Origin of the sequence: Clostridium sp. AF29-8BH (genome assembly GCF_003478145.1) — a bacterium.
Taxonomy (GTDB): Bacteria; Bacillota; Clostridia; order Lachnospirales; family Lachnospiraceae; genus Otoolea; species Otoolea fessa.
Genome location: NZ_QUEL01000019.1, coordinates 1 through 57,671, shown reverse-complemented (window position 1 = coordinate 57,671; position 57,671 = coordinate 1). Strand labels below are relative to the sequence as shown.

Sequence of the window (57,671 nt, the reverse complement as noted above, 5' to 3'; positions counted from 1 at the left end):
AGGTGCGTTCTGTGAAAAAACAAAAAATGTACCTTGATAGGTTTTTGCGCTGAGGAAGGAAAACGCCCAGGAAAATGGCGGACTGCATGGAATTCCTATTGACAAAGTAGGAATTTCGCATTACAATCACTGATAAACCAATTAAAACAATATGAAATAAGAAAATTATATAAAAAACAAATTTGCTGATATAGCAAATAGACACAGGAGGATGACATCGTGGCTTATCAGATAGAGACAACTTGTATTTGCGGAGATCCGGAAACTTCTAAAAACCATTCTTTTGGCGCTGTTTCAGTGCCGATTTACCAGACGGCGACTTTTGCCCACCCGGGTATTGGGGAATCGACCGGTCATAATTATACGCGTGAGAGCAACCCGACCAGAGACGAGCTGGAAAAGACTGTTTCGGCGCTGGAAGGAGCGGTTGATACCGTTGCCTGCACATCCGGTATGGCGGCGATCTCGCTGATGATGGAGCTGTTTGACAGTGGCAGCCATTTTGTATGTACCGAGGATCTGTATGGCGGTTCCGTCCGTATTTTTGAGGCACTGGAAAAGAAGCGCGGTTTTTCATTTTCCTATATAAATACAGCCGATGTGGAGGCGGTTGAGAAGGCGATCACGGATCAGACGAAGGCACTCTACATCGAGACACCGAGCAACCCGACGATGCAGGTGACCGATCTGGCGGAAATGAGCCGTCTGGCGACGAAGCACGGACTGCTTCTGATCGTGGACAATACCTTCCTGTCCCCGTATCTGCAGAATCCGATCGCCCAGGGCGCGGATCTGGTTGTCCACAGTGGCACGAAGTTTTTAGGCGGTCACAATGATACGCTGGCTGGATTTTTATGTACGCCGATCAAGGCGCTGGCAGAGCAGATTCGATATCTGTTCAAGACGATCGGAAGCGGACTTTCTCCGTTTGATTCCTTCTTAGTTCTGCGCGGCATCAAGACTCTGTCGGTGCGCGTGGAGCGGCAGCAGGAAAATGCGATGAAGATCGCAGACTGGCTGAAAGAGCAGAAAAAGGTAACGGATGTCTACTATGTAGGACTTCCGGAACATCCGGGTTATGAGATCAACCAAAAACAGAGCCGCGGCGCGGGCAGCATGATTTCGTTCCGCACTGATACAGAGGAGACGGCGAGAAAGGTGCTGGAGCGCGTGAAGCTTATTTCCTATGCGGAGAGTCTGGGCGGCGTGGAGTCCCTGATTACCTATCCGATGCTGCAGACACACGGCGATGTACCGGTTGAGATCCGGGAACGTCTTGGAATTACAGAGACATTTTTACGTCTGTCTGTCGGTATTGAAAATGTGGATGATCTGATTGCGGATCTGGAGCAGGCATTAGCGTAAAAAGAGGGTAACTGTTCAGTAGGTCTGCGCATTTACTGCGCTGACCGTACGAAAACATGGGCCAGCAGGCAAAAATCCCATTGCCGTAGGCAATTTTTAATGGATTTTTGCGCGTGACTGTGAAGGTACTGAACAGTTACAAAAGAGGATAGATATGTTTGGTATCGGTTTTGCATGGGCAGTGGGATATGGGCATGGATGACAGGATGCCAGAGTGAAAACCGTTCATTGACAGGAACGATGGATTGGGAGGAAAATGCATGAAATACGATTTTGACAAAGTGGTGGACCGGCATGGTACCAACTGTTTAAAATATGATTTTGCCATCGAGCGAGGAAAACCAGCGGATATTTTACCGCTTTGGGTGGCTGATATGGATTTTCAGACGGCTCCGGCGATTTTAGAGCGGCTGGAAGAGACAGTAAAACATGGTATTTTCGGCTACAGTGATGGAAAAGAGGGCTATTTTGCGGCAGTCCAGAACTGGTACCGGGAGCGCTTTGGCTGGGAGACGAAACCGGAGTGGCTGGTGAAGACACCGGGCGTTGTATTCGCGCTGGCGGCGGCTGTCCGGGCGTATACAAAGGAAGGTGACGGCGTACTGCTTCAGCAGCCGGTGTACTATCCGTTTTCGGAAGTAATTACGGACAATGGGCGTAAGATTGTCAACAGCCCGCTGAAAATCACGGATGGCTATTACACGATGGATTTTGACGACCTGGAAACGAAGATCGTGGAAAATAAGGTCAAATTGTTCCTGCTTTGCAGTCCGCACAACCCGGTCGGACGTGTCTGGAGCGAGGAAGAACTGCGCCGGGTTGGCGAGATTTGCCTGCGTCACGGTGTGCTCGTGGTCAGCGATGAGATCCACAGTGATTTTACCCGCGAGGGACATCCACACACAGTATTTGCGAAGCTGGGTGCAGAGTTTGAGCAGAACTGCCTGATCTGCACGGCACCATCCAAGACGTTCAATCTGGCGGGACTGCAGATTTCCAATATCTTTGTGCCGAACCCAGAGCTTCGGAAGAAACTCTTAAAGGAGATCGCGGCGGCAGGCTACAGCCAGGTCGGTCTGATGGGACTGGTAGCATGCCAGGCGGCGTATGAAGAGGGAGCGGAGTGGCTTGCACAGCTAAAAGCGTATCTGGAGGAGAACCGGAAGTTTGTGAAGGCGTATCTGGAAGAGCATCTGCCGGAAATCCGTCTGATCGAGCCGGAGGGAACCTACCTTCTGTGGCTGGATTTTAAGGCGCTTCATTTGAATGAAAAAGAGCTGGAACATCTGATCGTGGACAAGGCACATCTGTGGCTGGACAGCGGCGCGATGTTCGGACCGGACGGCGAGGGCTTCGAGCGGATCAATATCGCATGCCCGCGGGCGACGGTGGAGAAAGCGCTGAAGCAGCTGGAAGCGGCGATCCGCGGATAAAATTGATTGGGTCACGAATCAGAACCCGTATAAATAAAACCTGCCGCAGGCAGACTGTATCCCCCCATATAAACAGTCTGTCTGCGGCAGGTTTTTTGACTTCATAGGAACATTATTTTATGAGAACCGGAACACTGCAGTTCCATACGCCGGAAGCGGGTACGCGAAGGAGTATGGCTGTCCGTCACATTCGCTCTTGATGGAGCGGTAATGGCTGATCTTATCGCCGCGCTTGTAGTAGCCGTGTTCCTGGTCAAGCAGCAGCGTGTAGGTGCCGCGTTTCGGAACACCGATGCGGTAATCGTCGCGGTCTACCGGGGTGAAGTTGCAGATGAAGAGAAGATTCTTTTTCTGTGTTTCATCGCGGCGGATAAAGCTGAAAATACTGCGGTCTCCGTCGTTGGCGTTGATCCACTGGAAGCCGTCATACTCCTCGTCCAGGCGGTAGAGCGCCGGATATTTGTGGTAGAGCGTCAAAAGCCCTTTCACATAATTCTGGAGGTCGGCATGGAACGGCTCTTTCGTAAGGTACCAGTCGAGGGAGACTTTTTCATCCCATTCATGGAACTGACCGAAATCCTGTCCCATGAAGAGAAGTTTCTTGCCCGGATGTCCGAGCATGAAAGTGTAGCCGACTTTCAGGTTGGCAAATTTATCCTCGTATTCGCCCGGCATTTTGTTGATCATCGAGCATTTGAGGTGGACGACCTCGTCGTGCGAGAGCACCAGAATGAAGTTTTCGCTGGTGCAGTAGGTGATGCCGAAGGTCATTTTGTTGTGGTTAAATTTACGGAAATACGGGTCGAGCTTCATGTATTCGAGGAAGTCATGCATCCAGCCCATATTCCATTTGAAGGTAAATCCAAGACCGTCCTCCTCCGGGCTCTTGGTAACGTTCGGCCAGGCGGTGGATTCCTCGGCAATGATGATGGCGCCGTCCTTCCGGCCGCGGATCACGCTGTTTAAATGTTTGAAAAACTCGATGGCTTCGAGGTTTTTGTTGTCGCCATATTTATTTGGTACCCACTGTCCGTCCTGGCGCCCATAGTCTAAGTAAAGCATGGAAGCGACGGCGTCCACGCGCAGACCATCGATGTGGTATTCATCGAGCCAGTAGAGCGCGTTGGCGATCAGAAAATTGGATACCTCGTTTTTGGCATAATCGAAGACCTTGGTACCCCAGTCCGGGTGCTCGCCTTTGCGCGGGTCGGCGTACTCATAGAGCGCCTGTCCGTCGAAATCGGCAAGTCCGTGTGCATCCTTCGGAAAATGCGCCGGAACCCAGTCTAGGATGACACCGATGCCTTTTTTATGTAAGTAATTGACGAAATACATAAATTCCGCCGGGGTTCCGTAGCGGGAGGTCGGGGCAAAATAGCCGGTTACCTGATAGCCCCAGGAGCCGTCATACGGATGTTCGGCGATTCCCATGAGCTCTACATGGGTGTAGCCCATTTCCAGGACATAGTCAGCCAGCTCATGCGCGGCTTCCATGTAAGTGTAGTAACCGTCCTTTTCCGGGCGATTTTTCTTTTTCCAGGATCCTAAGTGAACTTCGTAGATAGAGATTGGCGCCTTGACCGGATCGGTGCCCGCGCGCGATTCCATCCATTTGGAATCGTTCCATTTGAAGCCGCGGATATCGGCGGTCACGGAAGCGGTTCCCGGACGGTATTCTGCCGAAAATGCATATGGATCTGCCTTAAATAAAATCGTTCCCGTGTGCGTGGTGATGGCGAATTTGTAGAGCTGTCCCACGCCAAGTCCCGGTACGAAGAGCTCGTAAATGCCGCTGTCTGCGACCGGCTTCATCGGGGTTGCATCCGGATTCCAGGCGTTGAAGTCGCCGACCAGGCTGACGGCGGCTGCGTGCGGCGCCCAGACCGCGAAATAGTAGCCGTCCTGTCCGCGATATGTATAAGGGTGTGCGCCCAGCTTGTGGTAGAGCTGGTAGTGGCGGCCTTCTCCGAAGAGATACCGGTCAAGCTCGCCGATCACGCCGAGTCCTTCTGTCTTTGGTTTTTTCGATGTGGTTCGTTTAGTAGTGGAAGCTGCTTTTTTCATAAGGTTACCCCTCCGTGATTCCGAGAATAACAGCGCTGTTACCCTCTAATTCTATCTGAATTTTGTTTGTATTCTTATCGATCAAAAACGATTTTCCGGTAATCAGATCCGTAGCTTGTTCCGCTGTCGTGTGGAATGGAAGTGGAACTTGTAAATAAGCGGCGTTGTCATCGTTGTTGGCAGCGGTAAGGATCGCCTGGTGGTCACCGTGTCTGGCAAATGCGTACTGCCGGTTTGTCAGCAGAAGTTCCTGATAACGCCCACCGTGAAGCGCCGGTTCGGCGGCATGGATGGCGGCGAGTTTCTGGATCAGAAGTGTAAGCGGTGTCACGGTGCCTGCGTTGGTATCTGTGTTTGAGTCTGTGGTGCTTGAAGTGGTCTGGCAGCAGGTGTTTGCGCCTGCGTGTATGTTTGTGCCTGTGGCGCTCGAAAAGCTCTGGCAGTTGCCATCTGTGCGGATGCCTGTGTTTTGTCCGTCGCTGGTCTGCATTTCTTCTGCAAGCGGTCTCGGCGGCAGGATTCTCGGACGGAGTTCCGTATCAGAGTTGTGTCCGCGGCGTCCCTGAATGCCCCATTCACTTCCATAATAGATGGATGGAATGCCCGGAAGAGTGAACAGCAGCGTGTAAAGCGGCGCAAGATGTGCCGGATTTAACAGTTTGCTTGCGATCCGGTCTTCGACGTGGTTGTCCACAAAGGTGTAGAGATCCCGCCCCACCGCTTCGAGGCGGCGGACATTGTGTGCCAGTTCGAAATAATTGTGGTCGTTGTGAGCGGAATAGATACTTTTGTGCATCTCGTAGTTGGTGACGGAATGAAGCATCTGCGGATTGACCCAGCGGGCGTATTCGCCGTGGATGACTTCGCCCATCAGCCAGAATTCCGGCTTGATTTTATTTGCCAGCCGGCGCAGTTCCTGCATAAATTCAAAGGAAAGATCGCCCGCGCAGTCGAGACGGATACCGTCGATGTCAAATTCCTGCACCCAGAAACGGACAGTGTCAAGCAGATAGTTCCGCACTTCCGGGTTTTTGTGGTTTAAGCAGGGAAGCTCCCAGATGCCGTGCCAGGATTCGTAGCTGAAGGAATCGCCGAGCGGGCTGCCCCAGCCGAAATTGACGTTCCTGTACCATCTGGTGTAAGGGGACTGGTCACGGTGCGCCTGCAGGTCGCGGAAGGCGAAAAATTCGCGACCGGTGTGGTTGAACACGCCGTCCACGACGACGCGGATGCCATGCTCATGGCAGCAGTCCACGAAAGATCGGAAGGAGACGTTGGTTCCCAGCCGCCGGTCGATGAGCCGGAAATCGCGGGTATCATAGCCGTGCGTGGATGATTCAAACAGCGGTCCAATATAGATTGCGGAAATATGCAGACTCTCTAAATAGGGAATCCACAGCATCAGTTCGTCCATGCGAGAATCGGCGGAAACGTCCCTGTTTGTGCCATCCGCTGCCCCATCGGAGACGGGATAGGGATTGGCAAACGGCGATCCGGTCATTCCCAGAGGATACATATGGTAAAAGGTGGCTTTGTCGTACCAAGCTGTCATGAGAAAAGTCCTCCTTGTGTCGGTTAAATGGTATTTTCCTGTTGTTTAATATGTCGTAAAAGGAACTGATACCGGAGGTGTGCGGCTTTCAGTTCGTAGATATAGCAGTCAATCAGAGTCGGATCGACGACCTCTTCAAAATGGTTGAAAACGGTGTTGATCGTGCTCATGGTCTGTCGCAGTTCTGTCAGCAGCTCCGGGTCAGGGTGAGCGGAAAAAATGTCCGTGCTGGTGATACCGGAGCAGTGGGTGCGGTTGTGCTTCATGGTTTGATGCTCTCTTTCTGAATCCTATAAATTGGTACAACGATCAGTATATTCAGAAAATGGAAAGATATGCATCCTGGTTCAGGCGTTCATGGAAAGCACGGATTCCAGCAGATGTCCGAGCTGCATCAATTTCCGGGTGCTGTCTTCGATTGAGAGATAATAATAATTGCAGGTTCCCTCCCGGTGGACATCGATCAGCCCGGCTGTCTTTAAGATCTTCAAATGGTGGGAAACTGCCGGGCGCGACAGGCTGGTCCGTTCGGTGATCTCCCGGACATTTAAGCCGTGCGGACGGGGCTGATTGGGCAGGCTGATTGGACGGTCATCGTTTTTATCCGGCTGATTTGTGTTCATAGGGTTGTTTTTTTTGCGTCCCGTGAGGGCTTCGTCCGTCAGCGCTTCGATGATCGTCAGCCGTATTTCATCGCCCAGTGCGATAAAAAGAGGCATACAGGTATGAAAATGCTGTTTAAGTTCTGTTCCTTTTTTCATCGCGGCTCCTCCTTCTATAATGGTTTAAAAATTTAAACTAATAGTATTTTACCATTTTTTGTTTCGTCAGTCAATGGAAAGGAAAATGCTGGAATGGGTATTTATAGATAAAAAATAAAGAGATATTTTGGCAATTATTTTCAAATAACGAAATTGTCTAGCTAAAATAATGGGTTCAGATGCACAAAGTTTTTGAGATGTTTTTGGCGCATATTTCGGGTGTTTTGGGATTGACTTTTGACCAAAAACTGTTCATAATGGAGGAACATTCATGGATGGGTTCTTCCATCTGTCACGGGAATCCGGATTTCCCGTTGATCTATTATTAAGATTCTAAAAGTTAAGTTCAGAGAAATGTTCGATAATTTTTCAGGAATGTTTGAAGTGCATACAGGAAATGAATGGAAAAAGGTGGCGGTAAAAGCTGGCACAGGACTGGCAGCTATCGTTTGCGGCAGGAGTTTTGAAAAGAGGACATACTGTGCAGAAATTGTTCGTTTCATGTATGCGAAAGAGAAGGAGGGGATGGATTGACCTTTTTGCTGCTGTTGTTTACTGGCGGCTGTGCGTTTTGGGATTTGAAAAAACGCCGTATTCCCAATGGGATGCTTCTGCTTGGCGGTCTGTTGTTCCTTTTGATTCGGTTTGGTCTGGGGATGAAGATGGGATATACGGCCGGATGGGGCGGGCGGCTGCCGGGATATGGGGCGGCGCTTATGATGGGGATTGGCGAGACTTGTGGATATTTGATTCGTGTCGGGAGTTTACTGATTGTCCTGTTCCCTCTGTATCTGTTTCGCATGATAGGTGCGGGGGACATCAAAATGGCAGCCGTCCTGTTTGGTGCCGCCGGGCTGCGGCAGGGCGGGCGGATTTTCCTGTGCGGGCTGGCAGCTGCCGGAATATGGTCACTTGTATTACTTATCCGGCGTGGGATTGCCAGGCAGCGGCTTACATATCTTGTGTTTTATTTGTATCGGTCCGCGCTTGGGGGAAGCGTCGAGCCGTACTATCTGGAAGCGCGGGATGGAAAAGAGGCATCTTTTTGTCTGGCACCGTGCCTGTTTTTGGGAGTGATTGGGGCGGAGCTGATTCGGTATCTGTAGGGGAAATGGCTTGTGATTAGGGAGGTGGCGGTGCGATGAAGCATATTCTGGCGGTGTATGATGTGGATCCGGTCTATGCGGCGCGGTTTGCAGAGGTAGTTAACCAGAAGGAAAAAATACCGTTTGAGGTGGTGGCGTTCAGCTCGATCGAGCGGCTGCGGGCATTTGCGGCAGAACATCCGGTAAAGCTTCTGTTGTTGGGCGAGCATGTTCCGGCGGAAGAAAAGGAGTCCATCCGGGCGGAAAAGGTTATTCTTTTATCGGATAATGGGGGAAAACCGGTCAGTCCGTCAGTTCCCTGTGTCTACAAATACCAGTCCAGCGATGCGATTGTGCGCGACGTGATGACCTGGTATGGGGAAAGCCCGGGGGAGCTGCCGGAGGTGTCCGGGCGGGGGCTGGCGAAGGTCTTGGGAGTGTATTCGCCGGTTGGACGGTGTTTAAAGACCTCGTTTGCCCTGACAATGGGAAAACTTTTGGCACAGGAGGAGCGGGTGCTGTATCTGAACCTGGAGGAATTTTCCGGTCTGTCGGTTTTGATGAAAGAAGAATATAAGAGTGATTTGTCGGATCTGTTGTATTTTTACAACGGTGGAAGCTATAATTCGCTTCGTTTGAGCAGCGTTGTCCACACGATGGGGGAGCTGGACTATATTCCGCCGGTGCGCTATCCGGAGGATCTGGATCAGGCGGGAGAGGAGGCAATCGCAGGGCTTATACGGCAATTGCCGGGGAGAGTGCGTATGATACGCTGGTAGTGGATATAGGAAGCGGGCGCAGGACGGCGCTTTCGGTAATGAAGCTGTGCCGGGTAATTTATATGCCGATCCGGGAAGATCCGGTGTCTTTGGCAAAGCTTAAGGAGCTGGAGCAGTATTTTTCACAGACAGGAAATGGCATGCTAAGGGAACGTATTAAACGCCTGAAGCTTCCGTATCACGGCAGTTTTGGACGGGGCGATTATATTGACCAGCTCTTATGGGGAGAACTGGGTGATTATGTACGGCAGCTGCTGCGGGGAAGCAGTGTGGGCGGATAATGTTCATTGTGGGTTAAATTAGAAGGGGCAAAGTCTTTTGACAGGGATAAATTGAGCGGGATTTTGCCAGTCATTCTAAAGAGTAAACGGTTGTGAGAGAAACAACTGGCAGGGGGAAGTATGCAGGAGCAGAAAATGGTTTTGAGGCAGCGTCTGATGGAGCAGATGGAGAGCCGTATGCAGGTGGAGGATGAGGAGCTGCGCGACCTGATCGACATGGCGATTCTGGAAGCGGCAGAAGGGGCGTATCTGCCGTTAAAAGAGCGGCTTTGTTTGAGAAAAGAGCTGTTTGATTCATTCAGACGGCTGGATATTTTGCAGGAGCTGGTCGATGATCCGACGATCACGGAGATCATGGTAAATGGCACGGAGCACATTTTTGTCGAGCGGCAGGGGCGTGTGGAAGAGTTAGAAAAGCACTTTGATTCGGTAGGGCAGCTAGAGGATCTGATTCAGCAGATTGTAAGCCGTGTCAACCGGACGGTCAATCTGGCATCCCCGATTGCGGATGCGAGACTGGAAGATGGTTCTCGTGTCCACGTGGTGCTGGCACCGGTGGCGTTAAATGGGCCGATTTTAACGATCCGGAAGTTCCCGGAACCGATCACGATGGAACGCCTGATTGAGTTAAAAAGTATCAGCCGGGAGGCAGCGGCATTTTTGCAGAAAGCGGTCGAGCGGGGACTCAATATTTTTATCAGCGGCGGAACCGGATCGGGAAAAACGACGATCTTAAACGCCATGTCCGGCTATATTCCACAGGAGGACCGTGTCATTACGATCGAGGATTCGGCAGAACTTCAAATCCGCCATGTAACGAATCTTGTTAGCCTGGAAACAAGGGTAGAAAACCGGGATGGTTCGCAGGAGATTTCCATGCGCGATCTGATCCGGGCGAGTCTCCGAATGCGTCCGGACCGCATCATCGTTGGGGAGGTCCGGGGCGGCGAGGCGCTGGAAATGCTGCAGGCGATGAATACGGGGCACGATGGCTCGCTCTCAACCGGACATGCAAACAGCGCCAAAGATATGCTCTCAAGACTGGAAACGATGGTTCTGATGGCAGCAGAGCTGCCGCTTGCGGCGGTCCGGAGCCAGATCGGTTCAGCGCTCGATCTGATGGTCCATGTCGGGCGGATGCGGGACCGGAGCCGGAAGGTGCTGGAGATCACGGAGGTGATAGGCTATGAAAATGGGAAAATCCGCCTTTCTCCCATCTATCAGTTTCAGGAAAGCGGGGAGACTGCTTCCGGACAGGTGGAAGGAGCACTTGTCCAGGTTGGCAGATTTGAAGGGCGGCGCAGATTCGCGGGAGGAAGTGCTTTCTGATTACCGGGTTTACCACCTGACGGGGCAGGAGTGGATACGTTACCTTCTGGAGGGAACAGCGGTGTGCGCCGTGACGGCGTATGTATTCTACCGTTCATTTCTGGCGTTCGTTCTGATGCTTCCGGCGGGGATGCTGCGGCCGTTTTTTAAGAGGCGGGAGCTCTGCCGCCGGAGAAAAGAGGAGCTGCGGCTCCAGTTTAAGGAAGCGATTCAGATCGTGGCTTCGGCGCTGGCTGCAGGCTATTCAGTGGAAAATGCGTTTATTGCGAGCGTGCGCGATCTGGAAGAACAATACGGAAAAGAAGGGATGATTACCCGTGAGTTTTCATATCTGGCAAGCCAGCTTAAAATGAACCGGACCGTGGAGGCGCTGCTTTCTTCCTTTGCGAAGAGGAGCGGTCTGGATGAGGTGGAAAATTTCTCTGTTATTTTTACTGTATCCAAACGGAGCCGGGGCGAGCTGGCAAGCGTGGTTCACCATGTCGTTCACGTGATTTCGGATCGCATTCAGGTGCGGGAGGAAATTCTCACGATGACGGCAGAAAAGCAGTTTGAACAGAGAATTATGAACCTGATGCCGTACCTGATCGTGCTCTACGTGGATTTGTCATCGCCGGGCTTTTTCTCACAGATGTATGAGACAGCGGTGGGGCGGGTGGTGATGACCGGGTGTCTGGTGGTCTATCTGCTGGCATGGAGGGTATCGGGGAAAATTCTTCAGATTGAGGTGTGAAACAGCATGGGAAAAATGGGGAAAAAGCAGGTTTTATGCATTCTTTTGGGGATAATTCTGGCAGTTGCGGGATATCTGGTGGAAAAACGGGATGGGGCGCTGGAAGATGGGAACCGGCTGAACCGCTATGCATACGGAGAAGGGGAACGGCAGCAGGAAGTGTGGGTGCGCGGACTGTGCGAGAAGGAGATTCCGGTGGAGATTTCGCTCGGAGAGCGGGAATATGCGGAAGAGAATGCAAAAAAAGTATTGCTGGAGGCGGGAGGTAAACTGGCGGATTTAATTCGGGGAAACAATCTGTCCCTGCAGGAGGTAAGGGAAGATCTACATCTCGTCGGCTGGCTGGAAGAAGAGGGCATCCGGGTCCGCTGGACACCGGAGGATGCGGAATGGATTCAGACGGATGGGACAGTTTTAAATGAAGAATGCCCGGAGAAGGGGATTCAGACAGAACTGACCGCATCCCTGCAGGCGGGGGTATTCAGCCGGGAGTACCGGTTCCCGGTCACGCTATATCCGCCGCTTCGGACGAAGCAGCAGGAAAAAGAGGCAGGTTTTAAGCGGCTGTTAAAGCAAATGGATGAGGCGCAGAGAACGGAAGGGCAGCTGGTTCTGCCAAAGATGTATGAGGGGAAGAATTTATCTTACCGGGTGCGCGGAGACAGGGAATATCTGCTGTTTCCGGTGCTGGGGATTGCGGCGGCAATTCTGCTTCCTCTTTATGAAAAACAGAAGGAGAGTGAGGCGAAAAAGAAGAAAAAGCGGGAGCTGATGGAAGATTATCCGGAGATTGTGTCAAAGCTGACTGTATTTTCCGGGGCGGGGCTTCCGGTCCGCCGGGCATGGGAGCGGATTGTGCTGGAATACGAGGCGGCATGCCGGGCGGGAATACAGACGGAGCGGGCGGCATACCGGGAAATGGCAGCGGCATATCACCGGATGCAGCGCGGTGTCCCGGAACTACAGGCATATGCGGAATTTGGTGCGGGCTGCCGCCTGAGACCGTACCGGAAGCTTTCCGGGCTTTTGGAGCAGAATGTCAGAAATGGGGCAGAAGGACTTCGAAAGGCGCTGGAGACAGAGATGGAGTCGGCGTTTGAAGAAGAGAAAGCACTGGCAAGACGCCGGGGGGAAGAGGCATCCACAAAGCTGATGCTTCCATTGTTTTTGATGTTGATGATTATTATGGTGATGGTTTCAGTCCCGGCGTTTCTGGCGTTTGGGATCTGAAAAATGGGGAGAAAGGAGAAAAAGTATATGGATAAAGCGTATCTGGTAAGAGAAGTAAAATCGTTTCTGATGGACGAGGATGGTGTGGGGGTCATTGAGTTAGTGCTGATTCTGGTGGTGCTGATCGGTCTGGTCATTGTCTTTAAAAAGCAGATTAATACGCTTCTTACAAATATCTTTAAACAGATCAACAGCAAGTCGAAGGAGGTATATTGATCCGGGCAGAACGGCACATTGAAACAGAAAAGGAAGTTTGCGGGGAGATCACAGTTTTCCTGAGTTTGATTCTGACCTGTATCTGTGCGCTGATGGGCGGGCTGTTTGAGTCCGCCAGGGCAGCCGGAAGCGGCTGGTATATGCAGATGGCGCTCAATTCCTCACTGGATTCTCTGATGAGCTGTTATCACCGGGAGATTTGGGATAAATACCGGATTTTTGTGCTGGAATGTGCGGATAAAGAGCGCCTGGCGGCGGAGATGGAGCCGCAGATGGAAACATATCTGGCGGCAGCGCCCTTTTATCCGGTCAGCGGCGGCAAGGTACAGATCGAAGCGATGGATGCGATCACCGGGCATAAGGGGGATTTCTTTGCGAAGGAAGTTACCGATTATATGAAAGTGGGTGTCTGGACGCTGGAAAGTGAGGAGTCTGAACTGCCTGAGATGGAAAAACGGATGACGGAAGCAAGGGCGGTTCATGGGATTGCGGAAGGATATCAGGAAAATGGCAGAAAAGTGCTGCGTCTGGAAGAGTCGATCGAGGCGATCGGAGCCTGCCTGCAAAAACAGGAGAAACATCTGGAGGAGATGGAGGCAGCGGTCCGCCAGGCGGATGGAAGCTCGTTCTTTCAATTGGCGGAAAGCTTAGAGAAAGAATTAAAGCAGATTCCGGGGCTGGTTGCGGCGTATGAAAAACAGGCGGACCGGCTTGCGAAAGAATTGCAGGGATCGGAGCAGGGGGCGCAGGAAGCCCAGCCGGATCTGGAAGAAGGCTCCTGGGGCATGGTACAGGAGGAGATGCGGGGGTATCGTTCGTATTTGGATGCGGATGGAGCGCGCCGCCAGGAGGTAAAAAAGACAGAAGAGACGGCTCAAGGAAATGAAGAGGTGGTTGCAGAAGCAGTCCGGAAAGGGAAGGAGATACAGGATTATATCGATGATTGGGAGCCTGACGATGAGGACGATGAGCTGGACGAGGAAGCGCTGTGGGCGCCGGTTCTGACGATCACAGCGGGTTTTCAGAAGGATGGACGTTTCCGGGTTCCGGCAGTCCGAGACAAGAAAAAAATGAATGTGCTGGAAGCAGTCAGCCGCCTGTCGGGGACGGATCTGCTGAGTCTTTGTGTGCCGGCGGGAACTGTGATTTCAGAAAACTGGATTTCGACCGCGGCATTTCCGTCGGCGTTGTATGCAGGCGGAGAGAGCGGAAAGCGGGGGACGACTGGGGATGTCTGGACAGCGGGGCTTGAACGGGCTCTTTTAGATGCGTATGCGGCGCATTTTTTTACCCGGTTCGGGCAGGAAAAGACGGGAAGTGTCCATTATGAGCAGGAATATCTCTTACAGGGAAATGCGTCGGAGCGGGAAAATTTAAAACGCACCGTCAATGAACTTCTGGCTGTGCGCGAGGCGGTGAATCTGGCAGCTTTATATGCGGATTCTGAAAAACGGTCGGAGGCGGAAGCATTGGCGCTGGCAATCACGGGGCTGGCGGGAATCACACCGATCACGGCGGCGGCATCCTTCTTTATCATGACAGTCTGGGCGTTTGCAGAGTCGGTGGCAGATGTGAAGGTTCTGCTGGCTGGCGGAAAAATTCCTTTTTTCAAACAGCTGGGGGAGTGGCAGATTTCGCTTTCTGCTCTGACGGAAAAGGGCGCGTCCATCTTTCTGGAAACGGGGACGGATCCTTCATTGAAAAACGGGACAGACGACAGAGGGCTGGACTACCAGGACTGGCTGAAACTCTTTTTTCTGATACAGGGAAAGAGCCGTTTCTGTTACCGGATGATGGATATGATTCAGAACCGCATTTCAGAAAAAGAGCCGGGATTTCGGATGGATCAGTGCCAGTATGGGGTAAGTGTGTCCTATGCGGCACAGGGAACGTTGATACCGCTTCGTAGAACGTCCCAGAAGGAATATTAAACACAATTACAGGGGAGTGGAGGACAGTGTCCTTTTTCAGGAGATGATGCAAGTGAATGTGCCTCTCCAAGTACATAAAGAAAGCCAGTAAAAAAGATGATGACAACTAACCTAACAAAACGAATAAATGAAAGTATCTGTGCGGTCGGGATACCCGTCCTTCGGCGGCATAGAGCCCAAGTAACAAAACGACCCTGGAAAAGGGCATTGTCCTCTGCTTCCCTGTGTGCGAGCCTGACGATTGAGGCGGCGCTTAGTCTGACATTGTTTATGTTTACGGTGATTCTCCTGTCAGTTCCGATGGAAATACTGGATACTCAGAGAAAGGTGCAGACGGTGCTGGAAGTGACGGGGCGGGAACTGGGATGGCAGGTGTATCGTACATCCCATACGGTGCATCCGGCAGAAATGGAGGCGGGAAAAGCGGCAGAGGCAGGAGAAAAGGGAACGGGGGGCTGGTCAGAACTTCCGTCCGGGCTTATCCTGCAGGGATATTTAAAGGAGAAGATTCAGACAGCGGGTGGAAACAAAGTGTCCAATATCCAGTGTGGCGCCAGCCGCGTATCGGAAGATGGAGAATGGATTGACCTGCGCGCCTCCTATCAGGTGCGGTTGCCGTTCTCGGTATTTGCGCTTGACCATGTGACGCTTACTTCCCGGAGCCGGAAGCGGGGATGGATTGGGGCGGAAGGCGGGTATTTCTCAGAGAAAAACGATTCAGAACCGGAGGGAAAATGGGTCTATGTGGGGCGGGACAGTACGCGCTACCATCTCTCGCCTTCGTGCCATTATATATCGAATCAGATCACCGCGGCTGCGTATGCAGATGTAATTTCGGGGGTGCTTAGAAACAGCGGGGGATGCCGTTATAAGGCTTGCAGATACTGTGGAAAGACGGTGTCGGCGGGAGGTCTGGTGTATATTCTTCCGTCCGGCGAGGTTTACCATGGAAAGCAGGACTGTTCGTCATTGGCATATTATGTGCAGAAGGTGCGGCGATCAGAGGTGGAATATATGGGTGTGTGTTCATACTGTGGAAGTGGATAGGTGCGGATGGCGGAAAGAATCAAGGAGGGGTGAGAGGGCGGAGTGATGGAAAACAGTGCAGGGATAAGTTTCATGGGATTTACGCGGATGGATTTGGAAAGTGCAGTATGTTTCCTCTGTGCGGTTGTTTTTTCCCTTTTTCTGATGGTCTTTTCCTGGCAGGATCTTCATAGAAAACGGATACGTGTAAGCTGGCTATATGGATTTGGAACGGCAGGAATGGCGCTTACGATGATACGGTGTGTGCTGTCGGTTATAAAAGATGGATGGGATTGGAAAAAAAGTGTGTTGCAGATAACGGTATGGCTTTTGGGAATGCTGCCGGGGATTTTTTTGTTCTGGATGGAGCGGCAGACGAAAGGTGCGGTCGGACTGGGAGATGGCTGCTTTTTTCTGATCACTGGGTGTTATCTGGGGGGATGGCGGACGCTTGAACTTTTGATGGGAGCTGTATTTGTGAGCAGTCTGGCAGGAGGTGTCTGGATGCTTACGGCACTGCTTGGCGGAAAGGGGAATGGTCTATGGGAGAAAATGCGGAAAAAGAAGCTGCCATTTCTGCCGTGTGTGCTTCCGGTGTGGATTTGGATGCTGATAGCATCTCTTGGATGAAGCGGGAGGTTTCTGCCAGTTATACGGTGGAAGCCTCGTTTGTGATGGCGGTTGCATTCTTTTTTATCGCGGCACTGTTAAATGGGGTGTTTGAGGTGCATGGCAGGATTACGGGGCGTTTTGTCCTGCAGGAGGCGATGGAACGGTGCCTGTATCGGGAGGAAAAAACGTTGCGGGGAGATGGAATGACAGTGGGGGAGATAAGCAGCAGAGCTGGACAGCGCCTGCGTGGATTCTTCCGGTGCGGAGATGCAGTTTTGACGATCCGGGAAGATGGGGGAGACTTGGACGGAAGGGTAAAGAGCAGTACAGAGACGGAGATATCCCTGCGCGGACAGGAGCCGGAGCGGGCGATCCGTTTGCTGACAGTGTTGGAAAATGCAGAGTGATGGAGGATACGGGATGGAGATTCGGTATAGCCGGGAAATGAATCATAATTATATGATAATCGAAGCGCCGGAGAAAGAAACGGGCTATGCGGTACAGATGCTGTCGGCGAATGCCATCGAAGGGCTTTTGAAGTTCCGGGTCCGCCAGACGGAGGAGGCGAGAGAATATTATTATGAGATAACGTCGAGACAGCCGCTTAGACGGGTGTTGGAAAAACGGACCTTGTCGGGACAAGAACTCCGGTCGATTCTGCTTGGTGTGCTGGCGGTTCTGAAGCGGGTGGAAGAGTACCTGTTAAAAGAGGAACAGCTTTTGCTGGATCCGGAATACCTGTATCTGGAACCCGATCATTTTACTGTGGAATTATGTCTGGTTCCGGGGCATCGGGAAGAGGCGCCGCAGGCGCTCTCAAAACTGCTGGGGTATCTTCTGGAACGTGCGGATCATCAGGATCGGGAGGCTGTTGTATTAGCTTATAATCTGTACCAGATTAGTCTGCGGGAGAATTACGGAACGGCAGATCTGCTGCGCCAGCTTTCGGGGGAAGATCGGATCTTTTCGGCAGAAAAACGAAACGAGGATGAGGGGGATCCTGAGACGGCGGGAGTGTGGGCGGATCGGCAGGAGTGGCTTGAAGCGGAGCAAAATCGGAGGGATACGTTGGAATCTCGATCAGGGAAAATGGCTTCTGACACTCAAACGCCAGCCAGGAAGGATTGGAAATATAGGCAGGAAGCGTTGTATCAGGAGAAAACGATGAAAAAGAACCTGGAGTCGGTAGAGAACTCAGATGAAGTGGGGGAAAAGTCTGAAAGGGCAGGTGGAAAACAAAAGGGACAATGGCAGAACAGGTGGATAAAGGTACTTGGAAGCGCGGTGGCAGCTGGCATTGTGTATTGGTACGTGACGGGAGAAATGGATGTATGGCTGTATGCAATCAGTAGCGGCATCGGGGGAATCGTGTTTTTGAGGGAGATGTTGGCAGCCCGCAGAAAATGGCAGGTATATGGTGGCAGGAAGAAAAATCGAGGTCAGGGAGAGGATAGAGAGGAAAGCACGGAAGTGGATCAGGCGGATGAAGCTGGACGAGGTGGAAAAAGCAGTCGTGTGCGGAATGGTGAGAGGAAAGTGATCCAGAAAAAGAAAGAACGGTCTGGGATAGAAGGAACTCTATCATATCAAGACTGGCAGCAGACAACGCCTGAAAACCGCTGGCAGGTCTATCCGGAGAGTGAAGAAGCTTATCGGCAGGAACTTCGAAGAGAAGAAGAAGCACAGATAGAGCGGGCGAGAGAAGCGGGGACTACGCTTCTGTCTGCCTCAAAGAATGGGGAAGGAACGGTGCGCTTAGAGCCGGTGGAAGCCGGAGGAACAGTGATTCAGATTTCCTATATTCCATTTACACTTGGAAAACATCCGGGGCTGTCGGACGCATGTATTGACCGTCCGACCGTCAGCCGTCTTCATGCGCGGATCGATCAGAAGGAGGGCGTATACATTCTAACAGATCTCAATTCAACCAATGGAACATCGGTCAATGGCTATCCGCTTCAGGCAAATGAAACAGTCAGTTTGGGGAATGGGGATTCCATTTATTTGGCGGATGTCGGATATAAATTTTGGGAACACCGATAAATTATCTGAAAATATAAAATAATAACCAAAAACACGAAATTGATGTGAATTATTTTGCAAGTACATCAATTTCGCGTTTCTGCAAATTTACATAGAACAAGCCATGGGGATATGCTATAATAAAGGCACTTGACATGGAAGTTTCAAGCCAAGTGACAAAAGAAAATACCGCTTTTCCAGTGAATGGAGAAGCATAGAGAGAAGGAGAGACCGACATGACAGACAAAGAATGTATTTTTTGTAAGATCGCTGGCGGAGAGATTCCATCCTCAACGGTTTATGAAGATGAAGATTTTCGTGTGATTCTGGATTTAGGACCGGCATCGAAGGGACATGCGCTGATTCTGCCGAAGCAGCATTTCAAAGATTTATGTGAGCTGGATCCGGCGATTGCGGCAAAAGCTCTTCCATTAGCTGGAAAGATTGGTGCGGCGATGAAGAAAGCACTGGGCTGCACGGGGTTCAATGTGGTTCAGAACAATGGCATATCCGCAGGACAGACAGTTTTTCATTTCCATGTACACATTATTCCGAGATATGAAAATGGACCGGATATGGTGACATGGGCGCCAGGAAAAGCAACGCCGGAAGAGCTGGCAGAAATTAGTAGCTCCATCCGCGAAGAACTGACGCGATAGGAGTTTGGATATGCACCATGAGAATGAAAAAATGGCGCTTTTTGAAGCGCTTTACAGAGAGTACCTGGTACCGCTGAAGAAATATGCGTATAGAATTGGAGTAGGGTACGATGACATTGAGGATATGGTGCATGAAGCTTTCATTGAATATTACAAGCGCTATTCGTTAGATCTGGATCATAAAGTAAAGTTGGTTTTACTGATCCGCATTTTACGGAGCAAGTGGATCGATAATCGGAGGCAGATGCGGCGCCGCGAGATGCTGCATCTGGAAGATCCGGATGCGGAAGAAGAGATTATGAACCTTCTTTTGGAAGGGGAGATAGGAATTCAGCTTCTGGATCAGGAGGTTATCGATAGGGATATCTATTGGAACGTATGGAAGATTGTCAAATCTATGAAGAAGGACTGGCGGGATGTTTTGATTCTCCGTGTTCTGGAGGGATTGACGGCGGAAGAAGCCTGTGCGGTTTTGAAAATCAAATCAACGGTATGCTGTACACGTCTTTACAGGGCAAAAGCAGAACTGCAGAAGCGCGTGTTGAGGGCAAAGCTGTTTGATATTTAAAAATCACATCGAAGCAGAGCCGTTTCGAATCTGTCCGATGTGATGATAAGCTTACATATTCAGTGTTTTAGTCTTGTACTATACAAACGTAGCAATGTTACTAACTGCGTGTGCAATCATGAATCAGCCCCATGATGGTTTTGACAGCATTGTTTAAGTGGCTTTCAGACATTTTATCAATGAACTGCTGGCGATTTTTATAGGTCTCTTCGATTGCCTGGCTGAGAGTATCTGCGGTTAAAACTTCTTCTTCCAGAACGGTGCTGAATCCCTGTTTTGCAAAGGAGTTGGCATTTAAGATCTGGTCGCCGCGGCTGGCAGCAGCCGACAGAGGGATCAAAATGTTCGGTTTGCGGAGTGCCAGAATTTCGCAGATGGAATTTGCGCCCGCGCGGGAGATGATCAGATCTGCCGCTGCAAAGAGATGGCGGAGTGGTTTATCCACATACTCATACTGAACATATCCTTCGGTGCCGATGAGAGACTCATCCAGATTGCCTTTTCCGCAGATATGTATTACCTGATAGGTTTTCAGAAGCTGCGGAAGAATGCCGCGGACAGCCTGATTGACCGTGACGGAGCCGAGGCTTCCGCCGATGATCAGGATTACTGGGCGATCGGCAGAAAGATGGGCGTACTGGAGTCCCGCCAGACGATCCCCGTGCAGAAGCTCTTCACGGATCGGGGAACCGGTCAGAACCGCCTTATCTTCCGGAAGATATTTAAGTGTTTCCGGAAAGTTGCAGCATACCTTGGAAGCGGCTGGAATACAGATTTTATTTGCCAGTCCTGGGGTCATATCGGATTCATGGATGATGACAGGCACTTTATAATGCTTGGCAGCCAGAACGACCGGAACAGCGACAAAACCGCCTTTGGAAAAGACGATATCCGGTTTGTATTTTTTCATAAGCTTGCGAGCCTCAAAGTATCCTTTCAGAACGCGAAGCGGATCTGAAAAATTCTTAAGGTCAAAATAACGGCGCAGTTTTCCCGATGAGATTCCATCGTAAGGGATGCTGGCTGCCTCGATCAGGCGGCGCTCAATGCCGTTATAAGAACCAATATAGTGAATCTCAAAGTCTTCCTCGCGCAGTGCCGGAAGCAGGGCGAGATTCGGTGTAACATGACCTGCAGTACCACCGCCGGTCAGAATGATTTTTTTCATAGTAGTTTCCTCCACACATCAGCCGCTGGTTACGGTGTGAGGGGACAACCATAACCTGAAAACAACTGTTTTTATGCTTTATCATACCCGCAAAGGGTTACATTTAGTATAGTAAACGGAAAAAAAGAAAAGTCAACCTAAAAGTTAGGACGAGGACAGATAGGAGGGATAAAAAGTGAGCAGAAGCCGGCGCGGAAAAAAAGCTGGAGAAGATGCAGAGCGCCTGCTGCAGGAAGCGTTTGGAGTCAGCGAAGATCAGCTGTTGAAGGATTTTATCCTTGCACAGACGGAAGTAAAAGACAGCGACATACCTCCAGAACCAGAAGACGGCTTTGAGAGGTTGATGGCAAAGTTAGAAGCGGAGGTGGGAACAAGCCCGGAAAGTGAAAAAGAATCATCCAGTGAGAACATTGTCAAACTGCACGAAGAAGCTCGCAAACCACGCCGGTTGAAAACGATTGTGAAAGTTTCTGTAGCTGCCGCCGCTATCGCAGTGATGGTTGTGGCGATGGGGATTTCGGCTGGGGCGAAGAGGGAGTATCGGTATGTGGTGCGGGAACGGGATAGTGTGCGGAGTGATATTGTTTTAAATAATGTCAAGGCAATTTCCGGAGAGGATGAACTAGATAAAGTATATACAGAGATAGCTAGAAAAACAAAAATTCAAGTCATGAAATTAGCTTATATACCTAAAAATTTGGAATATGTGAAAGCTGATATAGAAGAAACAAGATCAGTTATGTATTTTAAATATGGGGAATATAAAGTGAAATTGGTGCAACAAACAGGAGATGTTGGAAATTCGGTAAGTGTTGTATCAGATAGAAAAAAAGAAAAAAGTGTCTATAAATGAATTTTTGAGAGCAAATATTATTATAAACAAAGCTATCATAGATACAGGAAAGATAGAGTATAGTTCTTATTATGAAACAGGAGATGCTTATTACCAGATTTCTGGAGTAATGCCACAGAAAGAATTTTGTAAAATAGTTAAAAACCTTTGTTTGGAAGGAAATTAGGGAGGATTTATGAGAAGAAAAATTTATACATTAATTTGCGCTGGATTTATTATGGCAATGGCAGCGATACAGGTTCAGGCGGGTGAAATAAAAAATATTGATGGTTTTTCGATTGAAGTAGCTGATTATAATACGACTAGGTTGTTGGATGAAAATTCTGCGGAGGGAGTAGCTGTAGGAATAGAACCGAGGGGAAGCATTATTGATACCGCAACAACACGTATTAGCAATTTGGGGAAAGGTGATATTGGTATCATTATTGAAACATTAGCTCATATAGAGTGTGATAAAATCAAAAATATTGCAATACTGCAAAGACAAGAGGACGGTAAATGGGTGGAGGTTTCAAGATATATATATGATGCCAAAAAAGAAGATTTTCCAACAGAAGATTTATCAGGAATGACAAATGAATTTACTGTGAAAAATCAAAAGACGGGTTATTATTATAGAGTAGTTGGCGTTCATTATGTAGAGTCAAATGGAAAGGGACAGTCCTTTATGACAAAAACAGAGGGAATCAAAATCACTGAATACGGCGACTAATTCTAAACGGGGACAGTGTTACTAAATCTATATTTGCAACACGAAATGGTATGAAAAAAGCGATCACATAAATACCCCCACCTGCAACCATCCAGGAATTTTTGGATTCAAAATTCCAGATGTTTTCAGGTGGGGGTTTAAAATGGTTTTTCACTATGTCGGCGGGTCTGAAAGAATCTACCAAAAGATACTTATTTCACGTTCGCCTTATACTCCTTCAACGCCTGTGCCAGCTGATCCGGGCAGGAAGTTGGGCGGAAGCCGCACTGGATGCCTTCGATGCGGGAGATTGCCTCGTCAATATCCATGCCATCGATCAGGCGGGCAACGCCCTGTGTGTTGCCGGAGCAGCCGCCGACGAACTGCACATTCTTTACTTTATTATCTTCTACTTCAAAATTAATCTCACGGGAACAGACTCCCTTTGTCTTGTATGTCATGATAAAACCTCCTCAAATGGTAAAATGGTATGAGTTTTAATCTGCTGTGGCGGGAATCCACCGCAGTAAAATGATTATAGTCTGTCAGCAAAGGTGTTGTCAAGATAACAAAAATCCAGTATACTTTTTGAGAAGATACGGTGTTATTGTTTACAGGTAGGAATTTTCTGAACTGAAAATTCCGTACGATACTGTTCTGGCAGTGGATTTTGCTGATTTGGAATGCGAAGCATCAGCAAAATTCTGTTACAGTTTGCACAACGTGTGAACTGTGAAGATACGGTCGCGTTAAAAAGGATAGAAGGATGAATGATAGAAAAAACAGGAGGACAAACAGATGTTAGGAATCATCGGAGCGATGGATGAAGAGGTGGCTCAGATCAAGGAGAAAATGACAGATGTCACCGTGACAAGTGTAGCCGGTATGGATTTTTATCAGGGCAAACTGGGCGGAAAGGACGCGGTTGTGGTTCGCTCTGGTATCGGCAAGGTAAATGCGGGTATGTGCAGTCAGATTCTGGCGGATCGGTTCCATATCAGTGCGATTGTGAACACAGGTATCGCCGGTTCCCTGCGCGCGGAGATTAACATTGGCGATATCGTTGTATCGACGGATGCGGTGCAGCATGATATGGATGCGAGCGGATTCGGATATCGGATCGGACAGATTCCGCGTGTAGATACCTTTGCATTTGAGGCGGATGAGAAGCTGCGCGAGCTGGCGATTGAGTGCAACCAGAAGGTAAATCCGGAGATTCAGGCATTTCCGGGACGCGTGGTAAGCGGAGATCAGTTTATCTCGGATAAGGCAAAAAAGGAGTGGCTGATCGGGCAGTTTAGCGCAAGCTGTACCGAGATGGAAGGCGCAGCGATTGCACAGGCGGCATATTTAAACGGAATCCCGTTCCTGATCATCCGTGCCATTTCGGATAAGGCAGATGACAGTGCGGGTATGGACTATGCGGCATTTGAAGCGCAGGCGATCAAGCATTCGGTAAACCTCTTATTAGAGATGGCATCTCGTTATGAGGCATAATTAAATTCATAAGCACGAAAATTTGAAAAGAAAAGTTTTGTAGGAAAACAGCAGTTACAGTAATTTTTCTTGGTTTTGGATGAGTAGAATTAATAAAAATTAAATCCTGTTTATCTAATGTGTGAATTATGAATGATATTGCTTGCGTGACATACTCCCTCCACTTAGCTAACGCTGGAAGTGGGGGGCTTCTCGTTCGATTGCCCTATTGGGCAAAGCATAGGCGAGCTATCCCCGTGTGTCCCACGGTTCTGTTATTATGAGCGGAACTGTTTCGTATCTACGCAGTCCCGAACAAAATCTGCGTTTTTTGGGGGAGATCAGGAGATTTTTCTTTCTGTATCAAGTTCAACTCCCGATATTTTCAAGCCTTTTCTTTTGCTTTCGGCTGATTATATTATAACACAGGAACACTCGTTTGTCCATGCCTTTTAGAACGTTTGTTCTCACGTGTTTATTTTCATTTATGTGCACAGATATGTGCAGTTTTAATATGCCAGATATTGCATGATTTTCCCAAAAGGCAATTCATCTCACCACCTAGAGAGGATGGGAGAATTCTTGCAAAGTGTTGTTAAACCCCCATTAAAAATCGAATTAAGGCAGAATTTGACGAACGATTTTCCCCTTTCTCATCTTCACAAAGACTCTTTCGGTGGATATAATAAAGCCACGATGCAGACGGGATTTGACAGGCGCAAAAAACAGAATGTGAAAAGCAAAATGTGAAAAGCAAATTGCAAGAGACAAACTGCGAAGCGCCTAAACCTGACCTGTGGCAAGCCACCCGGAAGTGATCCGGAAGTAGAGAAAGGGGAGCTTTTTTATGCTGGAATTTTTACAAACTGGAAAAGCGCTGTCCGTTCTTGCGGCAATCGGAATGATCGGATTTGTCAGCAAGTTGATTACACGGAGCCTCTACAAAAGATTATTAAAAGAAACTGACAACATGGCGATGACCCGGAACAAGAATCTTCAAAATCTGAAGCAGCGGTTGGAAAATACCTGCCGTTTGGGACAGAACATCGTGAACACGCAGGCATATCTGGACAAGCAGATTGACGGATTTTCATTTTTACATATTTCGCTGGATGCGTGGAACGGCGTGTCAATGGAAATGGTGCTTTTAGGGCTTCTGACCGGAGCAGCGGAGGCATTTCTGGCGTACTGGTATGAGCTGGATGCGAGCTATATTGTGCTGTATGCGTCGGCAGCTGTCATGAGCGGTCTGTTTCTGGCATTTATCGATAGCTGTTTCCAGATTGACCAGAAACAGCAGCGGCTGGAAACGGCGCTTTTGGAGTATGTGGATAATTCGGTGTTCCTTCGGGCGGCACGTGAGAAGGAGACGCGCGGACAGGAAATGTCCGGAGCCTCTGGAGTATCCGGCGGAGTTGCTGGCGTGGACTCGAATGTGCGGGAAATGCCGAAATGGCTGCAGAGTACTCTGCGGGCAGATCGCGGCGTGAGTGGTCGGGATGATGCTGAAACGGATAACCGGGATCTGGGAGAAACGGAGTTTGAAAAAGGAAAATCGCGGACAGCGATGAGAGTGAATCCGTTCCGTGAGCGGGATGCACGGGCACAGAATCTGATGCGGGCAGTTCGCACTGCACCGCGCGAACCGGAGGAACGGGACAAGCATGAGACAGATGGGCATCTTACGGATCGCCGGATGGTATCAGGAAATGAAACGGAAAACAATACGGGTCCCAGGCAGGAAGCGAAGGAGCGTTCCGGCGACAAGGAAATGGAGTATTTGAAGCAGAGCCTCGACCAGATTGCAGCAAGCCGGGATACGCGGAAAACACGAAATGGCGAGGCAAATGCGGGTGACTGGATGAAAGGTTTGAGCCGCGAGGAGGCGCAGGTTCTGGGGGATATTATGAGGGAGTATTTATCGGGGTTGTAAATGATGATTCCAACTGAAAACTGGTTGCACACGGGTGTCCAGATTGCTATAATAAAGATAAGTTAAGTTTTTGACAAAGTAATCACGCCGCCTGCGGACGGCTGAAATGCAAAGGAGAGGAAACATATGGGAAAAGATGTGATCTTTGATTATTCAAAAGCAGCTGCATTTATTCATGAGGAAGAGATCGCCGGTATCAAGGCGGGCGTGCAGGCGGCAAGAGAGACGCTGGTAGAAAAGACCGGCGCGGGCAATGATTTTCTTGGATGGATCGACCTTCCGGTGGACTATGATAAGGAAGAGTTCGGACGCATCAAAAAAGCAGCGGAGAAGATTCAGAAGGATTCCGATGTCCTGCTGGTAATCGGTATCGGCGGTTCGTATCTGGGCGCAAGAGCGGCGATCGAGTTCCTGTCCCATAGTTTTTACAATAATCTTCCGAAAGAAAAAAGAAAAACACCGGAGATTTACTTCGTTGGCAACAGCATCAGCAGCAAATACATCCATGATCTGATGGATTTGGTCGATGGAAAAGATTTCTCTATCAATATTATTTCTAAGTCCGGTACGACAACGGAGCCGGCGATCGCATTCCGTGTATTTAAGGAGATGCTGATTGAGAAATATGGTAAAGAAGAGGCAAACAAGCGAATCTACGCGACGACAGACCGGGCGCGGGGAGCACTCAAGAATCTGGCAAATGAAGAGGGCTATGAGTCCTTCGTGGTTCCGGATGATGTTGGCGGTCGTTTCTCCGTCCTGACGGCAGTCGGTCTGCTTCCGATCGCGGTCAGCGGCGCGGATATAGATGCGTTGATGCAGGGCGCGGCAGACGCGAGAAAGAATGCACTGGAGACTCCGTTTGAGAAGAATTCTGCTCTGTTATATGCGGCGGTCCGCAACATTCTGCTCCGGAAGGGAAAACAGGTCGAGATTGTGGCAAACTATGAGCCGAGCCTGCACTATGTATCGGAGTGGTGGAAACAGCTCTACGGCGAGAGCGAGGGCAAGGATCAGAAAGGTATTTTCCCGGCAGCGGTTGATTTAACGACCGATCTTCATTCGATGGGTCAGTTCATCCAGGACGGCGCGAGAATCATGTTTGAGACAGTTCTGGAAGTGGCTGAATCTCCGGCGGAGATCATTTTGAAGAAAGAAGATGTTGACACGGACGGTATGAACTATCTGGCTGGCAAGAGCGTGGATTTCGTCAACAAGAGTGCGATGAACGGCACGATTCTGGCACATACCGACGGCAGTGTGCCGAACCTGAAAGTGACGATCCCGGCGATGGATGCGTACAGCTTAGGACAGCTCTTCTATTTCTTCGAATTTGCCTGCGGCGTCAGTGGATACCTTCTGGGCGTCAATCCGTTCAACCAGCCGGGCGTAGAGAGCTATAAGAAAAATATGTTTGCATTGCTTGGCAAACCGGGCTATGAGGAAGCGAGAGAGGCGCTGCTTAAGAGACTGTAAGGAGCGGGTCTGTAAAAGAATATGCGTTCTGCGGCGTTCACTCTGGCATGTTCCATGAAGGAAACTGCAGCCCAGATCTACACATAGAAAATGGAACATAGAATAAAAAACGCTTTTATCAGCAAAAACTGATAGAGGCGTTTTTTTATAATATCGGAGTGAGATATTTTATACGGGAACTTTTAAAACCCTTGCCGGAAACGGGAAGGTCTTCACTGGAGGCAAAAGTACCTGCGGTGAAGCGTAGAACCTCATGTGTTTATGCAGATTTAAGAAAGCTTTATGTAGAAGTAAACAATTTAAAAGCGGCATAAACGCAGGCAGATATACAGCGGACTACCTGTAATGTGGAAACCAGCCGTATCCGGCATGGGAAAAGTGCGTATCCGCACAAATTCTAAGTTACTGGCGTATCCGCCGATATTTAGTCTTGCCGTTTAAAACGGCTGAGAAGCATGTGACTTTAGCCATGTGAGGTTCACAATGGGAAGTGCTGCACGATGACACAGTGGCAGTGAATTTTGCCGAAAAGCCCCGCCTTGTCAACTCTTAAAAAAGCTGATATACTGGACATAAGATTGTGAGAAAAGATGTCCGGAGAGAACATCCGGACACGGTAAAAATGAAATTTGACAGCGGGAAAGGAACGGCAGGATGTTTCGTCTTTGGGGAAAAATGATGAAGGAAAACCGGATGCTTAGGGATATTGTGATCAGCAACGGTGATTATACAATGTCGAGAACGGCGATGGTGTTTGACGCGATCGACCAGATTTGCTATGCCTTTGATCTGGGGCATCCGGTCTGGCTGGATAAGACGATCGAGGAGTTCAAACGCCACGATAAGGCGCGTTTTACCCAGGACAACTTTATCGAGAGCATCGATTTCGATTATCTGGAGATACAGGTGCTGGAAGAATAAAGGGCAGGCAGCCGTTACAAAAAGACAAAGACCGGGAGGGGCGAGATGGCACAGGCGATAACGGATGTGAAAACATTTCTGGAAGACGCCAGACAGGCAGTGGTGGAGCTGGCGGAGTTTGAAAAACAGGAGGAGACGCTTGCTCAGGAAGAGAAAAAGCGTCTGCGCGTGCTGGAGACGGAGCGGAAAGCGGTGGCGGATGCCGTGAATTCGACCGTGAAAAAGCGCCGGGATGAGATTGAAAAAAGCTATGACGATGAGCTTGGGAAGCTGCAGGATAAGCTGAAACGCACGCGGACACGCCGCGAAAAGGCGAAAAACCAGGGCATCAAGGAGCGGATTAAGGAAGAAACGCAGGAGCTTCACGCGCACAACCGAGAGCTTGCCGTGCGGATGCGGACGCTGTTCCAGTCGGATCGTGTTCCATTTGTCTGCAAAAGCCCACTGTACTATGCGCTGTATTTCCCGAGGGATTCAAAGAATTTCTGACGGTGTTGATTACCTTTGCGATCTGTTTCCTGTTGATCCCGTGCGGCATCTACAAGCTGCTTCCAGAACAGAAGACTTTATACCTGGCGATGATCTACGGCGTGGATGTGGTTGTTTTTGGCGGACTGTATATCCTGATTGGAAACTGGACGAAGGATCGCCATCTGGCGGCGCTGCAGGAAGGACGTTCGATCCGCAGTCTGATCGCGGCGAACAACCGCAAGATCGCGGTGATCACCTCCTCGATCCGTCGGGATCGCAGTGAAGCGCTCTACGATCTGGAAAAATACGACGATGAGATCTCCCAGATGGAGCAGGATCTGGAGGAGACGGCGAAGAAGAAAAAGGACGCATTAAACACCTTCGAAAATGTGACAAAAACCATCCTGACCGATGAGATCACCAGCAACAGCCGTGCAAAGCTCGAACAACTCAAAGAAGGTCATCAGGAGGTCGAGAGCCGCCTGCACTATACCGAGACGGTAATCAAGGAAAAGAGAATCTTTATCACAGATACCTACGAGTGCTACTTAGGCAAGGAATTTCTGAATCCAGAAAAGTTGGACGCGCTGAAACATATTCTGGATAACAGCACAGCCGTTAATTTAAGCGAGGTCATCGCAGAATACCGCGAACGCGGCGGAAAGTAAACTGTGGAAATTATTTCATAAAAATAAATAATTAGATATAGGAACAACCAGAAAAAAGATGTGACACCGGGCGCTGTAAAGCTGCCTTCTGTCACATCTTTTTTCGTCCGTGTATATATCCTTCAATTTTCGCATAATTTCCTGCCACCCTGCCTATAATAAAGGTAAAACAACCCCTGTCCAACAGGCAGGGAGAAAACAGGACGGTGTGGGAGATGAACAGACGGGGACGCAGCCGGTTCGGTGGCAGTCCGGAGATATATTACTACAATTCAGCCCGCCGGGACGCGGTGGGAGAGTTGGCAGGGCAGTTAAGTGGGCTGATTCAGGAAGAAATGACCCGAAGGCATAAAAAGAAACTGGTTTTCCTCTGCATCGGCACGGATCGCTCGACCGGAGACAGTCTGGGACCGTTGATCGGATATAAACTCAAACAGGAACGGCGGCGCGGTACGCTGGTATTCGGAACACTTGATCGCCCCGTGCACGCGATGAACCTGGAACATTACGTACAGGTTTTAAAAAATGGGTACCCGGATGCGTTGGTGGTGGCGGTCGATGCCTCGGTTGGCGATGAAAACCACGTCGGCTATGTCACGCTGGGGCGTGGGGCTTTAAAGCCGGGGCTTGGCGTCTGCAAGGAGCTTCACGCGGTCGGAGATCTCTTTATCACCGGGATCGTGGCGGGCTGCAGCCATTACGATCCGATGATGCTGCAGAGTATCCGCCTGGCACTCGTCATGCAGCTGGCAGACTGCATCAGCGCGGGGATCGGGCTTGTCGAAAATTTTTGCCTGGATGCTGCCTCCGTTTGACAAATTTTGCATGCAATCGGCGTTATGATAGGCGGAAAGAAATTCATCATACTCCTGAAATTACGGAAAATCATGTTACTGTATTTGAGCAGGTATTTTCAGCACTGAAAATGCTGCACGGTGCAGCAATCAAATCATGGAAGCAAGTACAGACCCGGTTTCAGGAGAATCTATCATAGCGGGGTGAACATATGGGAGAATATTCTGGTTCCCGCGCAGAACTGCCGAAAAATATCCGGCAGATCGGCGAGCGGGATGAGGTGGTCCGGTTGTATGTGGAGGATTATGTAAACACGTATTTGAAACAGGTATATCCATCCGGCGGACCGGGACTCCGGGTCGGGCTGCTGCTCGGAAATTCGGATCCACAGCAGGAGGTTCCGTGCCTCTTTGTGGACGGGGCGCTGGAGATGGAGGAGGTTGTGCCGTCCGGGGAGAAGATTGTCTTTTCGGAGGCGGCATGGAAAAAGGCATACCAGCGGATGGAGGAGACATTTCCGAAAAAGACCGTGCAGGGGTGGTTTATCTGCGGCGCGCGGGGTGTATGTTAAGTCCCCTGACCTACTGGCGGCTGCACAAGCAGTATTTCGGTGGGAAAAACCAGCTTATGTACATAAACAGCGGCGTGGACGGTGAGGCGGCATACTATGTGATGTCGGAGGACGGGTTTTACCGTTTGAAAGGATATCATATATACTACGAGAAAAACCAGATGATGCAGGACTATATGATTCTGCGGAAGGACGCCCGCCGGGTGGAGACAGGCACCGGCGATCGGGTGATCCGCGATTTCCGTAACCGGATGGAAGAGCGGCAGCAGGAGGCGGCGTCGCGTTACGGGACGATCCGGGCGCTGGGGACGCTGTGCGGCGTGCTTTCGGTCGCGGTGCTTGCCGGCGGCGTGGTGCTTTTCGGCAATTACCAGAAAATGCGCGAGATGGAGAGTGTGCTGGTATCCGTCCTTCCGGATGGTGTGCGGGGCACTGCGGACGGGAAAGAGGCGGTCACGGTGGAACAGCTCCGTGGCAGTGTGACGCCGCTTGAGAGCGGCGAGGCCGGCGCGGATGTGGATGCAGACGGAACAACAGCGGAGAACGGAGGACAGGCGCATAAATGGACACTTGAGAGCGCGGCGGATGGAGACACAGAGGGCACTGCCATAGCAGGCAGACAGAATGGACAGGCTTCCGGCGGGCAGAGCGAAGAGGACGGAAAAATGGCGGAGACGAAAGCCCCGTACATTTTGCCGGAGCCGGAGGCACAGCGCGACCTGCCGAATCCGGGCGGCAATTCGACGGCGGGACAGGACTATCCGGTCACAAACTTGAAGCCCGGCGGCACGTACACGGTCGGGGACGGGGAGACGCTCTATGGGATCTGTTTTAAGCTTTATGGCAATATCCGTCATCTGGACGATATCCTTGCGGTCAACCATCTGACCGATGAAAACCGCATTATCGCAGGGCAGACGCTGGTGCTGCCGGATGTGTCCGGAGAATAGCAAAAAGATAATGCCAAACCATCTAAAATAGTGTATAATCAAGATGGCAGTCCAGCTACAGGAGATAAAAAAATGAGTGAGATGAACCGATTGAACGGGAACAGAAGAAAAAGCAGCTGAGAGGGCGTGTGATCGACACCGCCACGCAGGACATGTTTCCCCGCCGGGGCATAAGCCACGGGGAAAATGAGGAAGAGGTGGCGGAGAAAGCCGAGCGCCATTCCAGACGGAAACGTCTCCGCAGGGTGCTGACGGCGGTGTTAATCGCGGCGCTTTTGGCGGCTGGTTTTATGTATTATAAAGATAACCATGCCTACACGGACTATACGGTGGCGTGGGAAAAAGAGATTGCGGCGAGTGAGAGCAGCACGACGGAATTTGTCCCGTTTGGGGAAAATGTCCTGAAATACACGAGGACGGAGCTTCCTATCTGGACAAGTCCGGCAAGGCGGTCTGGTCGATGAGTTATGAGCTGAAATCACCGATCTGCTATGTTAACGGCGATTATGCCGTGATCGGGGACCAGCAGGGCAATGATATTTATATTGTGGACAAGACCGGAAGCCAGGGACAGGCGACGACGCTTCTGCCGATCCTGCGCGTCAGTGTATCGGCATACGGCATCGTGGCGGCGCTGGTGGAGGACAGCAATGCTTCGTATGTGACCTTTTTCAAGAAAGACGGCAGCGAGCTTGACTGGGCGATCAAGACGGTTATGTCGGGAAATGGTTACCTGATGGACGTTTCCTTATCGCCGGATGGTACGCAGGTCATGCTTTCCGACCTGTATCTGCAGGACGGGGCACTCAAAAACCGGATTGTATTTTACAATTTCTCCGAATATGGAAAGAATTATCCAGACCGTCTGGTCGGAGGTTTTGATGAGCTGGGAGACAGCATCTGTCCGCGCGTCCGGTTCCTCGACGAGGATCACGCGTGTGCATTTGCGGATGATCAGGTGGCATTTTTCTCTTTGGAAAATGTAACAAGCCCGGCGCTGGTGCGCCAGGCGGAGATCGACGGGGAAGTCCGCGGCGTGGCATGGTCGAAGGACTATGTGGCGGTCATCTCGGACAACACCGAGGGCGGAAGTGAGAGCCGTTTGAGCATGTTTAAATCCGATGGAACCGCTATGGGTACGGCAGATTTCTCGTATTCGTGGCGTAACATAAATATACAGGGCGATTTCGTCATCCTAAATAACGAAAATTCCTGTCGGGTCTACAGTCTGTCCGGCAAGGAGCGGTTTGCCGGGGAGTTTGATTTCTCTGTGGCGCAGGTAACACGCGGCCGCGCGTTCAATTCACTGATTATCAGCGGCGGCGACCGGATGCGCGAGATCCGCCTCAAATAACACACGTTTAGTTTTTAAAATTAAGATACATAGCAGGAGGTTACTTATGAATCAGATTGACACATTATCCGTAAACGCGATCCGGATTTTATCCGCAGACGCAATCCAGAAGGCAAATTCCGGTCATCCGGGACTTCCGCTGGGATGTGCAGCAGCGGCTTATGAACTGTGGGCACATCATATGAACCATAACCCAGCTAACCCGAAGTGGGAGAACAGAGACCGTTTCATCTTATCCGGCGGTCATGGTTCCATGCTGCTGTACTCTCTGCTGCACCTGTTTGGCTACGGAAATCTTTCCAAAGAAGATCTGATGAACTTCCGCCAGTTAGATTCCAAGACTCCGGGACATCCGGAATATGGTCATACCGTTGGCGTTGAGGCGACGACCGGTCCGCTGGGCGCAGGTATGGGTATGGCAGTCGGCATGGCGATGGCTGAGGCACATCTGGAAAGCGTATTCAACAAAGAAAATTATCCGGTAGTTGACCATTACACCTATGTATTGGGCGGCGACGGATGTATGATGGAAGGCATTTCCTCTGAGGCATTCTCTCTGGCAGGTACCCTGGGACTTTCCAAGCTGATTGTTCTCTATGATTCCAACCGCATCTCCATCGAGGGAAGCACCGACATCGCATTCCGTGAGAATGTACAGGAGCGTATGCAGGCATTTGGTTTCCAGACGATCACGGTAGAAGACGGCAATGATATCGACGCGATCGGCAAGGCGATCGAGGCTGCAAAGGCAGATACCGAGCATCCGTCCTTTATCACCATCAAGACGCAGATCGGCTTCGGCTGCCCGGCAAAACAGGGCAAGGCGAGCGCACACGGCGAGCCGCTGGGCGTGGAGAATGTGGAAGCACTCAGAAAGAACTTAAACTGGCCGAGCGAAGAGCCGTTCTTCGTACCGGAAGAGGTATACAAAAACTACTCCGAGATCGCAGAGCAGAAGGCAGAGGTAGAAGCTGCATGGAACGTGATGTTTGCCGCTTACTGCGAGGAATATCCGGAGATGGAAGCGCTCTGGAACCAGTATCACAATGCAAAGGCGGGCGAGGCGCTGAAAGATGACGCCGGATTCTGGGCAAAACAGGAGAAACCGGAAGCAAGCCGTGCGATCTCCGGACGCCTGATCAACTACATCAAGGATGTTCTGCCGAACCTGTTTGGCGGTTCTGCTGACCTGGCACCGTCCAACAAGACCAACATGAAGGATGCGGGCGACTTCTCCAAGGAGGACAGAGCTGGACGTAACCTGCACTTCGGTGTCCGCGAACTTGCGATGGCAGCGATCGGAAATGGCATCATGCTGCACGGCGGTCTGCGTGCGTATGTATCGACCTTCTTTGTATTCAGTGATTACTGCAAACCGATGGCAAGACTGTCTGCACTGATGGGCGTGCCGCTGACCTATGTATTTACGCATGACAGCATCGGCGTTGGCGAGGATGGACCGACCCATGAGCCGATCGAGCAGATGGCAGCGCTGCGTGCGATGCCGAACTTCCATGTATTCCGCCCGTGTGATGCGACCGAGACAGAGGCAGCTTGGTACAGTGCTGTTACTTCCGAGCACACACCGACCGCACTGGTGCTGACCAGACAGAATCTGGAGCCGATGGCAGGCAGCAGCCGTGAGGCATTAAAGGGCGGCTACATCATCGACGACTGCGAGGGCACACCGGAGTTAATTCTGATTGCCAGCGGTTCCGAGGTAGCTCTGGCGGTTCATGCAAAAGAGACTCTGGCAGCAGAAGGTCAGAAAGTCCGCGTTGTATCCATGCCGTGTATGGATCTGTTCGAGGAGCAGAGCGAGGAGTACAAGGAATCCGTACTTCCGAGAGAAGTACGCCGCCGTGTAGCAGTAGAGGCGCTTGGAGCTTCGGCTGGGACAAGTACACCGGCTTAGACGGCAAGATCATCGCGATGGAACGTTTCGGCGCCAGCGCACCGGCAGGGCTTCTGTTCAAGAAGTTCGGCTTTACCGTTGAGCATGTGGTAGAGGTGGCTAAGAGCCTGAAATAATGCTGATTTTGGTAAAAAAATAAGATAAAAGACAGGCACCTGTCTGTCGGTAGAAAAGAATGCGGTACCGCTTAAGCAGAAATGCGCCTTTCTCCGGCAGGCAGGTGTATTTTGCTTTCCAAACCTTGCAAAACGGGGATGCATTGCGTATAATAAGAGCCAGCGCAGAAAAAAGATGAGGGCATAGAAGAAAGGCTGCCAGTGCAGCCGTAAGGGAAGGGATCCAGACATGGAAAAAAAATGTATTGGGATAGACGTCGGCGGAACGACGGTTAAGATTGGTATTTTTGAGACGGACGGAACGCTTGTTTATAAGTGGGAGGTTCCGAGCCGCAAGGAAGAGAATGGGGCGTACATTCTTCCGGATGTAGCCGCTTCGATCAGGAAGAAATTGAACGAGCGGGGAATCCCGATGGATGCCGTGATCGGCGCAGGCATGGGATTTCCGGGACCGGTGCAGCCGGACGGCTATGTGGAGGTCTGCGTCAACTTAGGATGGCGCGATCTGAACCCGCAGAAGATTTTGAGTGAGTTATTAGATGGAATGCCGGTCCGCTCCGGTAATGATGCTAATGTGGCGGCGCTCGGCGAGATGTGGCAGGGCGGCGGCAAGGGCTGCCATGATATCGTGATGGTGACGCTGGGAACCGGTGTCGGCGGCGGCGTGGTACACGATCAGAAGATCGTTGCAGGACGCCACGGACTGGGCGGCGAGATCGGTCATATCCATATCCGCGAGGGCGAGAAAGAAACCTGCAACTGCGGCGGACACGGCTGCCTGGAACAGGTAGCGTCCGCGACCGGTATCGCCAGGGAAGCGAGACGGAAGATGGTGGCAAAGCCGGATGCGTCGGTGATGCGTGCCTACGGTGATGCGATCACCGCAAAAGATGTGCTGGATGCGGCAAAAGCTGGGGATTCACTGGCGCTGGAGGTTATGGACACCGTGTGCTATTATCTCGGATGGGCGCTGGCGACTATTTCGATGACCGTGGATCCGGAGATTTTTGTCATCGGAGGCGGCGTGTCAAAGGCGGGGACTTTTTTAACGGATTGGATTGACCGCTATTACCGTGAATTGACCCCGATCTCTGAGAATAAGGGCGAGGTTCGCCTGGCAACATTGGGAAATGACGCAGGTATCTATGGGGCGGCGAGACTGATCTTAGATTAGGCGCCTTGTTTTGAGTGACAGAGTGCAGGGTAAATGGTCTGGACGTTTGAAGGAAATAGAGATAGAAAAACGTCCAGATATGACGAAAATATGCTGTAGACAAGAGGAGACCCCGGAGCGGTCAAGCATCCGGGGCAATTATGAAAAATCTATGTGCAAAATTACTATAAAACAAATTTGAAAAGTGAAATCTTTTATGCTTTTAGTATAAAAATAAGATATGAATAAAATATGAACACCGTGTAAACAGATTATGAAAATTGGCGATTTTGTACAAAAAAGTTTCATGAATCAGAGGTTTCTCTATCAAAACAGAGGATAGAAAGAAAAATGGCAGAATTTGCAGCGCACGGTGCGAATCAGGAGGAAAAAATGGCAGCAGAAAAAGCAAAGAAAACGATTGTAATTGGACATAAAAACCCGGATACGGATTCGATTTGTTCTGCAATCGGCTATGCGAATTTCAAAACACTTCAGACGGGCGGCGAATATGTACCGTGCCGTGCCGGAGAACTGAACCCGGAGACAACCTTCGTACTGGATTACTTTAAGGTAGCTGTGCCGAAACTGATTAAATCCGTCAAAACGCAGGTCAAGGATATTGAGATCCGCGAGACTCCAGGTGTTTCCAAGAATATTTCCCTGAGAAAAGCATGGAACCTGATGCAGGAGGATGGTCTGGTAACACTTCCGGCTGTTACCGATAAGAATATACTGGAAGGTCTGATCACAGTCGGCGATATTACCCGTTCTTATATGAATGTATACGACAGCAGCATTCTTTCCAAAGCATGCACCCAGTATGCAAATATCATCGAGACCCTGGAGGGCGCGATTTTTGTTGGCGATGAGAAAGAGTACTTTGATAAAGGAAAAGTCCTGATTGCGGCAGCTAATCCGGATATGATGGAATATTATATTGAAGAGAACGACCTGGTTATCCTCGGCAACCGCTATGAGTCACAGCTGTGCGCGATCGAGATGGGTGCAAGCTGTATCATCGTGTGTGAGGGCGCTGGCGTTTCCATGACGATCAAAAAACTGGCACAGGAGCGCGGCTGTACCGTCATCACAACTCCGTATGATACCTACACGGCAGCCCGTCTCATTAACCAGAGTATGCCGATCAGCTATTTCATGAAGACTGAGAAGCTGATCACCTTTGATACAGATGATTTCATCGATGATATTAAGGATGTGATGGCAAGCAAGCGTTTCCGTCATTTCCCGGTACTCGATAAAGAAGGCAAATACAAAGGCCTGATTTCCCGCCGTAACTTACTGGGTGCGCGCGGCAAGAACGTGATTCTGGTCGATCACAATGAGCGCGGCCAGGCGGTAGACGGCATCGAGAATGCCAATATCCTGGAGCTGATTGACCACCATCGTCTGGGTACTGTGGAGACAGTCGGACCGGTCTTCTTCCGTAACCAGCCGCTCGGCTGTACGGCAACAATCATCTTCCAGATGTACCGCGAACAGGGGCTGGAGATCGACAAGACCATCGCAGGTCTGCTCTGCAGTGCGATCATCTCCGATACGCTTCTGTTCCGTTCTCCGACCTGCACACCGATGGATCGGGCAGCAGCGGTTTCTCTGGCTGAGATGGCAGGCATCAAGCTGGATGAGTTCGCAAACCAGATGTTTGAGGCAGGCAGCGAGTTAAAGGGCAAGAGCGATGCAGAGATTCTGTATCTGGATTTCAAGAAATTCTCAGCTGGAAAGACAAACTTCGGCGTCGGTCAGATCAACTCCCTGAATGCAGAGGAGCTTGGAAAGCTGAAGAACCGTATGCTGCCGTTTATGGAGAAGGCGCGTGAGGACGAAGGTCTGGATATGCTCTTCTTCATGCTGACGAATATCCTGACGGAGACGACCGAACTTCTCTGTGTTGGACAGGGGGCGGCACAGGTTGTGGCAGATGCGTTCCACGTAGGTGATGCAAATGAAGAGCTGAAGCAGACGGCAACACTGCCGGGCGTTGTTTCCAGAAAGAAACAGCTGATTCCGGCACTGACAGTGACACTGGAGCAGTAAATCAGGTGACAGTGCGCGGACGGGATTGTTTCATACGGAAAATCCAGTGATAGTTCGTGCAGGGCAGGAAGGTCGGACGGAAAGGAAGGATACCATGACATTTGTATATCCGGCGGTTTTTACGCCTAAGAAAGATGGAAAAGGGTATGATGCATATTTCCCGGATTTGGAGTGCTGCGAGGCGGAAGGTCCGGATCTGGAGGATGCGGTGGAAAATGCGCGGGAGGCAGCGTACAACTGGATCAGCCTGGAGCTGGAGGAAGAGGGCGATCTGCCGGCACAGACGCATATCGATGATATGAGCCTGCCGGAAGGAAGCATGGTGAAACAGATCATGGTCCGGATCAAACTTCTCCCGGACAACGATTAAGAGGATATAGGGATGGCACAGAAGAGAGCGGCTGGAAAGCCAGAAGAGCGTCGCCGGGGAGGAGCAAGGCAGAACCCGGAAGGACAGTTGAAAAAACGGATGGAGACCCGGAACACTCCGGGACCGCGCGCCCAGTGGAAGCCGGGCAATATGATTTATCCGGTTCCGGCGGTGCTGGTCACAGTGGCGGACTGCGAAGGAAACAGCAACATCATCACGATTGCCTGGACGGGCACGATCTGTACGAACCCGCCGATGGCGTACATTTCGGTGCGCCCGGAGCGCTATTCTTACCATATGCTGCGGGAGAGCGGTGAGTTTGTCATCAACCTGGCGACGGAGTCGATGGCGTATGCGACCGATTACTGCGGCGTCCGCTCCGGCAGGAATGTGGATAAATGGAAGGAGACAGGGCTCACACCGGTTCCGGCGCAGACGGTGAAGGCGCCGGTGATCGCCGAAAGCCCGGTCGCGATCGAGTGCCGGGTGACCGAAGTCAAGGAACTGGGGTCACATCATATGTTTCTGGCAGAGGTAACGGGTGTCAGCGTGGACGAGCAGTGGCTCAACGAGCGCGGCAGCCTGGAGCTTGCAAAGGCGGAACCGATTGTGTATTCGCATGGCGGCTATTATGGGCTTTCAGAGCTTCTTGGAACATTTGGATGGAGTGTAAAGAAAAAGAAGAGGTGCCAAAGATGAAAAATAATGTAACCCTGATTGGTATGCCGTCCGCAGGAAAGAGCACGGTCGGAGTGCTTTTAGCAAAGAGACTGGGCTATTCCTTTATAGATGTGGATTTGCTGATTCAGGAACAGGAAGGTAAGCGTCTGCGCGAGATCATCGAAGAACAGGGACTGGATGGATTTCTCGATGTGGAGAATCGCGTCAACGCGGGGGTGGAAGCCGAGCAGGCGGTCATCGCACCGGGGGGCAGCGTGATCTACGGAAAGGAAGCGATGGAACATTTAAAATCCATCGGACTGGTTGTCTATCTGAAAATTACTTATGACGAGCTGGTAAAACGCGTCGGCGATGTCAAGGACCGCGGCGTGGCGCTGAAAGACGGCATGACACTTCTGGATCTCTACCATGAGAGGATCTCGTATTTTGAGAAATACGCAGACATCACGATCGACGAGGAAGGTAAAGAGCTGGGGGCGGTGGTTGATGAGCTGCGCGAAATATTGGAAGAGCGCGGTTATGTGCTGGGAAGTGCGCCGGAGGAAGAGTAACAATTTCACATGAGAATGGGGGCAGCCGGTTCTGTCGGACGGGTTTCATAACGGGTTACAGTGAGAAAAAAATCAGTTGCAAAACAGTTGAAAATCCAATACAATAGAATAGTAACCATTTTTATAGAATGTTAACAGTCGGGGGTGCAAAGATGCGGAATCTTTTTTGCATCCCTTTTTTGAAAGGTGTGCGTATATGACTACAGTGAAATCTCTGTCCAGAGAGATGAAATTCTTTCTTCTGGCACTGATTCCGATCTATTTCATTTCAGTGGGGCTGATTATACAGCCGTTTGACTCCATTGTGACTGGTATCTATGAAATCATAAGGGAACCGGATTTCCTGATCACCGATTATATTGCGGTCGGCGGCATGGGAGCCGCGTTTGTCAATGCCGGGATGATGGCGCTTATCAGCATCTACTTTGTCTATAGTCTTGGGATGGAGATGGACGGGCATACGATCACATCCTGCTGTCTGATGTTTGGATTCTCTTTGTTCGGAAAAAATCTGATGAATATCTGGGCGATTTTTCTGGGTGTATTTCTCTATGCAAAATATCATAAAATGCACTTATCCAACTATATTTATGTCGGCATCTACGGAACGAGCCTGTCTCCGATCATCACACAGCTGATGCACGTGGTGGAGCTGCCGCTCTGGCAGCGCTTCTGTGTGACGATTCTGGTGGGAATCTGTATCGGATTCGTGCTTCCACCGCTCGCGACGCATTCCCACTATGCCCATAAGGGATATTCCCTTTATAATGTGGGATTTGCCTCTGGCATCATTGCGACGGTCCTGGTCTCCACGTTTAAGTCCTTTGGAATTGAGACGGAGGCGCGTCTTATCTGGTCCTCCGGCAATGATGCGATGCTTTTAGGGCTGCTATTTGTCCTGTTTGCAGGCATGTCGGTGGTGGCAGTGCTGTGGCGCGGAAAAGATACGCTTTTAGGGTATGAAAAACTCCTTGCGACAACGGGAATCGGCGGTACCGATTACCTGCTGGAATTGGGCGGTGCGGTGACGCTTCTCAACATGGGACTCAATGGTCTGTTTGCGACCTTCTTTGTGCTGGCAGTCGGTGGAAACCTAAATGGACCGACGATCGGCGGAATCTTTACCATCGTTGGATTCAGTGCGACTGGAAAACATTTGCGGAATATTTTCCCGATCATGGCGGGCGTCTGCATTGCGAGTACCGTCCGGGCGTGGGATATCACGAATCCGTCGGCACTTCTGGCGCTGCTCTTTTCCACGACGCTGGCGCCGATCGCCGGAGAGTTTGGAATTTTATGCGGCGTGTTAGCCGGTTTTCTGCACGCGTCGGTGGCGCTCAATGTCGGGATCGTGTATGGGGGCATGAACCTCTATAACAATGGATTTGCGGGCGGTATCGTCGCAATGTTCCTGGTGCCGGTGATCCAGTCGATCCGCGACCGGAGGGCGCGGGCGAAGGGAGATCTGTCGCTGTAAGATTTCCTCTTTTTAATGGAATCTTAACACGAAAGAGGCATAGAGATATTGTATCATTATAAAAACACCACATTTATGATACCTACTAAACATAGAAAGGAATGATACATATTTCAACTTCATTTGCGCTTCTGGTCGTAGCGATTATTATCCTTGTCTGCATCGCGGGAAGCCGTCTTTCGGGGCGGCTGGGGGTGCCGACGTTGTTTATTTTTATTATGCTGGGAATGCTGTTTGGATCGGACGGTATTTTTAAGATTCCATTCGGCAATTTTGCACTGGCGGAACAGGTCTGCTCGGTGGCACTGATTTTTATCATGTTTTACGGCGGGTTCGGCACGCGCTGGAGTGAGGCGAAGCCGGTCGCGGGGCGGTCGATTTTGTTATCCTCGGTGGGTGTAGTGCTGACGGCGCTTTTGACCGGCCTGTTCTGTCATCTGGTGCTTAAGATGGCACTGATGGAAGGAATGCTTCTCGGCGCAGTTCTTGGATCGACCGATGCGGCATCCGTGTTCTCGATCCTGCGTTCGCGCAAGCTGAACCTCAAATACGGCACGGCATCCATGCTGGAGTTAGAGAGCGGAAGCAACGACCCGTTTGCGTACATGATGACGGTGATTCTGCTGTCTGCGATGACGGGGAGTGTGAGCGGCGGTTCGGCGGTTCTGCTTTTGATCCGCCAGCTCGCATTCGGGCTTTTGACCGGCGCGGCGATCGCGTTTCTGGTGACATGGCTTTTAAAGCGGTATGCCTTTTATGGCGAGGGATTTGACACGATCTTTGTCTTTGCGGCGGCAATCATTTCCTACGCGCTTGCATCCCAGATTGGCGGAAATGGCTACTTAAGTGTGTATTTGACCGGTATTATCCTCGGAAATCAGGAGCTGAAGAACCAGAAAGCGCTGGTTGGCTTCTTTGATGCGTTTACCGGTATGATGCAGATGCTTCTGTTTTTCTTACTGGGACTTCTGGCGTTTCCTTCGCAGATGCCGTCGATCGTGCTTCCGTCGATCGCAATCGCATTGTTTTTAACATTTGTGGCGCGTCCGGCGGCGGTTGGCTTGCTGCTCGCGCCGTCGAAACCGCCGATCGGGCAGTATCTGGTTATTTCCTGGGCGGGTCTGCGCGGTGCGGCATCAATCGTATTTGCGATCATGGCGACGCTCAGTGAGGGATATATGAAATATGATATATTCCACATTGTGTTCTGCGTTGTTTTATTTTCCATCATTTTTCAGGGTTCGCTGCTTCCGAAGGTGGCAGAAAAATGTGACATGATTGACAACTCGACCGATGTCATGCGGACGTTCTCGGACTATACGGGCGATATGCAGATTCAGTTCGTGCAGCTTCCGATCGGGGACAATCATCCGTGGAAAAACCGTAAAATCTGTGAGATCGAGATGCTTCCGGGTATGTTAATCACAGTGATCCGGCGCGGCGCGCAGACGATTGTGCCCAAAGGACAGACTGTAATTCAGGAAGGGGATACCGTCGTCTTGGGTGCAGAGGGCTTTACGGACAGCCAGGGAATCCTTTTAAAAGAGATTTTGATGACACCAGATCACCGCTGGTGTGGTAAGAAGATCGCGGAGGCGCGCTTCTATAAGAATACGATCATTGTGATGATAAAGCGGGGCAGCCAGATCATCATTCCAGACGGCGGTACGCAGATACTGGAAGGCGACCGGGTGGTTGTATACTCGCAGAAACTGCCGCAGGTGGAAGGGCGTGTGAAACACGAAATCGGACCGGCCGTATCGGCTGCTGTTCACAAGTAAGCACGTTTTCTTACGGCACTTTCGGTTCCAAAAGTGCCTATCCGTGAACAGTAACGCGGATTCATAGTAGGAACATGGAAATTTCAGGCAATACTTGCAGTTTGTTGAATTATAAACTATACTTAAACAACAACGGTTTGCCGGAGGAAAAGAGTATGCAGCAGGGAAATACGAAGGAACGGATTGTAGAGGCTTATATCGAGCTGGAGTCGGAAAGACCGGTCGAGAAGATCACGGTCACGGCGCTGGTCGAGCGGAGCCGGATCACAAGAAAAACATTTTATTATTACTTTAAAGATATATATGATTTGATGGAATACCGGATGGAACGCGAGATGAAGCGCGTCATGGAAGAGACGATGAGCCAGCCAGATCCGGAGAAGGCGCTGACACAGCTGTATATGTATATCATGGAAAATCAGAAGCATATCAGGGCATTGTCCGAGTCGGTACAGTTCATGGCGCTGCGCCGTCAGATGGGAGAAAAGGTGTACCAGTATTTTTATAACCATCTGGAGCGGATTGGTATGTTTAAGAACCTGACGATGCCGGAGGCGGCGATGGCGGTGCAGATCATCATTTTCTCGGTTATGGGAGTTGCGTTTGACGCGCCGTTTAAGGATGAGGCGGATGTGAAGGAGCGCGTCGCCACGTTCATGAGCGTGATCCGCAAATGCACCGGGCGTGACCCTATGCAGGTCCGTTAGGAAAGCAGGTTTCCGGCAGTTTTGAGAATTATTGTAACTGTTCAGTAGGTCTGCGCGTGACTGTGAAGGTACTGAACAGTTACGAATTATTATCAATTAGAAAATGGAACAAGGAAACGCAGGAGGAATCAGCGGTATTTGGTTGGTTTTTTCTGCGTTTTTGCTGTCATGTACCCGGAAAAAACGGTCAGCGGCAGGAGAATTCGGGTGCCATGAAAAAAAGATGAACATGGATAGATACATTTTGGCGAATTTGTGTACACACCTGTCCGAACTTGGGAGTGGCAAAGTGTATACGAGATGAGTAAAATATAGACTGAGAAAAATTTTTACCAAGAACAAGCATAGATGGAGGAAATTATGAAAAAAAGAGGAAAGATTCTGGCGCTGGCTGCGATTGTAGTTGTTGGCGCTGTCGTTTTGTCCCGATGCGGTCATAAGAATACGGCGGTGGAATATGAATCCCGTCCAACCGTAAGAGTAGAAAATCCGGTTCGTCAGGACATCAGCTTGTACACGGATCTGACCGGACTGGTAGAGCCGCAGTCCCGCGCGAGCGTCATGCCGAAGATGAGCGGCGAGGTGCTGGAGGTTTACTTCCAGGCGGGTGATACGGTCCAGGCAGGGCAGGCGCTGTGCAAGATCGATTCCGACGCGTTGACAGCGTTAAAGCTACAGGTGGATGCGGCTTCCGTTGCCTTAAAGAATGCGGACAGCAATTTAAGCCGTACCCAGGCGCTCTTTGCTGATGGTTTTGTCTCCCAGGAGGCGATGGAGCAGGCACAAAACAGCGCACAGAATGCGAAGATTTCCTATGAATCTGCGAAGAACCAGTACGATCTGCAGGTGAAATACACGACCGTGACGGCGCCGATCGACGGTGTGATCGAGTCCCGGAGCGTCGAGCCGCATGATCATGTATCTCCGGCAGGCGAGATCTGCACGATCTCCGGTGCCAGCCAGTTACAGGTTAAATTCGGCATCACCGAGAAGATCCACCAGACGATGGAGTTGGGCGACAGCGTGACGCTGGAGAAAAATGGTGCGGATTACACCGGTACTGTAACCGAAATCGGATCTATGGTCAACGAGAGCAGCGGCCTTTATGACGCGCGTGCGATGGTGCCGGATGCAGCAGGTCTTACGAATGGTTCTCGCGTAAAAATGACGGTTATCATGGACCATGTCAGCCAGGTGCTGACCGTTCCGGTCGATGCAGTCAGCTATGACAACGGTGCCCCGTTTGTATATCTCTATGAGGATGGAAAAGCGGAGAAGACCGAGATCGAAGCAGGTATCTATGACGATGAAAATATGGAAGTAAAATCGGGTCTGACGAGTGACAGCCAGGTCATCGTGAGCTGGAGCAACGAGCTGGTGGATCAGGGAGAAGTCCTGTTAGCACAGGATACCGATGGCGCGCAGACAGACGGAAACAATGAGACAGCAGCGGAGACGACAGAGGCAGGTGACAAAGAATGATTCGACTGACAAAACTCGCACTGCGGCGTCCGGTTACCATCATTCTCTGTCTGATTACCATCGCGTACTTCGGCCTTCAGTCCGTCATGGGCATGAAGCTGGAACTGACGCCAGAGATGGAGATGCCGATGTTAATCATCGCTACGGTGTATCCGGGAGCCAGCCCGGAGGACGTAACCGATCTGGTTACCAAGAAAGAAGAAGATGCGATCACATCATTGGACTCGGTCGATAAGGTACAGTCCATTTCCCGTGAAAATGTATCGATCGTCATTGTCCAGTATGAGTACGGTACCAACATGGATACCGCATACATTAACCTGAAAAAGGCGATAGATGGCATTCAGAGCGATCTGCCGGACGATGCCAACGATCCGAATATCATGGAGCTGGATATCAACTCGATGGCGACGGTTACGCTGGCAGTCAGCGGCGACGCTGATCAGAACCTTTATACATATGTAGATGACAAAATTGTTCCTGAGTTTGAGAAATTAAGCTCGGTCGGCGAGGTTTCGATTGCCGGCGGTCAGGATAGCTACACCCGCGTGGAACTGATTCCGGAAAAACTGGCACAGTACCACCTGAATATGAATACGGTTGCACAGTTAGTCGGTGCCGCCGATTTCACGATCCCGGCGGGCGATGTCCGGGTTGGAAAACAGGATCTCGACGTCAGTGTCGGCAACGAATTTAAGAGCACGGAAAGTCTGAAAAATGTCGTACTTCCGCTGGCAAACGGTGAGACGATCCATCTTTCTGATATCGCAAATGTCTATGAGGCGCTGGAGGATGCAAGCTCGATCGGACGTTACAATGGCGAAGATGTTATCTCCCTGGGAATCAAAAAACAGCAGAGTTCCACCGCGATCGAGGTTTCCAACCAGGTAACCAAGAAGGTGCAGGAAATTGAAAAGCAGTATCCGGGTCTTAAAATCACCGTGGTAGATGATGCCAGTGACACGCTGAAACAGTCTTTAAGCAGCGTAATCCAGACCCTGATCCTGGCGATCATCCTGTCCATGATCATTCTGTTCTTATTCTATGGCGATTTGCGTGCGTCGGTCATCGTAGGTACGTCCATTCCGATCTCCGTTGTATTGGCGATCATTTGTATGGCGGCGATGGGATTCTCAATGAATATTATTTCCCTGACGTCGCTCGTTCTCGGTGTAGGTATGATGGTTGATAACTCGATCAACGTCCTCGACGGATGTTTCCGGGCAAAGGAAAAACTGGATTTCTATGATGCGGCGCTGGAAGGTACGCGCACGATGATCGGCTCGATCACCGGCGGTACGCTGACAACCTGTGTTGTATTTATTCCGCTTCTGATGTTAAATGGTATGTCTGGACAGCTCTTTACACAGCTCGGGTACACGATCATTTTCTGTATGACGGCTTCCTTATTCTCAGCAGTCATCATCGTGCCGCTCTGCTATATGTTCTGGCATCCGGTTGAGAAGGATCATGCGCCGGCAGGACGTATAATCAAAGGCATCCAGGGCTGGTATCGCAAGCATATGCCGCATGTCATCAAGCGCTATGCGCTTGTATTCGGAACGACTGCAGTGCTGGTTGTCCTGTCCATCCTCATGGCGTCCAGACTGAACCTGGAGCTGATGTCTTCGATCGATGAAGGTATCGTCACGATGACGATCAAGACGAAACCGGGTTATTCGGTATCGGCGATCCGTGACACTGTGCTCGATCTGGAAAATATGGTAGAGACAGACGAGGATGTGGATCATTACCTGATGACATATGGAAACAGTGGTGTCAGCATGACTTCCGGAAGTGATGTGACGCTGAATGCCTACTTAAAAGATAAGAGAAAACTTTCCACGGACGAGGTTATCGAGAAGTGGAGATATGCGACACAGAACTACGTTGATGCGACCATTACCTTGGAACAGGGCAGCAGCAGTATGAGCAGCAGCATGAGCAGCGGTGATTCAATTGAGGTGGATCTGCAGAGTACCGATTACGACACCCTAAAGAAGGCAGCGGATGATCTGGTAACTGAGCTTCGCAAGCGCGAGGATGTTATGCAGGTACATTCTTCTGTTGAGAATGCGGCGCCGGTTATCAAGGTAAATGTGGATCCGGTTAAGGCAGAGGCAGAGGGACTGACCCCGGCCAGCATCGGTTCGATGGTATACAGTAATTTAAGCGGTGTGAAAGCGGCGACGATCTCCGTCAACGGCAATGATCAGGACGTGAAGGTAGAATTTGCGCCGGATCGCTACGATTCCATCGCGAAACTGCAGGGCATGATGATCACGACGGCGACGGGTAATACGCTTCCGCTGGAGGATCTGGCAGAGATCTACTACCAGGATAGCCCACAGGAGATTTCACGAAAAGAGAAACAGTACCAGGTATCGATCACGATGCAGGCACAGGCAGATTATAAGAAGACGGCTGAAAAAGATGTCAAGAGCTTCGTGCAGAACTGGGAATTCCCGTACGGCGTTGAGATGGCGACCAATAGCCTGGATGAGTCGATGGGCGAGGAGCTTTCCGCGTTGGGAATGGCGCTTGTCACAGCGATCTTTCTGATTTTCATTGTCATGGCGATCCAGTTTGAGTCCCCGAAATTCTCCCTGATGGTTATGGCAACGATCCCGTTCAGTTTGATCGGTTCCTTTGGATTCCTGTTTCTGGCGGACTGCCCGATCAGTATGAACTCCATGCTTGGTTTCCTGATGCTGGTCGGTACGGTTGTAAACAACGGTATTTTATACGTGGATACGGTGAACCAGCTGCGGATGGAGATGCCGTTAGACGAGGCGCTGGTAGAAGCCGGTGCGATCCGTGTACGCCCAATCTGCATGACGACACTGACGACCATCATTGCGATGATCCCGAACTGTCTGGCATTTGGTAAGGCGGGCAAGATGATGCAGGGCTTAGCGCTTGTAAACGTCGGCGGTCTGGTTGCGGCGACGATCCTGACGCTGGTACTGCTTCCGTCCTTCTACCGGGTGGTTTATAACATGGGAAAAGGCAAAGAAGATGAGTATGATAAGCTGGACTGCGACTAAGGAAAAGCAGGTTAAGCAGTGAATCTGTCAGGCGGCGGACCCGGGGCGGGGAAGCTGCCTGTACGGATAGAAAAAGGGGGAGAAGAAGATGCCGTCGGAACGATTTAAGCGATTGCCGGAGGAAAAACAGAAGAAAATCCGGGACGCGTGTATGGCTGAATATACGCGGACAACGATAGAAAAAGCATCGCTCAACCGTATGATAGAAGATGCCGGGATCTCCCGGGGCAGTTTTTATACGTATTTTGACAGTAAATGGGATGTTTTAGGATATCTGTGTGAGAGTTTTATCAATGAATTTTATGAGTGCGGCGTGCGCTGCCTTGAAGAGGCGCAGGGGGACATCTGGGAGATGTTAGGGCAGTTTTTAAACGGTTCGCTTGCCCTGTGCCGCGATGAGAGACGCACCGATTTCATCCGCAACATCATGGAGTGCAGCAGCCGCGAGGCGCTGATCTTTGATATATTCAGCTCCGATCCGGACAGTCCACGCGCCGTGCGTGGACGGAAGCTGGAACGTGCCGCCTATGAGTCGTGCGTGGGAAAATCCTTGCGGAAGATGGGCTGGGAGGAATATATGAGTTTTTTCCGCATGGCGATGATGGCGATCGCGATGGAGATCAAGAGCTTTCACGACGGAGTTCCGGAAAACCGTATCCGGGAACGGTTTGCCCTGACACTCGGCATCCTGAAACGGGGCGCTGGGATAGAATCGGGAGCGGGCGCGCAGAGCGCCGAAAGGAAATGAAGATGAGTAAGATGAAGAAAAACAGGAAAAAACTGTTTGCCATTCTTTTACAGGCGGCGTTAGTCAGCACGGCTATGACGTTGCCGGCATATGCGGCTAAAACGCCGGGGATCAGCTCAGATGCGCTGGTTGGCGACGATGCGACCGGTCCGGTGCTGACGGGCGGCAATACCGAGGTGGAGGAGGAAACTTCCCCGTACACCAAAGAACAGCTAGAGGATGGGACGCTGGAATATGGCGAGATCGCATGGCGAATCGAGGGGTACAACAGCACGTACTTAAACCTGCGTTCCCAGCTCTACAGCCAGACGACCAGCCAGTCGGCGGGAACTGCCCTGGCGGCAGAGGCGAGCGCCCTCATGGAAGATGCGATGGACCTGAAGTCCGACGATATGGATGCGGAGACGAGAGAGCTGTTTGAGGGCTACAAGGCGGCAGCGAGAGAGCTGCGCAAACAGGGGGCAAAGCTTACGAACAAGGAGCTTTCCGGCACCTATGCCCGGACCCTGCGTCAGACAAAGAATAAGTTAGTCAAGGCGGTGCAGAACTTGCTCATCCAGTATGAGGAACTGCTCCCGCAGGTGGAAACAGCGAAAAAGAATGTGGAAATGTGCCAGGTAAATGCCGATGCCGCACAGAAGATGCAGGCGCTCGGCCGTGCTTCCGCGCAGGAGGTCCTGACGGCGCAGAAGGCGCTGCAACAGGCCAATTCCAGCGCCCAGCAGGCAGAAAACGGGGCATTGCAGCTCAAACAGAATATTTTAATGCTACTTGGATTTGACGCGGATGCGCCGGTAACCTTTGCGGATGTGCCGGTTCCGGATGCCACCCGCCTTGCGGCGATGGATCTGGCAGCCGATACACAGGCGGCAGTCAGCGCAAATTATGATTTGATGTCTGTGCGTGCTGCGAAAGCGGAAGGGTCTTCCAACCGCACAGTCAAGAAGCGAAACGTCGCCTATACCGAGGATTCGGTGACGATCACGGTTCAGAACCTCTATGCGGCGGTGGTATCAAAGAAACAGGCGTATGACAGTGCGACGGCTGGATATCAGGCGGCAGCGCAGAGCTACGAGGCGGCAAAGCGCCAGAACGCACTGGGAATGCTCTCAAGAGCCAATTATTTGGGGCTTGAGTGCTCCTGGCTCAGCAGCGTGGCGTCGTATAAGAGCGCGGAACTGGAATATACCAAAGCGGTGGAAAACTACGAGTGGGCTGTGAAAGGTCTGATTGTGACGAATTAATCCGTCAGGAATGGCAGTTTACTTAAGGTGTGAACAGGTTGCTATTCACGGGTAGGCACTTTTGGAACAGAAAGTGCCGTAAGATAACATGGTGGTAACAGAAAGGAAGTAGGAACCGGAAATGAAACATAGAAGAAGGAAAACGGCGCTTCTGACCGCAGCGGTAGCAGCGGTTCTGGCATTGCAGGGACCGTTTGCGGCGCTGGCAGCCAGCCCGCAGTTTGCTTATGACGCAGATACATGGGCGAAGCTTCAGGACAATGTGATGGAATACGGCGAACTGCCGTATCTGGTACAGGAGTACAACCCGACGTATTTAAACAATCAGACGACCTATCAGGCAGGGCGCGACACAAAGAATGCGAAGGAAGTGCAGGATAAGCAGTACAATCAGGCGAATGATCTGTACGACAGCGCGGATAACCTGCGGGATCAGGCGGATCAGATTGAGGATTTTCTGGCGGTGCCGGGCATGGCGAGTGCTTACGCAAGCCTGATGTCAGCGTCCGTCATGGTGGAGCAGAATGCGTTAAAAACCCAGCAGTCTGCCGATGCTTCTTACCGCGACAGCGAGATGGACCGTCTGGACTATATCAACAGCCAGGATGCGGTTGTCGCGCAGGTGCAGTCGGCGTTTGCTGCTTATAATCAGATCAAAAAGACAATTCCGTTGATGGAGAAATCAGTGGAATTGCAGGAACTTTCCATGCAGCTGACCCAGAAGCGCCAGCAGCTAGGTCAGGCGACCCAGATTGATGTGTTAAATGCACAGAAGTCGCTGCAGTCGCTCCAGTCCACGCTGACCCAGACAAAAGCGGGACTTCAGGCCCAGCATCAGCAGCTCTGCGTCCAGACTGGATGGTCCTATGACGCGGAACCGGATATCCAGGATCTGCCGCAGGCGGATCTCACCCGGATCGCGGCGATGAACCTGGCGGCGGACACGCAGACGGCACTCGAGCAGAACCTGTCCTTACAGTCCAACAAGCGTGGTTATGCCAATATGGCAGAAGGTTCAGCCGATAAGAAAAACATGGACCGCACCATCAAGAACCAGGAACAGACGATCCGCTCCGGTATGCAGACACTCTACAACGACATCATGCAGAAGCAGACAGCCCTGCAGCTTGCCGATGCGTCCCTGGCAGCAGAGACGCAGGCGATGAATGCGATGCAGAAGAAGCTGGAGCTTGGCATGGCGACCCAGATGGAGTACAAGAGCGAGGAAGTTTCCTTCCTGGAGAAACAGATCGACAAAGAGACAGCTAACATGAACCTGCAGCAGGCGATCGAGACGTATGAGTGGGCGCTGAAAGGTTACATGAAGTAGGGACAGAAGTTAAGTCTCTGGCACTTCCTCTGCGCGGGGGTTAACGTGGCGCTGGAGGAGGTGTATATATCGAAAATGATATAATAAAATGCTTATAAAATAAGGGGCATAAAATCCTCATGGATCGGCATTTGCCCGGTAAAAAATGGATTTTTAGACAAAAAGTGTATTTCTGTCACGGACGATACGGCAGTTCACAGACCGTATGTTTTTGTGACACGTACAAAAAGAGGCAAAAAAGCGGCAATTCGGAACGGAACGCCGCTTTTTTTGCGAGGGAAATAGGTATATATTGTGAGACTTTAACAAAAAATACACACAAACAACAGAATACTACCAAATCCGACTGGAAAATACTGGGTTAATAAAAAATACTTTTGACAATTAACACAGCATATGAGAAGATAGAAAAGATACTGGCAGTAAGGAGAAAAAATAAGATATGAACAAGTCACAAGACAAAATCAAGTGGTATATGCTTTCCTTTATGTGTTTCTCTACCCTCTGGGCATTTGGAAACGTTTTAAATGGTTTCATATACTTCAATGGAACACAGGTTATCTTCTCCTGGATTCTGATGTTTGCACTGTACTTTGTACCGTACGCACTGATGGTCGGAGAGCTTGGCTCCGCATTTAAGAATTCGGGCGGTGGTGTCAGTTCCTGGATTCATGAGACAACCGGTGCGAAGGCTGCATACTACGCAGGCTGGACCTACTGGGCGTGTCATGTCACCTACATCGCATCCAAAGGTTCCGGCGGTCTGAAAGCGCTCAGCTGGATGATTTTCCAGAACGCAGAGAAGTATGCGTCCTTTAACACGAAAGAGGTTCAGTTAGTTACCTTTGCGGTACTGCTGTTCTTCTGCTGGGTTGCGAGCCGCGGCTTAAACCCATTAAAGAAACTGGCTACCCTGGCGGGAACGAGTATGTTCGTCATGAGTATCCTGTACATCCTGCTGATGTTTGCTGCGCCGGCCATCAATCCGAACGGCGGTTACCTGTCGGTGGATTTCAGCTTAAAGAACATGATCCCGGCCTTCAACTGGAAGTATTTCAGCAGCCTGTCCATTCTTGTCTTTGCAGTCGGCGGCTGTGAGAAGATCTCCCCGTATGTAAACAAGGTAGAGGATCCGGCAAAGGGATTCCCGAAGAGCATGATCTTTGCAGCAATCATGGTTATTGTCTGCGCGATCTTCGGTACCATCGCAATGGGCATGATGTTTGATCCGGTACTGATTGAGGAGAATTTTGACTCCTACAACGCAAACGGTTCTTACTGGGCATTCCAGAAACTGGGTGAGTACTACGGTGTCGGCAATCTGCTCATGATTATCTACGCAGCCTGCAACGCGATCGGACAGTTCTCGACGCTGGTAGTCAGCATCGACGCACCGCTGCGTATGCTGCTTGACAACGAGGATGCGCGTCAGTTCATCCCGACCAAGCTGTTAAAGAAGAACAAATTCGGCGCTTACATCAATGGTATCTGGATGGTTGTTATCCTGTCCGGTTCCATTATCCTGGCTCAGGTCCTGGTTCCGAACGCAGATACTGTACTGCGTCAGCTGACCCAGTTAAACTCGGTTACTATGCCGATGCGCTATCTGTGGGTATTCTTCGCTTACTTCATGCTTCGTAAACACACGAACAAGTTTGAACGTGAGTACCGCTTTGTAAAGAATAACGGAGTCGCTCTTGGCTTCGGTGCATGGTGCTTCTTCGTAACAGCAGCCTGCTGTATCTTAGGCATGTACAAGCAGGGCGATATGTATACAACTGTGCTGAATGTCATTACGCCGATTGTCCTGGTAACACTGGGACTTATCTTACCGGCGATTAAGAAGAGAGAAGGGAAGTCTGCATAATGAATGCTGCAAACGAATTACTGACTTTTATTGAGAACAGCCCGAGTATGTTTCATTCCATCGAGACAATCAAGGGTATGCTGGACGAGGCAGGTTTTACATACCTGCCGGAGTCGGCTCGTTGGGACGTGAAACAGGGCGGAGATTACTATACAATCCGCAACCATTCCAGTATCATTGCGTTTCGCGTAGGAGAGAAGCTGACTGATTATCACTTCCAGATGTGTGCCTCCCACAGTGATTCACCGACTTACAAGATCAAGAGTGTGCCGGAGTTAAATGGTCCGGGCGAGTATCTGCGCCTCGATGTGGAAGCATACGGCGGCATGATCGACAACACCTGGTTTGACCGCCCTCTGACCGTTGCAGGCCGTGTACTGGTAAAAGACGGTCAGGGCGTGAGCGCGAGACTTCTGTACATCGATAAAGACCTGCTCATCATTCCGAACGTAGCGATTCATTTCAACCGTGAGGTGAACAATGGATACAAATACAACCGTCAGGTTGATTTATGCCCGCTGTTCTCTGCCGGTGAGCTGAAAAAAGGCGCGTTTGACGCGATGATTGCGAAAGAGCTTGGTGTGGCAGCGGAGGACATTTTAGGGAAGGATCTCTTCCTTGTAAACCGCCAGCCGGGTACGATCTGGGGGTATGCGGACGAGTTCGTTTCCAGCCCGAAACTGGACGACTTACAGTGCGCTTACGTTTCCATGAAAGCATTCCTGGAGGCGAAGAATGAGCGCGATGTCAGCGTATACTGCTGCTTCGACAATGAGGAGGTTGGTTCCAATACGAAGCAGGGGGCGATGTCCACCTTCTTACAGGATGTCCTGCACCGCATCAACGGCGCACTTGGCAAGACGCCGGAGGACTACTATCAGGCAGTTGCCGGTTCTTTCCTCGTAAGCTGCGACAACGCACACGCCGTTCACCCGAACCACGGGGAGAAGACGGATGCAGTCAACTGCTCCTGGATGAACAAAGGTATCGTCATCAAGGAGAGCGCGAACCAGAAATACACCACGGACGCATTCAGCCGTGCAGTATTTACCAATATCTGCAATGAAGCTGGTGTACCGGTTCAGGCATTTGCAAACCGCAGCGACAGCGCAGGCGGTTCCACACTGGGCAATCTGTCCAATACACAGGTCAGCGTCCATGCGGTAGATATCGGTCTTCCGCAGCTTGGTATGCACTCCTGCTACGAGACAGCCGGTGTGAAGGATGTGGAGTATGCAATCAGTGCTCTGACCAAATTCTATCAGACCAATCTTCAGATTGAAGGCGCTGAGAGCGCAATGTTTGAATAGTTTTAGGATTGCGAAAGTGCGAAGCACATAGCAATCCGGTATCAAAATATAGTAAAAGCGGAATCACAAAACTCCGGGGCTTTTACTATATTTTTATATCTAAATGACGACAGACTTGAATTCAGACTATAGTCGGTATAATGACGATTTATTACTTTATAAAATAATATGATTTTATTTTGTTTGATTTGCGTGATAAAATCAAGAAAAGAAACGTAATTTCGTGAGTAAGTATGAAAATGAAAGGAGAAAAGGATCGAATATTTGGATTAAATTGAAAAAAAGTAAGTTTAAAAAGGAGGACATATGTTAAAGCTAGGAATTATTCAATTATCTATCCAGGAAGGAAATATCGAAAAAAACTGTGCTCATATAGAAGAACTTGTTAGAAACCATTCTTCTGACGACATAGATCTTCTTTGCTTTCCGGAACTTTGTATCAGCGGATACAATTTTGAAAAGGCCATAATTTCAGATAGGGAAGCACTTTTTTTCTCAGAGCTTGCCAGTAAATATAAGATAGCAATCATGGCCGGAATTAATAAAAAAGAGGGAAACCAGCATTATGATGTTGCCTGTATTTGGGATGAAACAGGAACACTTTTGGGAGAGTACAAAAAAATTCATTTATGGGATAAGGAAAATGATTTTTTTGCGAAAGGAGAAGAGCTGGTTACGGTTTCGTTTAAAGGCTGGACAATTGGATTGTTAATTTGTGCGGATTTTGGATTCTCAGAATTGGCAAAATCTTTAGCATTAAAAAAGAACGCAGATGTGATTATGTATCCGAGCGCGTGGAATCCGGGTTGGGATTATCTGTTTTCCGGATGCAGCAGTATGAGAGCAGCAGAAAACCAGGTTTATACGGTTGGATTAAACAGGGCATCCGGGGACGTGGAGTATTGTGGTAATACAACTGTTTCGAATCCGGATGGAACAACGCTTGCCAGATTATGCACATCAGAAGAATCCTACACACGTGTTGTGCTCAAAAAGGAATGTTTGGAGAAAGCGAAAGAAACCATCCCGTGGAGATTAATGAGACGTGAAGAAGTTTATAACAAAATATAGGAAGGAGATTGTATGGGAAAAGAATTAGAAAAAGAAAAAACGGTGATTATAGATGATCCGATGACCCCGGTACCGCTAAATCAACGGCAGCATTGGACAGCACCGGCATTTATTTTCGGAGGCCTTGAATTCAGTGTCACCTTGTTGATGATAGGTTCTACATTAATAGGCGCATTTGGCTTAAAAGGAATCATACCGGTTGTACTGTTCACTTTCATATGCTTAACATGGGTAGGAAATGCTATCAGTGGATATATGGGAGCCAAAACAGGTCTTTCCTCTTCCGTAATTGCAAAACAAGGATTTGGCGACAAACAGGCAAAATTTATTATCGCACTAGTTATCGGTGTTATCAGTATGGGCTGGTGGGCCGTTCAGACATCGGTAACAGGCAATGCGTTTTGTGCAGTTTTGGGAATTGACTATACAGTTAATCGAACTGCCTGGATGATTACCACCATTGTCGCAGGAATATTGTTCGCAATTCCTTCTGTTATTGGATATTCATCTATGAAATGGACGGATTATTTTGCGGTTCCTGGTGGAATTCTTCTGTGCATTGTTGGTATTTACCTGGCATTAAAGAACATTGGATGGTCGAACATTATTAGTTACGAAGGAAGCGGTGAGATTTCATTTGCTGCCGGTGTGACGATGATACTTGGCATGAATGTATCGCAGTTTGTTATTTCTGCTGATTATACAAGATATGCAAAACCGTGTTGGAAGGATAATATTTTAATTCCGATTGGAATTGTTGCAATTGGTATTCCGCTTCTTTTTATTGGTGCCATCATGGGAGCAGGAAATGGAACTGCAGATATTGTTGCAGTTATGGAAAACTTAGGATTTCCTATCTGGGGATTTATTGTTCTTTGGCTTGCTGCCTGGACCAGTCAGCTTGTAAATAACTATACAATGGGACTTTCTTTCTCCAATATGCTGAATATAAAAACAAATAAAGGAAGAGCGATTGTAACGGCCGCAGGTACATTTTTATCACTTCTTCTTTGTTTTACGGGTATTCTGGAAAATTTACAGAAACTGCTTAGTCTGGCTGCTCTTCTTTATCCGGCCATTGCAGGGGTTATGTTTGTTGATTTCTTCCTCAGAAAGGGAGTGTGGGAAGATAAGCAGGGATGGAATTTTATGGCTACAATTGCAATGATTGTGGGAATTGCAGTTGGCTATATTACAACCTATGTTGTAGTAATTGGAATTCCGCCGGCACAATCTCTGATTATAACCGGTATTACCTATTATGTAATAATGAAGGTGAAGGCAAAGGTAGCACCTGATAAATTTACAGAGGGAATTAATTAAGTTAAGATATGCAATAGAAGTATGAAAAGCTTATACATAAGTGTCGACAGCCGCTTCGCGATCAATAAGATTGCGGAGCGGCTGTTTTGCCATAGGAAACCTCGTTCTATGTGCCATGGCACATTTCTTCTTATAAATTCAGATCTCCCAGACTGGCAAGATAATGTTTGCATATATCCAGGAATTCCCTGTTTTTTTCAGCGAAAAAGCTGTTCTTCATCCATACATAGTTAATGAAGGTTTTGCTTTTAAAATCGTTAATAAAAATCTGGCTCATAACACCGCGATCCAGTTTTTTCTGTACGACAAACTTGTATACAAATGAGAGACCAACATTTTCAATGACAAGATTATGAACGGTATTGATGGTTCCGACTTCTACAAAAGAGGCGAAATTATGTATGTCCTGATTGTAACCGTGAAGAATAGAACGCAGATTGAGATAGGATTTTGAACCTTCTTCTCTG

The 57,671-nt window shown here is 50.1% G+C and carries 53 protein-coding genes and 2 pseudogenes; 48 read left to right on the top strand and 7 right to left on the bottom strand.

What is annotated here, in order from left to right; all coding sequences use genetic code 11:
- Positions 1-219: 219 nt before the first annotated feature.
- Positions 220-1,365, top strand: a complete 1,146-nt coding sequence (locus tag DWZ16_RS11525) for a trans-sulfuration enzyme family protein (protein WP_207663864.1) — start codon at positions 220-222, stop codon at positions 1,363-1,365.
- 260 nt (positions 1,366-1,625) lie between these two features.
- Positions 1,626-2,798 (top strand): MalY/PatB family protein, encoded by a 1,173-nt coding sequence (locus tag DWZ16_RS11520; RefSeq protein WP_118522887.1) that lies wholly within the window; start codon positions 1,626-1,628, stop codon positions 2,796-2,798.
- Positions 2,799-2,915: 117 nt separating this feature from the next.
- On the opposite strand, the gene glgB is transcribed toward DWZ16_RS11520, so the two are convergent.
- The 4 genes from glgB to DWZ16_RS11500 form a co-directional block, all read right to left on the bottom strand.
- Positions 2,916-4,862 carry a 1,4-alpha-glucan branching protein GlgB gene (gene glgB / locus DWZ16_RS11515; protein ID WP_118522886.1) on the bottom strand — a complete coding sequence of 649 codons (1,947 nt, stop codon included), beginning with the start codon at positions 4,860-4,862 and terminating at the stop codon, positions 2,916-2,918.
- Positions 4,863-4,866: 4 nt separating this feature from the next.
- A complete protein-coding gene (locus DWZ16_RS11510) occupies positions 4,867-6,414 on the bottom strand; it encodes an alpha-amylase family glycosyl hydrolase (RefSeq protein WP_243022014.1) in 1,548 nt (515 codons plus the stop codon).
- 23 nt (positions 6,415-6,437) lie between these two features.
- Entirely contained in the window at positions 6,438-6,680 is a 243-nt protein-coding gene (locus DWZ16_RS11505; RefSeq protein WP_118482082.1) for a YaaL family protein, read from the bottom strand.
- Between the two features lie 81 nt (positions 6,681-6,761).
- A complete protein-coding gene (locus DWZ16_RS11500) occupies positions 6,762-7,175 on the bottom strand; it encodes an ArsR/SmtB family transcription factor (protein ID WP_243022013.1) in 414 nt (137 codons plus the stop codon).
- Positions 7,176-7,559: 384 nt separating this feature from the next.
- Between DWZ16_RS11500 and DWZ16_RS15555 the strand changes: the two genes are divergently transcribed.
- The 15 genes from DWZ16_RS15555 (at position 7,560) to DWZ16_RS11430 (ending at position 19,646) form a co-directional block, all read left to right on the top strand.
- The gene (locus DWZ16_RS15555) at positions 7,560-7,709 is read left to right on the top strand and encodes a hypothetical protein (protein WP_182427359.1); all 150 of its coding nucleotides are present in this window, start codon (positions 7,560-7,562) and stop codon (positions 7,707-7,709) included.
- Positions 7,706-8,281 carry a prepilin peptidase gene (locus DWZ16_RS11490; protein ID WP_182427358.1) on the top strand — a complete coding sequence of 192 codons (576 nt, stop codon included), beginning with the start codon at positions 7,706-7,708 and terminating at the stop codon, positions 8,279-8,281. Before DWZ16_RS15555 ends, DWZ16_RS11490 begins: the two co-directional genes overlap by 4 nt.
- A gap of 35 nt (positions 8,282-8,316) precedes the next feature.
- Positions 8,317-9,039 (top strand): hypothetical protein, encoded by a 723-nt coding sequence (locus DWZ16_RS11485; RefSeq protein WP_347475115.1) that lies wholly within the window; start codon positions 8,317-8,319, stop codon positions 9,037-9,039.
- Complete coding sequence (locus DWZ16_RS16930; RefSeq protein WP_243024601.1) at positions 9,039-9,320, top strand: hypothetical protein; 282 nt, start codon at positions 9,039-9,041, stop codon at positions 9,318-9,320. Before DWZ16_RS11485 ends, DWZ16_RS16930 begins: the two co-directional genes overlap by 1 nt.
- A gap of 120 nt (positions 9,321-9,440) precedes the next feature.
- The gene (locus tag DWZ16_RS11480) at positions 9,441-10,649 is read left to right on the top strand and encodes a CpaF family protein (RefSeq protein ID WP_333489859.1); all 1,209 of its coding nucleotides are present in this window, start codon (positions 9,441-9,443) and stop codon (positions 10,647-10,649) included.
- Entirely contained in the window at positions 10,600-11,382 is a 783-nt protein-coding gene (locus DWZ16_RS11475; protein ID WP_243022012.1) for a type II secretion system F family protein, read from the top strand. The genes DWZ16_RS11480 and DWZ16_RS11475 overlap by 50 nt, the downstream gene beginning before the upstream one ends.
- A gap of 6 nt (positions 11,383-11,388) precedes the next feature.
- Complete coding sequence (locus DWZ16_RS11470; protein WP_118522883.1) at positions 11,389-12,612, top strand: hypothetical protein; 1,224 nt, start codon at positions 11,389-11,391, stop codon at positions 12,610-12,612.
- Positions 12,613-12,639: 27 nt separating this feature from the next.
- Positions 12,640-12,828, top strand: a complete 189-nt coding sequence (locus DWZ16_RS11465; RefSeq protein WP_022360416.1) for a Flp1 family type IVb pilin — start codon at positions 12,640-12,642, stop codon at positions 12,826-12,828.
- Positions 12,825-14,759: a DUF5702 domain-containing protein gene (locus DWZ16_RS11460; RefSeq protein ID WP_243022011.1), complete on the top strand. Its 1,935-nt coding sequence runs from the start codon at positions 12,825-12,827 to the stop codon at positions 14,757-14,759. Before DWZ16_RS11465 ends, DWZ16_RS11460 begins: the two co-directional genes overlap by 4 nt.
- 207 nt (positions 14,760-14,966) lie before the next feature.
- Positions 14,967-15,806: a hypothetical protein gene (locus DWZ16_RS11455; protein WP_118522882.1), complete on the top strand. Its 840-nt coding sequence runs from the start codon at positions 14,967-14,969 to the stop codon at positions 15,804-15,806.
- Positions 15,807-15,851: 45 nt separating this feature from the next.
- Positions 15,852-16,415 carry a prepilin peptidase gene (locus tag DWZ16_RS11450; RefSeq protein WP_118522881.1) on the top strand — a complete coding sequence of 188 codons (564 nt, stop codon included), beginning with the start codon at positions 15,852-15,854 and terminating at the stop codon, positions 16,413-16,415.
- Complete coding sequence (locus DWZ16_RS11445; RefSeq protein WP_118469388.1) at positions 16,412-16,804, top strand: hypothetical protein; 393 nt, start codon at positions 16,412-16,414, stop codon at positions 16,802-16,804. The genes DWZ16_RS11450 and DWZ16_RS11445 overlap by 4 nt, the downstream gene beginning before the upstream one ends.
- Positions 16,805-16,817: 13 nt before the next feature.
- Positions 16,818-18,440, top strand: a complete 1,623-nt coding sequence (locus DWZ16_RS11440) for a DUF6382 domain-containing protein (protein WP_118522880.1) — start codon at positions 16,818-16,820, stop codon at positions 18,438-18,440.
- 215 nt (positions 18,441-18,655) lie between these two features.
- Positions 18,656-19,078 (top strand): HIT family protein, encoded by a 423-nt coding sequence (locus tag DWZ16_RS11435; RefSeq protein ID WP_022360422.1) that lies wholly within the window; start codon positions 18,656-18,658, stop codon positions 19,076-19,078.
- 10 nt (positions 19,079-19,088) lie between these two features.
- On the top strand, positions 19,089-19,646 hold the full coding sequence (locus DWZ16_RS11430; protein WP_227589698.1) for an RNA polymerase sigma factor: 558 nt from the start codon (positions 19,089-19,091) through the stop codon (positions 19,644-19,646).
- Positions 19,647-19,746: 100 nt separating this feature from the next.
- On the opposite strand, the gene DWZ16_RS11425 is transcribed toward DWZ16_RS11430, so the two are convergent.
- Positions 19,747-20,814: an undecaprenyldiphospho-muramoylpentapeptide beta-N-acetylglucosaminyltransferase gene (locus tag DWZ16_RS11425; RefSeq protein ID WP_022360424.1), complete on the bottom strand. Its 1,068-nt coding sequence runs from the start codon at positions 20,812-20,814 to the stop codon at positions 19,747-19,749.
- Positions 20,815-20,989: 175 nt separating this feature from the next.
- On the opposite strand from DWZ16_RS11425, the gene DWZ16_RS11420 reads away from it, so the two are divergent.
- Positions 20,990-21,667, top strand: coding sequence for a hypothetical protein (locus tag DWZ16_RS11420; RefSeq protein ID WP_118522879.1), 678 nt, complete (start codon positions 20,990-20,992; stop codon positions 21,665-21,667).
- 175 nt (positions 21,668-21,842) lie between these two features.
- On the top strand, positions 21,843-22,379 hold the full coding sequence (locus tag DWZ16_RS11410) for a DUF6147 family protein (RefSeq protein WP_118522877.1): 537 nt from the start codon (positions 21,843-21,845) through the stop codon (positions 22,377-22,379).
- Between the two features lie 191 nt (positions 22,380-22,570).
- Here DWZ16_RS11410 and DWZ16_RS11405 read toward each other — a convergent pair whose 3' ends face one another.
- Positions 22,571-22,819, bottom strand: coding sequence for a TIGR03905 family TSCPD domain-containing protein (locus DWZ16_RS11405; RefSeq protein WP_022360027.1), 249 nt, complete (start codon positions 22,817-22,819; stop codon positions 22,571-22,573).
- A gap of 337 nt (positions 22,820-23,156) precedes the next feature.
- Here DWZ16_RS11405 and DWZ16_RS11400 point away from each other — a divergent pair, with 337 nt between their 5' ends.
- From DWZ16_RS11400 to DWZ16_RS11265, 29 genes and pseudogenes are all read left to right on the top strand, one after another.
- Complete coding sequence (locus DWZ16_RS11400) at positions 23,157-23,855, top strand: 5'-methylthioadenosine/adenosylhomocysteine nucleosidase (protein ID WP_118522876.1); 699 nt, start codon at positions 23,157-23,159, stop codon at positions 23,853-23,855.
- Between the two features lie 826 nt (positions 23,856-24,681).
- Positions 24,682-25,767 carry a hypothetical protein gene (locus DWZ16_RS11390; protein WP_118522874.1) on the top strand — a complete coding sequence of 362 codons (1,086 nt, stop codon included), beginning with the start codon at positions 24,682-24,684 and terminating at the stop codon, positions 25,765-25,767.
- A gap of 126 nt (positions 25,768-25,893) precedes the next feature.
- Positions 25,894-27,243, top strand: coding sequence for a glucose-6-phosphate isomerase (locus DWZ16_RS11385; RefSeq protein ID WP_107001753.1), 1,350 nt, complete (start codon positions 25,894-25,896; stop codon positions 27,241-27,243).
- A 654-nt stretch (positions 27,244-27,897) separates the two neighbouring features.
- On the top strand, positions 27,898-28,164 hold the full coding sequence (locus DWZ16_RS11375) for a hypothetical protein (RefSeq protein WP_107001749.1): 267 nt from the start codon (positions 27,898-27,900) through the stop codon (positions 28,162-28,164).
- Positions 28,165-28,209: 45 nt separating this feature from the next.
- The gene (locus DWZ16_RS16925) at positions 28,210-28,653 is read left to right on the top strand and encodes a hypothetical protein (protein WP_347475117.1); all 444 of its coding nucleotides are present in this window, start codon (positions 28,210-28,212) and stop codon (positions 28,651-28,653) included.
- A gap of 2 nt (positions 28,654-28,655) precedes the next feature.
- Positions 28,656-29,303 (top strand): hypothetical protein, encoded by a 648-nt coding sequence (locus tag DWZ16_RS16920; RefSeq protein WP_347475118.1) that lies wholly within the window; start codon positions 28,656-28,658, stop codon positions 29,301-29,303.
- Positions 29,304-29,518: 215 nt separating this feature from the next.
- Positions 29,519-30,118, top strand: a complete 600-nt coding sequence (gene yyaC, locus DWZ16_RS11365; RefSeq protein ID WP_118522891.1) for a spore protease YyaC — start codon at positions 29,519-29,521, stop codon at positions 30,116-30,118.
- A gap of 191 nt (positions 30,119-30,309) precedes the next feature.
- Entirely contained in the window at positions 30,310-30,669 is a 360-nt protein-coding gene (locus DWZ16_RS16915; protein ID WP_412694337.1) for a hypothetical protein, read from the top strand.
- Complete coding sequence (locus DWZ16_RS11360; protein ID WP_412694336.1) at positions 30,579-31,619, top strand: LysM peptidoglycan-binding domain-containing protein; 1,041 nt, start codon at positions 30,579-30,581, stop codon at positions 31,617-31,619. The genes DWZ16_RS16915 and DWZ16_RS11360 overlap by 91 nt, the downstream gene beginning before the upstream one ends.
- 152 nt (positions 31,620-31,771) lie before the next feature.
- A complete protein-coding gene (locus DWZ16_RS16255; protein ID WP_243022010.1) occupies positions 31,772-32,083 on the top strand; it encodes a hypothetical protein in 312 nt (103 codons plus the stop codon).
- Entirely contained in the window at positions 32,080-32,973 is an 894-nt protein-coding gene (locus DWZ16_RS11355; RefSeq protein ID WP_243015339.1) for a DUF5711 family protein, read from the top strand. The genes DWZ16_RS16255 and DWZ16_RS11355 overlap by 4 nt, the downstream gene beginning before the upstream one ends.
- 46 nt (positions 32,974-33,019) lie before the next feature.
- A pseudogene (tkt, locus tag DWZ16_RS11350) lies at positions 33,020-35,004 on the top strand (transketolase).
- 229 nt (positions 35,005-35,233) lie between these two features.
- Complete coding sequence (locus tag DWZ16_RS11345) at positions 35,234-36,178, top strand: ROK family glucokinase (RefSeq protein ID WP_118469381.1); 945 nt, start codon at positions 35,234-35,236, stop codon at positions 36,176-36,178.
- 372 nt (positions 36,179-36,550) lie between these two features.
- Entirely contained in the window at positions 36,551-38,215 is a 1,665-nt protein-coding gene (locus DWZ16_RS11340; RefSeq protein WP_118469398.1) for a putative manganese-dependent inorganic diphosphatase, read from the top strand.
- A 94-nt stretch (positions 38,216-38,309) separates the two neighbouring features.
- Positions 38,310-38,585 carry a type II toxin-antitoxin system HicB family antitoxin gene (locus DWZ16_RS11335; protein ID WP_107001743.1) on the top strand — a complete coding sequence of 92 codons (276 nt, stop codon included), beginning with the start codon at positions 38,310-38,312 and terminating at the stop codon, positions 38,583-38,585.
- 12 nt (positions 38,586-38,597) lie between these two features.
- On the top strand, positions 38,598-39,284 hold the full coding sequence (locus tag DWZ16_RS11330) for a flavin reductase family protein (protein WP_333489860.1): 687 nt from the start codon (positions 38,598-38,600) through the stop codon (positions 39,282-39,284).
- Positions 39,281-39,817, top strand: a complete 537-nt coding sequence (locus DWZ16_RS11325) for a shikimate kinase (RefSeq protein WP_022360009.1) — start codon at positions 39,281-39,283, stop codon at positions 39,815-39,817. Before DWZ16_RS11330 ends, DWZ16_RS11325 begins: the two co-directional genes overlap by 4 nt.
- 196 nt (positions 39,818-40,013) lie before the next feature.
- Positions 40,014-41,294, top strand: coding sequence for a DUF1576 domain-containing protein (locus DWZ16_RS11320; RefSeq protein WP_107001742.1), 1,281 nt, complete (start codon positions 40,014-40,016; stop codon positions 41,292-41,294).
- Positions 41,295-41,395: 101 nt separating this feature from the next.
- A complete protein-coding gene (locus DWZ16_RS11315; RefSeq protein WP_107001741.1) occupies positions 41,396-43,075 on the top strand; it encodes a potassium/proton antiporter in 1,680 nt (559 codons plus the stop codon).
- Positions 43,076-43,230: 155 nt separating this feature from the next.
- Complete coding sequence (locus DWZ16_RS11310) at positions 43,231-43,782, top strand: TetR/AcrR family transcriptional regulator (RefSeq protein WP_181357261.1); 552 nt, start codon at positions 43,231-43,233, stop codon at positions 43,780-43,782.
- A gap of 360 nt (positions 43,783-44,142) precedes the next feature.
- Positions 44,143-45,264: an efflux RND transporter periplasmic adaptor subunit gene (locus tag DWZ16_RS11305; protein ID WP_227589701.1), complete on the top strand. Its 1,122-nt coding sequence runs from the start codon at positions 44,143-44,145 to the stop codon at positions 45,262-45,264.
- A complete protein-coding gene (locus tag DWZ16_RS11300) occupies positions 45,261-48,311 on the top strand; it encodes an efflux RND transporter permease subunit (RefSeq protein ID WP_107001739.1) in 3,051 nt (1,016 codons plus the stop codon). Before DWZ16_RS11305 ends, DWZ16_RS11300 begins: the two co-directional genes overlap by 4 nt.
- A gap of 88 nt (positions 48,312-48,399) precedes the next feature.
- Complete coding sequence (locus DWZ16_RS11295) at positions 48,400-49,059, top strand: TetR/AcrR family transcriptional regulator (protein ID WP_107001738.1); 660 nt, start codon at positions 48,400-48,402, stop codon at positions 49,057-49,059.
- A gap of 2 nt (positions 49,060-49,061) precedes the next feature.
- The gene (locus tag DWZ16_RS11290) at positions 49,062-50,303 is read left to right on the top strand and encodes a TolC family protein (RefSeq protein WP_182427356.1); all 1,242 of its coding nucleotides are present in this window, start codon (positions 49,062-49,064) and stop codon (positions 50,301-50,303) included.
- A 121-nt stretch (positions 50,304-50,424) separates the two neighbouring features.
- Positions 50,425-51,633, top strand: a complete 1,209-nt coding sequence (locus DWZ16_RS11285) for a TolC family protein (protein WP_118522872.1) — start codon at positions 50,425-50,427, stop codon at positions 51,631-51,633.
- 442 nt (positions 51,634-52,075) lie between these two features.
- Positions 52,076-53,500 carry an amino acid permease gene (locus tag DWZ16_RS11280; RefSeq protein WP_118522871.1) on the top strand — a complete coding sequence of 475 codons (1,425 nt, stop codon included), beginning with the start codon at positions 52,076-52,078 and terminating at the stop codon, positions 53,498-53,500.
- Positions 53,500-54,810, top strand: a complete 1,311-nt coding sequence (locus tag DWZ16_RS11275; protein WP_118522870.1) for a M18 family aminopeptidase — start codon at positions 53,500-53,502, stop codon at positions 54,808-54,810. Before DWZ16_RS11280 ends, DWZ16_RS11275 begins: the two co-directional genes overlap by 1 nt.
- 306 nt (positions 54,811-55,116) lie before the next feature.
- Complete coding sequence (locus DWZ16_RS11270) at positions 55,117-55,881, top strand: carbon-nitrogen hydrolase family protein (protein WP_118522869.1); 765 nt, start codon at positions 55,117-55,119, stop codon at positions 55,879-55,881.
- A gap of 12 nt (positions 55,882-55,893) precedes the next feature.
- Positions 55,894-57,204 (top strand): purine-cytosine permease family protein, encoded by a 1,311-nt coding sequence (locus DWZ16_RS11265; RefSeq protein ID WP_118469378.1) that lies wholly within the window; start codon positions 55,894-55,896, stop codon positions 57,202-57,204.
- A gap of 130 nt (positions 57,205-57,334) precedes the next feature.
- Here the strand turns inward: DWZ16_RS11265 and DWZ16_RS15675 are convergent.
- Positions 57,335-57,671, bottom strand: a pseudogene (locus DWZ16_RS15675) (LysR family transcriptional regulator); the annotation flags it as partial.

What these genes read in the sequence shown, in the direction of transcription:
- DWZ16_RS11520 (WP_118522887.1), top strand. Translation starts at nt 1,626, where the DNA reads ATGAAATACGATTTTGACAAAGTGGTGGACCGGCATGGTACCAACTGT.
- glgB (WP_118522886.1), bottom strand. Translation starts at nt 4,862, where the DNA reads ATGAAAAAAGCAGCTTCCACTACTAAACGAACCACATCGAAAAAACCA.
- DWZ16_RS11510 (WP_243022014.1), bottom strand. Translation starts at nt 6,414, where the DNA reads ATGACAGCTTGGTACGACAAAGCCACCTTTTACCATATGTATCCTCTG.
- DWZ16_RS11505 (WP_118482082.1), bottom strand. Translation starts at nt 6,680, where the DNA reads ATGAAGCACAACCGCACCCACTGCTCCGGTATCACCAGCACGGACATT.
- DWZ16_RS11500 (WP_243022013.1), bottom strand. Translation starts at nt 7,175, where the DNA reads ATGAAAAAAGGAACAGAACTTAAACAGCATTTTCATACCTGTATGCCT.
- DWZ16_RS11485 (WP_347475115.1), top strand. Translation starts at nt 8,317, where the DNA reads ATGAAGCATATTCTGGCGGTGTATGATGTGGATCCGGTCTATGCGGCG.
- DWZ16_RS11480 (WP_333489859.1), top strand. Translation starts at nt 9,441, where the DNA reads ATGCAGGAGCAGAAAATGGTTTTGAGGCAGCGTCTGATGGAGCAGATG.
- DWZ16_RS11470 (WP_118522883.1), top strand. Translation starts at nt 11,389, where the DNA reads ATGGGAAAAATGGGGAAAAAGCAGGTTTTATGCATTCTTTTGGGGATA.
- DWZ16_RS11465 (WP_022360416.1), top strand. Translation starts at nt 12,640, where the DNA reads ATGGATAAAGCGTATCTGGTAAGAGAAGTAAAATCGTTTCTGATGGAC.
- DWZ16_RS11450 (WP_118522881.1), top strand. Translation starts at nt 15,852, where the DNA reads ATGGAAAACAGTGCAGGGATAAGTTTCATGGGATTTACGCGGATGGAT.
- DWZ16_RS11445 (WP_118469388.1), top strand. Translation starts at nt 16,412, where the DNA reads ATGAAGCGGGAGGTTTCTGCCAGTTATACGGTGGAAGCCTCGTTTGTG.
- DWZ16_RS11440 (WP_118522880.1), top strand. Translation starts at nt 16,818, where the DNA reads ATGGAGATTCGGTATAGCCGGGAAATGAATCATAATTATATGATAATC.
- DWZ16_RS11435 (WP_022360422.1), top strand. Translation starts at nt 18,656, where the DNA reads ATGACAGACAAAGAATGTATTTTTTGTAAGATCGCTGGCGGAGAGATT.
- DWZ16_RS11430 (WP_227589698.1), top strand. Translation starts at nt 19,089, where the DNA reads ATGCACCATGAGAATGAAAAAATGGCGCTTTTTGAAGCGCTTTACAGA.
- DWZ16_RS11425 (WP_022360424.1), bottom strand. Translation starts at nt 20,814, where the DNA reads ATGAAAAAAATCATTCTGACCGGCGGTGGTACTGCAGGTCATGTTACA.
- DWZ16_RS11410 (WP_118522877.1), top strand. Translation starts at nt 21,843, where the DNA reads ATGAGAAGAAAAATTTATACATTAATTTGCGCTGGATTTATTATGGCA.
- DWZ16_RS11405 (WP_022360027.1), bottom strand. Translation starts at nt 22,819, where the DNA reads ATGACATACAAGACAAAGGGAGTCTGTTCCCGTGAGATTAATTTTGAA.
- DWZ16_RS11400 (WP_118522876.1), top strand. Translation starts at nt 23,157, where the DNA reads ATGTTAGGAATCATCGGAGCGATGGATGAAGAGGTGGCTCAGATCAAG.
- DWZ16_RS11390 (WP_118522874.1), top strand. Translation starts at nt 24,682, where the DNA reads ATGCTGGAATTTTTACAAACTGGAAAAGCGCTGTCCGTTCTTGCGGCA.
- DWZ16_RS11385 (WP_107001753.1), top strand. Translation starts at nt 25,894, where the DNA reads ATGGGAAAAGATGTGATCTTTGATTATTCAAAAGCAGCTGCATTTATT.
- DWZ16_RS11375 (WP_107001749.1), top strand. Translation starts at nt 27,898, where the DNA reads ATGTTTCGTCTTTGGGGAAAAATGATGAAGGAAAACCGGATGCTTAGG.
- DWZ16_RS16925 (WP_347475117.1), top strand. Translation starts at nt 28,210, where the DNA reads ATGGCACAGGCGATAACGGATGTGAAAACATTTCTGGAAGACGCCAGA.
- yyaC (WP_118522891.1), top strand. Translation starts at nt 29,519, where the DNA reads ATGAACAGACGGGGACGCAGCCGGTTCGGTGGCAGTCCGGAGATATAT.
- DWZ16_RS16915 (WP_412694337.1), top strand. Translation starts at nt 30,310, where the DNA reads ATGGGAGAATATTCTGGTTCCCGCGCAGAACTGCCGAAAAATATCCGG.
- DWZ16_RS11360 (WP_412694336.1), top strand. Translation starts at nt 30,579, where the DNA reads ATGGAAAAAGGCATACCAGCGGATGGAGGAGACATTTCCGAAAAAGAC.
- DWZ16_RS16255 (WP_243022010.1), top strand. Translation starts at nt 31,772, where the DNA reads ATGTTTCCCCGCCGGGGCATAAGCCACGGGGAAAATGAGGAAGAGGTG.
- DWZ16_RS11355 (WP_243015339.1), top strand. Translation starts at nt 32,080, where the DNA reads ATGAGTTATGAGCTGAAATCACCGATCTGCTATGTTAACGGCGATTAT.
- DWZ16_RS11345 (WP_118469381.1), top strand. Translation starts at nt 35,234, where the DNA reads ATGGAAAAAAAATGTATTGGGATAGACGTCGGCGGAACGACGGTTAAG.
- DWZ16_RS11340 (WP_118469398.1), top strand. Translation starts at nt 36,551, where the DNA reads ATGGCAGCAGAAAAAGCAAAGAAAACGATTGTAATTGGACATAAAAAC.
- DWZ16_RS11335 (WP_107001743.1), top strand. Translation starts at nt 38,310, where the DNA reads ATGACATTTGTATATCCGGCGGTTTTTACGCCTAAGAAAGATGGAAAA.
- DWZ16_RS11330 (WP_333489860.1), top strand. Translation starts at nt 38,598, where the DNA reads ATGGCACAGAAGAGAGCGGCTGGAAAGCCAGAAGAGCGTCGCCGGGGA.
- DWZ16_RS11325 (WP_022360009.1), top strand. Translation starts at nt 39,281, where the DNA reads ATGAAAAATAATGTAACCCTGATTGGTATGCCGTCCGCAGGAAAGAGC.
- DWZ16_RS11320 (WP_107001742.1), top strand. Translation starts at nt 40,014, where the DNA reads ATGACTACAGTGAAATCTCTGTCCAGAGAGATGAAATTCTTTCTTCTG.
- DWZ16_RS11315 (WP_107001741.1), top strand. Translation starts at nt 41,396, where the DNA reads ATGATACATATTTCAACTTCATTTGCGCTTCTGGTCGTAGCGATTATT.
- DWZ16_RS11310 (WP_181357261.1), top strand. Translation starts at nt 43,231, where the DNA reads ATGCAGCAGGGAAATACGAAGGAACGGATTGTAGAGGCTTATATCGAG.
- DWZ16_RS11305 (WP_227589701.1), top strand. Translation starts at nt 44,143, where the DNA reads ATGAAAAAAAGAGGAAAGATTCTGGCGCTGGCTGCGATTGTAGTTGTT.
- DWZ16_RS11300 (WP_107001739.1), top strand. Translation starts at nt 45,261, where the DNA reads ATGATTCGACTGACAAAACTCGCACTGCGGCGTCCGGTTACCATCATT.
- DWZ16_RS11295 (WP_107001738.1), top strand. Translation starts at nt 48,400, where the DNA reads ATGCCGTCGGAACGATTTAAGCGATTGCCGGAGGAAAAACAGAAGAAA.
- DWZ16_RS11290 (WP_182427356.1), top strand. Translation starts at nt 49,062, where the DNA reads ATGAGTAAGATGAAGAAAAACAGGAAAAAACTGTTTGCCATTCTTTTA.
- DWZ16_RS11285 (WP_118522872.1), top strand. Translation starts at nt 50,425, where the DNA reads ATGAAACATAGAAGAAGGAAAACGGCGCTTCTGACCGCAGCGGTAGCA.
- DWZ16_RS11280 (WP_118522871.1), top strand. Translation starts at nt 52,076, where the DNA reads ATGAACAAGTCACAAGACAAAATCAAGTGGTATATGCTTTCCTTTATG.
- DWZ16_RS11275 (WP_118522870.1), top strand. Translation starts at nt 53,500, where the DNA reads ATGAATGCTGCAAACGAATTACTGACTTTTATTGAGAACAGCCCGAGT.
- DWZ16_RS11270 (WP_118522869.1), top strand. Translation starts at nt 55,117, where the DNA reads ATGTTAAAGCTAGGAATTATTCAATTATCTATCCAGGAAGGAAATATC.
- DWZ16_RS11265 (WP_118469378.1), top strand. Translation starts at nt 55,894, where the DNA reads ATGGGAAAAGAATTAGAAAAAGAAAAAACGGTGATTATAGATGATCCG.